General features: G+C 59.5%; 54 protein-coding genes (2 of these 54 cut by a window edge). 25 read left to right on the top strand and 29 right to left on the bottom strand.

What is annotated here, in order from left to right; all coding sequences use genetic code 11:
• The 4 genes from PFAS1_RS17805 to PFAS1_RS17820 all read right to left on the bottom strand — a co-directional run.
• Window positions 1–1,396 carry the 5' portion of an ATP-dependent DNA ligase gene (locus PFAS1_RS17805; RefSeq protein WP_076029965.1) on the bottom strand. It extends 293 nt beyond the left edge of the window, so the window shows 1,396 of its 1,689 coding nt (coding positions 1–1,396); its start codon is at window positions 1,394–1,396; its stop codon lies beyond the left edge, outside the window.
• Window positions 1,393–2,427: a ligase-associated DNA damage response exonuclease gene (locus tag PFAS1_RS17810; protein WP_076029966.1), complete on the bottom strand. Its 1,035-nt coding sequence runs from the start codon at window positions 2,425–2,427 to the stop codon at window positions 1,393–1,395. The genes PFAS1_RS17805 and PFAS1_RS17810 overlap by 4 nt, the downstream gene beginning before the upstream one ends.
• A 209-nt stretch (window positions 2,428–2,636) precedes the next feature.
• Window positions 2,637–5,087 (bottom strand): penicillin acylase family protein, encoded by a 2,451-nt coding sequence (locus PFAS1_RS17815; protein WP_076029967.1) that lies wholly within the window; start codon window positions 5,085–5,087, stop codon window positions 2,637–2,639.
• A 215-nt stretch (window positions 5,088–5,302) separates the two neighbouring features.
• A complete protein-coding gene (locus PFAS1_RS17820; protein ID WP_074874103.1) occupies window positions 5,303–5,947 on the bottom strand; it encodes a glutathione S-transferase N-terminal domain-containing protein in 645 nt (214 codons plus the stop codon).
• 146 nt (window positions 5,948–6,093) lie between these two features.
• Here PFAS1_RS17820 and PFAS1_RS17825 point away from each other — a divergent pair, with 146 nt between their 5' ends.
• Entirely contained in the window at window positions 6,094–6,651 is a 558-nt protein-coding gene (locus tag PFAS1_RS17825) for a cysteine hydrolase family protein (RefSeq protein WP_076029968.1), read from the top strand.
• A gap of 183 nt (window positions 6,652–6,834) precedes the next feature.
• Here the strand turns inward: PFAS1_RS17825 and PFAS1_RS17830 are convergent, their stop codons facing one another.
• From PFAS1_RS17830 to PFAS1_RS17845, 4 genes are read right to left on the bottom strand one after another with little or no spacing between them, the layout of a single operon-like run.
• Entirely contained in the window at window positions 6,835–7,044 is a 210-nt protein-coding gene (locus tag PFAS1_RS17830) for an SEC-C metal-binding domain-containing protein (RefSeq protein ID WP_007906737.1), read from the bottom strand.
• A complete protein-coding gene (locus tag PFAS1_RS17835) occupies window positions 7,041–7,535 on the bottom strand; it encodes an LEA/WHy family protein (protein WP_074874107.1) in 495 nt (164 codons plus the stop codon). Before PFAS1_RS17835 ends, PFAS1_RS17830 begins: the two co-directional genes overlap by 4 nt.
• Window positions 7,536–7,586: 51 nt before the next feature.
• Window positions 7,587–8,063, bottom strand: a complete 477-nt coding sequence (locus PFAS1_RS17840; protein ID WP_046056365.1) for a YchJ family protein — start codon at window positions 8,061–8,063, stop codon at window positions 7,587–7,589.
• 4 nt (window positions 8,064–8,067) lie between these two features.
• Window positions 8,068–8,565 (bottom strand): DUF6231 family protein, encoded by a 498-nt coding sequence (locus PFAS1_RS17845; protein ID WP_076029969.1) that lies wholly within the window; start codon window positions 8,563–8,565, stop codon window positions 8,068–8,070.
• A 191-nt stretch (window positions 8,566–8,756) separates the two neighbouring features.
• Between PFAS1_RS17845 and PFAS1_RS17850 the strand changes: the two genes are divergently transcribed.
• The 4 genes from PFAS1_RS17850 to PFAS1_RS17865 all read left to right on the top strand — a co-directional run bounded on the left by PFAS1_RS17850 (window position 8,757) and on the right by PFAS1_RS17865 (window position 11,436).
• Window positions 8,757–9,452, top strand: coding sequence for a PA1041 family peptidoglycan-binding anchor lipoprotein (locus tag PFAS1_RS17850; protein ID WP_076029970.1), 696 nt, complete (start codon window positions 8,757–8,759; stop codon window positions 9,450–9,452).
• Window positions 9,453–9,542: 90 nt separating this feature from the next.
• On the top strand, window positions 9,543–10,259 hold the full coding sequence (locus tag PFAS1_RS17855; protein WP_076029971.1) for a PA1041 family peptidoglycan-binding anchor lipoprotein: 717 nt from the start codon (window positions 9,543–9,545) through the stop codon (window positions 10,257–10,259).
• Between the two features lie 147 nt (window positions 10,260–10,406).
• The gene (locus PFAS1_RS17860; protein WP_076029972.1) at window positions 10,407–10,685 is read left to right on the top strand and encodes a DUF1145 domain-containing protein; all 279 of its coding nucleotides are present in this window, start codon (window positions 10,407–10,409) and stop codon (window positions 10,683–10,685) included.
• On the top strand, window positions 10,678–11,436 hold the full coding sequence (locus PFAS1_RS17865) for a collagen-like triple helix repeat-containing protein (RefSeq protein WP_076029973.1): 759 nt from the start codon (window positions 10,678–10,680) through the stop codon (window positions 11,434–11,436). The genes PFAS1_RS17860 and PFAS1_RS17865 overlap by 8 nt, the downstream gene beginning before the upstream one ends.
• Window positions 11,437–11,551: 115 nt before the next feature.
• On the opposite strand, the gene PFAS1_RS17870 is transcribed toward PFAS1_RS17865, so the two are convergent.
• The gene (locus PFAS1_RS17870) at window positions 11,552–12,010 is read right to left on the bottom strand and encodes a CopD family protein (protein ID WP_076029974.1); all 459 of its coding nucleotides are present in this window, start codon (window positions 12,008–12,010) and stop codon (window positions 11,552–11,554) included.
• Between the two features lie 99 nt (window positions 12,011–12,109).
• Here PFAS1_RS17870 and dinG point away from each other — a divergent pair, with 99 nt between their 5' ends.
• From dinG to pdxH, 5 genes are all read left to right on the top strand, one after another.
• On the top strand, window positions 12,110–14,254 hold the full coding sequence (gene dinG / locus PFAS1_RS17875) for an ATP-dependent DNA helicase DinG (RefSeq protein WP_076029975.1): 2,145 nt from the start codon (window positions 12,110–12,112) through the stop codon (window positions 14,252–14,254).
• A 95-nt stretch (window positions 14,255–14,349) separates the two neighbouring features.
• Window positions 14,350–16,872: a beta-galactosidase gene (locus tag PFAS1_RS17880; protein ID WP_076029976.1), complete on the top strand. Its 2,523-nt coding sequence runs from the start codon at window positions 14,350–14,352 to the stop codon at window positions 16,870–16,872.
• Between the two features lie 227 nt (window positions 16,873–17,099).
• Complete coding sequence (locus PFAS1_RS17885) at window positions 17,100–18,245, top strand: serine hydrolase domain-containing protein (protein ID WP_076029977.1); 1,146 nt, start codon at window positions 17,100–17,102, stop codon at window positions 18,243–18,245.
• Window positions 18,246–18,358: 113 nt separating this feature from the next.
• Window positions 18,359–19,477 (top strand): OmpA family protein, encoded by a 1,119-nt coding sequence (locus PFAS1_RS17890; protein WP_076029978.1) that lies wholly within the window; start codon window positions 18,359–18,361, stop codon window positions 19,475–19,477.
• A 24-nt stretch (window positions 19,478–19,501) separates the two neighbouring features.
• Complete coding sequence (gene pdxH, locus PFAS1_RS17895) at window positions 19,502–20,149, top strand: pyridoxamine 5'-phosphate oxidase (RefSeq protein ID WP_076029979.1); 648 nt, start codon at window positions 19,502–19,504, stop codon at window positions 20,147–20,149.
• A 5-nt stretch (window positions 20,150–20,154) separates the two neighbouring features.
• Here the strand turns inward: pdxH and PFAS1_RS17900 are convergent, their stop codons facing one another.
• Window positions 20,155–20,391, bottom strand: coding sequence for a hypothetical protein (locus PFAS1_RS17900; protein WP_033059010.1), 237 nt, complete (start codon window positions 20,389–20,391; stop codon window positions 20,155–20,157).
• 168 nt (window positions 20,392–20,559) lie between these two features.
• Between PFAS1_RS17900 and PFAS1_RS17905 the strand changes: the two genes are divergently transcribed.
• On the top strand, window positions 20,560–21,024 hold the full coding sequence (locus PFAS1_RS17905) for an outer membrane lipoprotein (protein ID WP_017336812.1): 465 nt from the start codon (window positions 20,560–20,562) through the stop codon (window positions 21,022–21,024).
• 65 nt (window positions 21,025–21,089) lie between these two features.
• On the opposite strand, the gene PFAS1_RS17910 is transcribed toward PFAS1_RS17905, so the two are convergent.
• From PFAS1_RS17910 to nhaA, 5 genes are all read right to left on the bottom strand, one after another.
• Window positions 21,090–21,341 carry a pyocin S6 family toxin immunity protein gene (locus PFAS1_RS17910; protein ID WP_076029980.1) on the bottom strand — a complete coding sequence of 84 codons (252 nt, stop codon included), beginning with the start codon at window positions 21,339–21,341 and terminating at the stop codon, window positions 21,090–21,092.
• A 125-nt stretch (window positions 21,342–21,466) separates the two neighbouring features.
• Window positions 21,467–21,721: a colicin E3-like toxin immunity protein gene (locus PFAS1_RS17915; RefSeq protein WP_076029981.1), complete on the bottom strand. Its 255-nt coding sequence runs from the start codon at window positions 21,719–21,721 to the stop codon at window positions 21,467–21,469.
• Between the two features lie 137 nt (window positions 21,722–21,858).
• Window positions 21,859–22,098 (bottom strand): pyocin S6 family toxin immunity protein, encoded by a 240-nt coding sequence (locus tag PFAS1_RS17920; RefSeq protein WP_076029982.1) that lies wholly within the window; start codon window positions 22,096–22,098, stop codon window positions 21,859–21,861.
• Between the two features lie 10 nt (window positions 22,099–22,108).
• Entirely contained in the window at window positions 22,109–23,299 is a 1,191-nt protein-coding gene (locus PFAS1_RS17925; RefSeq protein WP_076029983.1) for a colicin E3/pyocin S6 family cytotoxin, read from the bottom strand.
• Window positions 23,300–23,420: 121 nt separating this feature from the next.
• Window positions 23,421–24,608, bottom strand: a complete 1,188-nt coding sequence (gene nhaA / locus PFAS1_RS17930; protein WP_076029984.1) for a Na+/H+ antiporter NhaA — start codon at window positions 24,606–24,608, stop codon at window positions 23,421–23,423.
• Window positions 24,609–24,847: 239 nt separating this feature from the next.
• Here nhaA and PFAS1_RS17935 point away from each other — a divergent pair, with 239 nt between their 5' ends.
• A complete protein-coding gene (locus PFAS1_RS17935) occupies window positions 24,848–25,942 on the top strand; it encodes a PLP-dependent cysteine synthase family protein (RefSeq protein ID WP_076029985.1) in 1,095 nt (364 codons plus the stop codon).
• Between the two features lie 115 nt (window positions 25,943–26,057).
• On the opposite strand, the gene PFAS1_RS17940 is transcribed toward PFAS1_RS17935, so the two are convergent.
• The 3 genes from PFAS1_RS17940 to PFAS1_RS17950 form a co-directional block, all read right to left on the bottom strand.
• Window positions 26,058–27,671 (bottom strand): NAD(P)/FAD-dependent oxidoreductase, encoded by a 1,614-nt coding sequence (locus PFAS1_RS17940; RefSeq protein WP_076029986.1) that lies wholly within the window; start codon window positions 27,669–27,671, stop codon window positions 26,058–26,060.
• Between the two features lie 95 nt (window positions 27,672–27,766).
• Window positions 27,767–28,420 (bottom strand): COG3650 family protein, encoded by a 654-nt coding sequence (locus PFAS1_RS17945; protein ID WP_076029987.1) that lies wholly within the window; start codon window positions 28,418–28,420, stop codon window positions 27,767–27,769.
• Window positions 28,421–28,479: 59 nt separating this feature from the next.
• Window positions 28,480–29,079, bottom strand: a complete 600-nt coding sequence (locus tag PFAS1_RS17950; RefSeq protein WP_076029988.1) for a short chain dehydrogenase — start codon at window positions 29,077–29,079, stop codon at window positions 28,480–28,482.
• 105 nt (window positions 29,080–29,184) lie between these two features.
• Here PFAS1_RS17950 and PFAS1_RS17955 point away from each other — a divergent pair, with 105 nt between their 5' ends.
• Complete coding sequence (locus tag PFAS1_RS17955; protein ID WP_076029989.1) at window positions 29,185–30,099, top strand: LysR family transcriptional regulator; 915 nt, start codon at window positions 29,185–29,187, stop codon at window positions 30,097–30,099.
• A gap of 187 nt (window positions 30,100–30,286) precedes the next feature.
• On the opposite strand, the gene PFAS1_RS17960 is transcribed toward PFAS1_RS17955, so the two are convergent.
• From PFAS1_RS17960 to PFAS1_RS17980, 5 genes are all read right to left on the bottom strand, one after another.
• Complete coding sequence (locus PFAS1_RS17960) at window positions 30,287–30,988, bottom strand: ABC transporter ATP-binding protein (protein ID WP_074874148.1); 702 nt, start codon at window positions 30,986–30,988, stop codon at window positions 30,287–30,289.
• The gene (gene livG / locus PFAS1_RS17965; protein WP_046046222.1) at window positions 30,989–31,756 is read right to left on the bottom strand and encodes a high-affinity branched-chain amino acid ABC transporter ATP-binding protein LivG; all 768 of its coding nucleotides are present in this window, start codon (window positions 31,754–31,756) and stop codon (window positions 30,989–30,991) included.
• Entirely contained in the window at window positions 31,753–33,009 is a 1,257-nt protein-coding gene (locus tag PFAS1_RS17970; RefSeq protein ID WP_074874150.1) for a high-affinity branched-chain amino acid ABC transporter permease LivM, read from the bottom strand. The genes livG and PFAS1_RS17970 overlap by 4 nt, the downstream gene beginning before the upstream one ends.
• Window positions 33,006–33,929, bottom strand: coding sequence for a high-affinity branched-chain amino acid ABC transporter permease LivH (gene livH, locus PFAS1_RS17975; protein WP_074874152.1), 924 nt, complete (start codon window positions 33,927–33,929; stop codon window positions 33,006–33,008). The genes PFAS1_RS17970 and livH overlap by 4 nt, the downstream gene beginning before the upstream one ends.
• Window positions 33,930–34,161: 232 nt before the next feature.
• Window positions 34,162–35,289: a branched-chain amino acid ABC transporter substrate-binding protein gene (locus tag PFAS1_RS17980; RefSeq protein ID WP_074874154.1), complete on the bottom strand. Its 1,128-nt coding sequence runs from the start codon at window positions 35,287–35,289 to the stop codon at window positions 34,162–34,164.
• Window positions 35,290–35,627: 338 nt separating this feature from the next.
• On the opposite strand from PFAS1_RS17980, the gene PFAS1_RS17985 reads away from it, so the two are divergent.
• Entirely contained in the window at window positions 35,628–35,933 is a 306-nt protein-coding gene (locus tag PFAS1_RS17985; RefSeq protein ID WP_076029990.1) for a DUF2288 domain-containing protein, read from the top strand.
• 291 nt (window positions 35,934–36,224) lie between these two features.
• Here the strand turns inward: PFAS1_RS17985 and PFAS1_RS17990 are convergent, their stop codons facing one another.
• Entirely contained in the window at window positions 36,225–38,420 is a 2,196-nt protein-coding gene (locus PFAS1_RS17990; RefSeq protein WP_074874160.1) for a hypothetical protein, read from the bottom strand.
• Between the two features lie 195 nt (window positions 38,421–38,615).
• Between PFAS1_RS17990 and PFAS1_RS17995 the strand changes: the two genes are divergently transcribed.
• Window positions 38,616–39,512, top strand: coding sequence for an NAD(P)-dependent oxidoreductase (locus PFAS1_RS17995; RefSeq protein ID WP_076029991.1), 897 nt, complete (start codon window positions 38,616–38,618; stop codon window positions 39,510–39,512).
• Here the strand turns inward: PFAS1_RS17995 and PFAS1_RS18000 are convergent.
• The gene (locus tag PFAS1_RS18000; protein WP_076029992.1) at window positions 39,403–41,685 is read right to left on the bottom strand and encodes a putative bifunctional diguanylate cyclase/phosphodiesterase; all 2,283 of its coding nucleotides are present in this window, start codon (window positions 41,683–41,685) and stop codon (window positions 39,403–39,405) included. The two genes, PFAS1_RS17995 and PFAS1_RS18000, sit on opposite strands and share 110 nt — an antisense overlap.
• A gap of 290 nt (window positions 41,686–41,975) precedes the next feature.
• Between PFAS1_RS18000 and PFAS1_RS18005 the strand changes: the two genes are divergently transcribed.
• Window positions 41,976–43,325 carry a spinster family MFS transporter gene (locus tag PFAS1_RS18005; RefSeq protein ID WP_076029993.1) on the top strand — a complete coding sequence of 450 codons (1,350 nt, stop codon included), beginning with the start codon at window positions 41,976–41,978 and terminating at the stop codon, window positions 43,323–43,325.
• Window positions 43,326–43,506: 181 nt separating this feature from the next.
• On the opposite strand, the gene rapA is transcribed toward PFAS1_RS18005, so the two are convergent.
• Complete coding sequence (gene rapA, locus PFAS1_RS18015) at window positions 43,507–46,353, bottom strand: RNA polymerase-associated protein RapA (RefSeq protein ID WP_076029995.1); 2,847 nt, start codon at window positions 46,351–46,353, stop codon at window positions 43,507–43,509.
• Window positions 46,354–46,571: 218 nt separating this feature from the next.
• Between rapA and PFAS1_RS18020 the strand changes: the two genes are divergently transcribed.
• The 3 genes from PFAS1_RS18020 (at window position 46,572) to ccoM (ending at window position 47,433) form a co-directional block, all read left to right on the top strand.
• Window positions 46,572–46,913, top strand: coding sequence for an aspartate-semialdehyde dehydrogenase (locus tag PFAS1_RS18020; RefSeq protein WP_076029996.1), 342 nt, complete (start codon window positions 46,572–46,574; stop codon window positions 46,911–46,913).
• A 100-nt stretch (window positions 46,914–47,013) separates the two neighbouring features.
• Window positions 47,014–47,175 carry a hypothetical protein gene (locus PFAS1_RS29755; protein WP_095128014.1) on the top strand — a complete coding sequence of 54 codons (162 nt, stop codon included), beginning with the start codon at window positions 47,014–47,016 and terminating at the stop codon, window positions 47,173–47,175.
• 144 nt (window positions 47,176–47,319) lie between these two features.
• A complete protein-coding gene (gene ccoM, locus PFAS1_RS30230) occupies window positions 47,320–47,433 on the top strand; it encodes a cytochrome c oxidase subunit CcoM (RefSeq protein ID WP_010462558.1) in 114 nt (37 codons plus the stop codon).
• Between the two features lie 268 nt (window positions 47,434–47,701).
• Here the strand turns inward: ccoM and PFAS1_RS18025 are convergent, their stop codons facing one another.
• From PFAS1_RS18025 to PFAS1_RS29545, 3 genes are all read right to left on the bottom strand, one after another.
• Window positions 47,702–49,177, bottom strand: a complete 1,476-nt coding sequence (locus tag PFAS1_RS18025; RefSeq protein WP_076029997.1) for an inorganic phosphate transporter — start codon at window positions 49,175–49,177, stop codon at window positions 47,702–47,704.
• A gap of 376 nt (window positions 49,178–49,553) precedes the next feature.
• Window positions 49,554–49,754, bottom strand: coding sequence for a hypothetical protein (locus PFAS1_RS18030; RefSeq protein ID WP_007935837.1), 201 nt, complete (start codon window positions 49,752–49,754; stop codon window positions 49,554–49,556).
• A complete protein-coding gene (locus PFAS1_RS29545) occupies window positions 49,751–49,930 on the bottom strand; it encodes a hypothetical protein (protein ID WP_156886729.1) in 180 nt (59 codons plus the stop codon). The genes PFAS1_RS18030 and PFAS1_RS29545 overlap by 4 nt, the downstream gene beginning before the upstream one ends.
• A gap of 51 nt (window positions 49,931–49,981) precedes the next feature.
• On the opposite strand from PFAS1_RS29545, the gene PFAS1_RS29550 reads away from it, so the two are divergent.
• The 6 genes from PFAS1_RS29550 to pcaF all read left to right on the top strand — a co-directional run.
• Window positions 49,982–50,128, top strand: a complete 147-nt coding sequence (locus PFAS1_RS29550; protein WP_156886730.1) for a hypothetical protein — start codon at window positions 49,982–49,984, stop codon at window positions 50,126–50,128.
• Between the two features lie 296 nt (window positions 50,129–50,424).
• Window positions 50,425–51,267 (top strand): pca regulon transcriptional regulator PcaR, encoded by an 843-nt coding sequence (gene pcaR, locus PFAS1_RS18035; RefSeq protein WP_059407993.1) that lies wholly within the window; start codon window positions 50,425–50,427, stop codon window positions 51,265–51,267.
• 290 nt (window positions 51,268–51,557) lie between these two features.
• A complete protein-coding gene (pcaK, locus tag PFAS1_RS18040) occupies window positions 51,558–52,904 on the top strand; it encodes a 4-hydroxybenzoate transporter PcaK (protein ID WP_074874177.1) in 1,347 nt (448 codons plus the stop codon).
• 270 nt (window positions 52,905–53,174) lie between these two features.
• Window positions 53,175–54,032, top strand: a complete 858-nt coding sequence (locus tag PFAS1_RS18045) for a CoA transferase subunit A (RefSeq protein ID WP_007947285.1) — start codon at window positions 53,175–53,177, stop codon at window positions 54,030–54,032.
• Window positions 54,032–54,811 carry a CoA-transferase subunit beta gene (locus PFAS1_RS18050; RefSeq protein WP_074874182.1) on the top strand — a complete coding sequence of 260 codons (780 nt, stop codon included), beginning with the start codon at window positions 54,032–54,034 and terminating at the stop codon, window positions 54,809–54,811. The genes PFAS1_RS18045 and PFAS1_RS18050 overlap by 1 nt, the downstream gene beginning before the upstream one ends.
• Window positions 54,808–55,604: the 5' portion of a 3-oxoadipyl-CoA thiolase gene (pcaF, locus tag PFAS1_RS18055; RefSeq protein WP_198044984.1), read on the top strand. The gene runs 409 nt beyond the window's last position; 797 of the gene's 1,206 nt are visible here — the first part of the coding sequence; its start codon is at window positions 54,808–54,810; the stop codon falls past the right edge of the window. Before PFAS1_RS18050 ends, pcaF begins: the two co-directional genes overlap by 4 nt.

Genomic DNA, 55,604 nt, shown 5'->3' on the forward strand with positions numbered 1-55,604 from the left:
GCGGCCCGTCCCACACGGCGAAGGTGTAATCGCTGTAGAGACTGGCGCGGCGACCATGGCCGCGTTGCGCATAAATCAGCACCGCGTCGACGCTGAAGGGGTCGACTTTCCATTTCCACCAGACCCCCATGTCCTTGGTCCGCCCAACGCCATACAGCGCGTCCCGGGCCTTGAGCATCATGCCTTCGACACCGAGCTTGCGGGACGCTTGCCGTTGTTGGGCGAGGTCGAACCAGTCTTCTCCGGTGAGCAGGGGGGAAAGGAGTAACGCCGGGTTGTTGCCGCTGGCGACGACATGCTCCAGTTGTGTGCGACGCCGGGACTGAGGCTGGTTGCGCCAGTCTTCACCCTGCCACTCCAGCAAGTCGTAGGCGAGGATCACCACCGGCACTTCTTCGAGGATTTTTTTGTCCAGGGTTTTACGACCGATCCGCTGTTGCAGCAGCGCGAAAGGCTTTACCGCGGGGGCCGCTGGGGCATGAGGGTTGAAGGCGTCCTCGGTGGTGATTTGGTCGGTTTTCCAGGCGACGATTTCACCGTCGATCACCGTGCCGTCGGGCAAGCAGTGAACCAGGCTATCGAATTCGGGGAAGCGCTCGGTGACCAGCTCTTCACCCCGCGACCAGACCCACAGTCGACCGTCGCGTTTGACCACCTGGGCGCGAATGCCGTCCCATTTCCATTCCACTTGCCAATGGCTGGCCGGGCCGAGCAGGGCTTCGAATTGTTCAACGGGTTGTGATAGCGCGTGAGCGAGGAAAAACGGGTAGGGCTGACCGCCCCGTTGCGCATGTTCGGCAGACGATTCGGCGGCGATCAACTTCAAGTAACCGGACGCGGTCGGGCGGTTGAACAGGTCGGTGTAACCCACCAGACGTTGGGCGACGCGTTTGCTGTCGAGCCCGGCCATGGCCGCTAAGGCGCGGGTGACCAGTAACTTGGAGACGCCGACGCGGAAACTGCCGGTGATCAGTTTGATGCAGAGCATCAGGCTCTGACGGTCCAGTTGCGACCACAGGGCAGGCAGTCGCTCGGCGAGGACTTGCGGGGTTTCACCGCGTAGCGGCAGCAGTTTGTGTTCAATCCAGATCGCCAATCCATCGTTGGAGCGGTGAAGCGCTTCGGGCAGCACCAGCGAAATGGTTTCCGCCAGATCACCGACCGCTTGATAACTTTCTTCGAACAGCCACGGCGAAAGGCCGGAGATTTCCACCGCCAACTCTCGCAGGATGCGTACCGGCACCAGTTGCCGAGGACGCCCGCCGGACAAAAAGTAAACAGCCCATGCGGCATCTTCCGGCGCGGCTTCGGCGAAGTAGCGTTGCATCGCCGCCAGTTTGGCGTTGCTCGAGGTGGTGGCATCGAGTTCGGCATACAAATCGGCAAAGGCCTTCATGGCAGCACCTCGGCGCTCTCGGGTTCGACGGCTGAGTTTTCCTCCTCATCGTCGCCGTACTCGGTGCTGAAACCCATGGCATCAAGACCTTGTTCGCGCAGATAGCGCACCAGTACCCCAACCGAACCGTGGGTCACTCTCACGCGCTCGGCACCGGTTTGTTCGATGGCCCAGAGCAGGCCCGGCCAGTCGGCGTGGTCAGACAATACGAAGCCACGATCCACACCACGTCGCCGCCGAGTGCCGCGCAAACGCATCCAGCCGCTGGCGAAACCATCGCTGTAGTCACCGAAGCGCCGCATCCAGCTGCTGCCGCCAGCCGAAGGCGGGGCCAGGACCAGCGCCTTGCGCATCATGGGGTCGCTCTTTTGTACTTCGCCGGCATAGATCGTGGGCGGTAAATAAATACCACCTTCGCGATAAACCTGATTGAGCGGTTCCACGGCGCCATGCACCAGAATGGGACCGAGACTGGCATCGATGCCGTGGAGAATTCGCTGCGCCTTGCCGAACGCATAGCAGAACAGCACGCTGGTTTTGTCGTCGGCGGCGTTGGCTTGCCACCACTGATTGATCTCGGCAAAAACCTGCGCCTGGGGTTGCCAGCGATAAATCGGCAGACCGAAGGTCGATTCAGTGATGAAGGTATTGCAGCGCACGGGCTCGAACGGCGCGCAAGTGCCGTCGGGTTCGACCTTGTAGTCGCCCGAGGCGACCCAGACTTCGCCGCGATATTCCAGGCGCACCTGTGCCGAGCCGAGGACATGCCCGGCGGGGTGAAAACTCAAAGTGACGCCATGGTGGGTCAGGGGTTGACCGTAAGGCAGGGTTTGCAGGTTGATGCCCTGGCCCAGTCGCGCCCGCAAAATCCCTTCGCCGGGAGCGGCCGCCAGATAATGCCGGTTGCCGATGCGGGCATGGTCGCCGTGAGCGTGGGTGATGACCGAACGTTCGACCGGACGCCACGGGTCGATGTAGAAATCCCCGACCGGGCAGTACAAACCTTCAGGACGCGCGATAACAAGATCCATGTTGTTACCAGAATGGATAGGCCTGTTAGCTAGGAGGTTTGCGCGAGACGAGAAGTTCTATTTATTTTTCGGGAATTCAAAATCGTTCCCACGCTCTGCGTGGTAACGCCTCAAGGGACGCTCCGCGTCCGCTCTTGGGACGCGGAGCGTCCCTGGCTGCATTCCCACGCGGAGCGTGGGAACGATCAAGCGGTCAGGTGGCGGCGGGGTTACTTGCCAGGGGTAAGGGTCAACCGCTTGTTGCCGTACACCTTGTCAAAGTTCTGCGGCTGCATCGGCAAGCTCATGTATTGCCCTTTCAGCCACGGATCAATGCTGTCGAGGTAGTTGTGGCTCGCCGGATTACCGGATTGCCCGGTTCCGTTCTGCCCCATCAGCGGTTCCGCCTGGCCGAAGTCGACGATAAAGCGCATGGCCGGCGCCAGGGTGGTGGTGAAATCCTGGCCCCAGGCGAATGCTGCGGTATTCAGTGTGGTGTGGTCGCCACCGGCCGCCAGTGGCCCGCGGACAGTCTGGCCGCTGGTGTTTTTCCACTCGTAGCGGTGCAGTTTGCCCCATTGCCAGGCTTTGTGGTCGCCGCCCAACTGACTGTCGCCCGCGCTGATCGCGGCCGTCAGGCTGCGGGCGAGGATCGCCGGTTTGTCTTCTTTTTGCGGTGTGCGAGCGTCATCCCAGAACGGACTGTCCTCACGCCCCAACAGGTGATCGGCCTGGGCCGCGTAGGACAACTTGCCGTTGGCAATAAAGGCTTTCCACGCCGGGCTGCTTTCCGGGCCCAGTTCGTCGAGGAAGATTTGCCGGGTGCTTTGCTGCAGGAACAGCTCGTAAATCGCTGCATCGGCGGAGGTCGGGCTGAGTTTGCCGTCGAAGGCCATCAGGCGGGTGTACGCCTCGCGAGCCTTGCCACGGTCCGCCTCAGGCAACGCTTCAATGGCCTGCTTGAGTGGTTTGGCCATGCCCGGTGCTTCGAACATTTTCTTCAGCTTGGCCGCGAAAGTGGTGGTCTGGTCGTATTGCATGGCGATCAGGCTGCGCGTGTCGTGTTTGCCCACGCCCGCCAGTTCGGCCAGGCGTTCGCCACGCTCCGGCGCCGACCAGGAGTTGGACAGTTGCATGCCGTAGCCATGCGGAATCACTCGCTGGTTGGCGGTGCCGAGCCAGCCTTGGGCCGGATCCTGGTCATAGGGATGGAGCATCGGGTCGGCGTAACCATCCCAATCGTAACGACCTTCCCAGCCCGGCGACGGCAGCAGGCCTTCGCCTTCGCGACGGTTCGGGAAGCGCCCGGTGACTTGCCAACCGATGTTGCTGGCGTCGGCAAATACCAGGTTCAGCGCGATGGCGCGGATTTCGCGGCTGGCGTCCGAGGCTTTCTCGACGGTCTGGGCGCGGGACAGGTCGAAAAACGCGTCCAGGGTCTTGTCATCGGTGAAGTTCGGCGTCTGCAAGGCCAGGCCGAAACCGTTGGCCAGCGTCGTGCTTTGGGCGCTATTGAGCAGCGGGCCATGGCGGGTTTCGTACACCACTTCGCGAATCGGCCGCTGGCCTTTGACGAAGTAGGTTTCGTTGCGCACGATCGCCGGTTGCCATTTGCCACCCACCTCGTAGGAAAGTCCGTTGCCCTGGCGTTTGATTTTTTCCAGGAACAGGTCCTGGTTGTCGCCCATGACAGTGGTCATGCTCCACGCCACTTTGCCGTTGAAACCGCCGAGGACCATCGGCAAACCGGCAACGGTTACGCCAGATGCCTGATACTTGGGCGCGCGGATCTGCACGTAATTGAACAACGACGGCACGCCCAAGGGGCCATGGCTATCGCTGGCCAGCAGGCTTTTGCCGCTGCGGCTGCGTTGCGGGCCGATCGCCCAGTTGTTCGATGAGGTGGCGCCCAACAGATTCAGATCGGACAGTTGGCTCGTGGCTTTGCTGATCTCGGCCAGCCCCGGGATTTGCCCGTTGAGCTTGATGCCCTGAAGTTTTTCAGCTTCGGCCAGCGGCAGTTTTTCATCGGGGGCGGACGGGGTCAGCCACGGGAGTTTGTCGTTGCTGACGGTCTGGGCCAGCATCAGCGAGGAGATTTCTTCCGGCAGGTTGGCCGATTGACTGAAATTCAGCAGGCAGAAAATCAGCGCCGAGTCTTCCGGCTTCCAGTATTCAGGCTTGTAGCCGGTGGCCGCGAGGTCCGCCGGCAGCTTGTCGCGATAACGGAACAGGTAGGCGTTGACGCCGCGTGCATAGACTTCGAAGAAGCGTTTGAGGCGCGGCGAAGACGCCTTGTACAGCTCGCCGGCGCTTTTCTTCAGATTGACGGCACGCATGTAGCGGTCAGCGTCGAGCAGGTCCGAACCGGACATCTCCGACAAACGACCCTGAGCCAACAGGCGCAACGTGACCATTTGCGTGATGCGGTCGGTGGCGTGGACGTAACCGAGGGCGAACAGCGCGTCGTGGAAGGTGTTGCTTTCGATCAGCGGCATGCCCATGGCATTGCGGCGTACCGAAACGTTCTGCGCCAGGCCCTTGAGCGGTTGCACGCCGATGGTCGGCGGGAGGGTGTTCTGGGTGTTCCAGGTCTGACAACCGGTCAGGCTCAAAACACCGGCCACTGCTGCGGCAACGCCGAACCGGGGAAGAAAATGTGTAAGGGCTGGCGAGGCCATGGCAAAGCTCCTGCGGGGGGTAGCGTCAGTAAAGGCGCTACGTTAGTGAGCAGGAGGTGCCCGCGCAAGCGGCGGCGGGGTTATTTCTTCGGTGATCGTTCCCACGCTCTGCGTGGGAATGCCTCAACGGACGCTCCGCGTTCGGCTCTTGATGGGACGCGGAGCGTCCCGGGCTGCATTCCCACGCAGAGCGTGGGAACGATCTTCAATGAAGGTCAGGATTTAGGCGGGTTGATTTTGGCCACCAGGGCATACGCCTTCACCGTCGCCGGACGGCTCTGGATGTGGTTGAACCAGCGCAGCACGTTGGGGAAGTCTTCCAGGTTCTGGCTCTGCCACTTGTGGGAAACGATCCACGGGTAGATCGCCATGTCGGCAATGCTGTATTCGCTGCCGGCGACGAAGTCTTTATCGGCCAGTTGCTTGTCGAGTACCCCGTAGAGGCGGGCGGTTTCGTCGATGTAGCGCTTGATGGCGTAGGGGATTTTCTCCGGCGCGAATTGGCTGAAGTGATGATTCTGCCCGGCCATCGGCCCCAGGCCGCCCATTTGCCAGAACAACCATTGCAGCGCTTGCTGGCGCCCGCGCAAGTCTTTGGGCAGGAACTTGCCGGTTTTCTCTGCCAGGTACAGCAGAATCGCCCCGGACTCGAACAATGCCAGCGGTTCACCGCCATCGGCCGGTTCGGGATCGACGATGGCTGGAATCTTGTTGTTCGGGGAAATTTTCAGGAATTGGGGTTTGAACTGGTCGTTCTGGCTGATGTTGATCGGGTGCACGTTGTAGGGCAGGCCGGCTTCTTCCAGGAATATCGAGATTTTGTGACCGTTGGGGGTGGTCCAGTAATACAGGTCGATCATGGAGTACTCCAAATCAAAAGATGTCGTTACTTGCGCACAGCAAACGCCGGCATCAGGTCGTCCCGTTTGCGTTCGATAGCTTGCCTGTAGCAACAGGTGATGCTGAAGTGCGGGAAATTCAATGACCCCGCATGAGAAAAACCGGCATGGAGCTCAAAACCAACGCGGCGCTGATCATCATCGATCAACAAAAAGGCATCCTGCATCCCAGGCTCGGTCGCCGAAACAATCTTCAGGCGGAGCAGCGAATCCTCGATTTGCTAGGGCATTGGCGTCGAACCGGGCGACCGGTGATTCATGTGCAGCACGTGTCCCGGTCGCCGGAATCAGTGTTCTGGCCGCAGCAATCGGGGGTGGAATTTCAGGAACGGTTCCAGCCACAGACCGGTGAGCAGCTTATTCAAAAGCAGGTGCCGGATGCGTTTTGTGCGACGGGGCTCGAGACGAGTTTGCGAACGGCGGGGATCGATCAGTTGGTCATTGTCGGCGTGGCGACCAACAACTCGGTGGAGTCCACGGCGCGAACGGCCGGGAACCTGGGGTTTGATACGTGGGTGGCGGGGGATGCGTGTTTTACCTTCGACAAGGCTGACTACTTCGGTAATGCCCATTCAGCCGAGGAAGTGCATGCGATGTCGTTGGGCAATTTGCACGGGGAGTATGCGACGGTCGTGAGTACCGCACATATTTTGCAGCCTGGCTGAAATCCCTGTGGGAGCGAGCCTGCTCGCGAAAGCGGTGTAACTGACACATTGATGGTGGATGTGCCGCAGTCATCGCGAGCAGGCTCGCTCCCACATGGGTTCTATGAACGACGTAGATCCTTGGGGGAGCGGGCTTGCTCGCGAAGGCGATTCAACAGGCGAAGAAGATCTTCGCCCGAAGCATCAAGCGCCGTGGCACTTCTTGAATTTCTTGCCGTTGCCGCAAGGGCAAGGGTCGTTGCGGCCGACGTCTTTCAGGGCATTGCGCACCGGTTCCTGGTGAGCGTGGCCGCAGTTCGGGCCGTGGACATGGCCATGGTCGTGATCATGGTGGTCGTGATGGTCATGATCGTGGTTGCAGTCAGGGCCATGGACATGGGGTTGCTGGGTCATCGGTTTTGCTCCGGAATTAAATCGGCGGGGATTATCACGCCATTGCGCGCCAGGTGCACGTAGTGCGCGATGAATAAACCGGTTTCCAGTTCTCCTTCCAGACGATAGGGAATGGGCTGGTCGGGTTTTTTCAGCAGTTTCACCAGATCCCGCACCTTGGGCCACAGGTTGGTGCGGATCGGTACTTTAAAGTAGGCACTGCGTTTGGGGCCGACCGTAAACCAGTGTTCGTGCTCGCCTTCGGTCAGCAGCATGTCGCCCAAGTGAATGCGGTACTCGATGCCTCGCACCGTCAGATCGCTGTCGTTGGGGTTGTCGACACGAAAGTGCAGCAAGAATTTTTGCTGCATCAATTTCGCCTGGATCACTTCGACCTTGGCCAGATGCACCTGCGGTTCGGGTTCATCGTTGCCGAACCAGGACGCACAACCGCCGAGCCCCAGAAACAGGAGAAGGGTGAGCATCTGTAGGACGCGCCGCTGGGTGGTCATGGTAATTCTTCTCCCTTGAACCCCAGTCTAGCTTTTGATCGTTACCTCAACTCAACTGCTGAAATAACCCGCACAACACTTCTTGAATTTCTGTCCGCTGGCGCAAGGGCACGCATCATTGCGTCCGGCCTTGAGTTGCACGGTGGGATCGATGAAATACCAGCGGCCGGCGTTCTGTACGAACGACGAGCGTTCGCGGTGGCTGTGCTCACCGCTGCCGTCGTGCCAGCGCGCGGTAAAGGTCACGAAGGCATGTTCCGGCTGACCGCCCAAGACCTCGGAGCTTTCCACTTCAAGACCCAGCCAGGTGCTTTGGGCGCTCCAGTCGCTGATGGATTGTCGATCCAGGCCCGCCTGTTGAGCGGGCAGGGTAGTCGCCACCAGATAATCGATCAGCCCCAGTACGTAGGCGCTGTAGCGCGAACGCATCAAGGCTTCGGCACACGGCGCCGGATGACCGGCATGGTAATGACCGCAGCAGGCATCAAGCGGGGTGCCGCTACCGCAGGGGCAAATGGATGTACTCATTGCGTTACCACCAATATTTCCCGAAGTTTTCCGGATTGGCCCAGAACCGTGAGTTAAGCCAGTCGGGGACTTGTTTATAGTCAAGCAGATCATAGGTAAACAGGGTCAGCACTTGATCGTCGCGCTGGAAGCGTTCGCTGGCTTGCAGCGCCAGGGAGAAAAAATCGGTCTCCTGCCAACCGCTGGCCGGCAAGTCCGCCAGCACCGCGATGCGACTGGCGTTGAGGTTGCGGATCCCGCCAAGCAGGTTCAGGCCATCGCGTTTGGGCAAGTGTTCGAGGCAATCGACCACCAGCGCCAGGTCAAACCGGCGCGCCGCCAGTTCAGCAGGCAACGGGCCAGGTGCCGCATGGGCCACACAAGTGTCCGGGTGCGCCAGCTTGAAGGCCTCCAGCGCGGGGAACTCACTGGCGCCAATCAGCAACAGGCGCGCGGGGGCGTAACGATCAAGCAAAGCGGCCAACGCCTGCTGGGGCGTGCGCGAAGAAATACCTGCAATCATCGAAGATCCTCAATCAGAGCTGCCAAGACTAGCCTGCTCAAAGAGCCGGGCCTAGAGCTGGTTTGTCGCAAAAGCGTCGATCTACCGTGAACACGGGGCAAAACGGCAATGGCCTATTGCTGGCGGAGATTAAAACTCGGGTCTTTACTACCTGAATCGGTTCTAAGCCGATCCCCTCAGGAGAAAACTAGATGAGCATAGTTCGCACAGCATTACCCTTGGTTCTGCTAACCAGTGTGCTGACTGGTTGCGCAGGTTTGCAGAAAACCGACTGGCCGACCTGTGCGGCGGTCGGTGGTGTCGTGGGTGCAGGTCTCGGCGCGACCGAGAGCTCGGCATGGGCGGGGTATGGCGCGCTGCTCGTCGGCGGCACGGCTGCGGCCTATTGCTGGGTTCACGGTGATGGCGACGAAGACGGCGACGGCGTGCCGGATAGCCGCGACAAGTGCCCGGGAACACCTAAAGGCGTGCGGGTCGATGCCGACGGTTGCCCTCCACCGGTGCCTGCGCCAGTGGTCGAAGAAACGGCCGTGGTTAAAGAAGAGGTCATCGTCATTCGCGATGTTCACTTCCAGTTTGACAAGGCCACACTGACCCCTGCCGACAAAGTGGTACTCGATAAAATCGCCACTCGCTTGAAAGCGGAAGCGCCTGACGCTCGACTGACTGTAACCGGTCACACCGACAGCGTCGGCAGCGATACCTATAACCAGAGACTGTCGGATCGTCGTGCGCACTCGGTCGTTGAATACCTGATTTCCCAAGGTGTACCACGCAGCAGCTTTGTCTCTGTCACCGGTGCCGGCGAAAGCCAGCCGGTTGCCGATAACAAAACCGCTGACGGCCGCTCGATGAACCGTCGCACGGAAATCCAAATCAACCGCTAAACCCCTCATGCTCCGCGGCTTGTGCAGTCGCGGATGCGGGTCTTTACTCCTGTGTGACCGGCATTGGCCGGTAACACAGGAGCTTTCACCATGAGTGTTCTTACACGGACCGTCTTGCCGGTTGTGCTGCTGGGCAGCCTGTTGACCGGTTGCGCTACTCACAGCGATGGCACCGCCCCCCTCAATCAACGAACCTGGCCAATCTGCAGCGTTATCGGCGGTCTGGCCGGTGGCGGTCTGGGCGCTCTGCAAAGTAGCGCTTGGGCGGCCGGTGGGGCGGCGCTCGGTATCTTGACCGGTGGCTTGATCTGTTACGCCCAGGACGGCGACGAAGACGACGATGGGGTTTTCGATCGACGTGATCGCTGTCCTGATACGCCGGCCAATACCCCCGTGGAACATCATGGTTGCCCATTGCCGCAGTACCCGGTCAGCGTGACACCTGAACCAGTGCAATCGGAGGTCATCACCCTGAGCGACGCGGACGACGTACTGTTTGCCTTCAACCAATCCGAACTGACGCCTGCCGCGCAGAGCAAGCTGGATTCGTTGATGCCCAAACTGCAAAGCGCCGAAGTGGTGAGCATCAAGGTGATCGGACATACCGACAGCGTCGGCTCGGACACCTATAACCAGGCGCTCTCGGAACGTCGCGCCAGTAGCGTGGCGGCCTACCTGTTGAGCCAGGGCCTGGCGCCGAACAAGCTCACCAGCGAGGGCAAGGGCCAAAGTCAGCCGGTGGCCGATAACGAAACGGAAGAAGGGCGAGCGAAAAACCGCCGGGTGGAATTGCACGTCAATCGCTGAGCCCCGTGATAGAGCCGTCGGGCGACAAATAAGGGCGCTCCGGCGGCCATACGGCAGCCGTTATGAAGAATTTTCCGTTGCCCTCTGGCTTATCCCGCGTGGAAGCCGGTACTGTGCGCCAAAGAATAATTCTCAACGGGGGAGCGTATGAACGTGTTTTGGGGGCTGGGGAAGTTGTTGACCCTGCTGTTCTGGCTGGTGGTGTTGACCAATCAGCTCATGCCGTTTGTCAATCCTCTGCATCTGCTGGTCGATCTGGCTGGCGGCCTGCTGGCCTGCCTTCATCTTCTTGAGGCGGTGTTCTGTTTCCGTAGCCTCAGAGGTCGTGCTCATCCTTGGCGAGATCGCCTGAAGATCCTGTTTTTCGGCGTTTTCCACCTGCAAACCATCCCGGCTCCGACCGCGTCTAAGGCTTCCCATGCGTAAACTCTGTTTGCTCGCTGCACTCATCAGCCCGTTGGCCTGCGCCCAGGTGGTGAGCGTCGAAACCAACTCGCTGATGCGTTTGCCCAACACCGCCAGCACCTTGCAACTGGAACGCCTGGAAGTGGCCGACTACGGCACGTTGTTGATTCCTTCGAATGTGACCGAGGTATCCGTCGGTGAATTGCGTCTGGGGCGTGAAGCGCGGATCGCCATCGTCCCCGGCGAACAGCCGCTTGAGCTGAAGGTCAGTCGAGCGCAGTTGTCGGAAGGCAGCCAGATCACGGCTCGCGGCGCGCCGGGGACTTATCTCAAGGCCGCCCGTTCCGGGCGTAACCTGAACTTGCAGATCAAGTCACTGAGTGCGCCGCAACTGTTGGTAGACGCTCGCGGCGGCGCGGGCGCGCCGGGTTTCGTCGGTCTCGATGGGGCCAACGGTCAGGCGCCGGGTTGTACCTGGGGCCAGGCCGGTCGTGGTGCCGATGGCAGTGATGGTAGCGACGGTCAGCCAGGCGCGCCGGGTGCACTGGTTCGCCTGGAAGTGCCGCGCGATTACCCGGCGGAACTGATCAAGGTTCAGGTGGCCGGCGGCGACGGTGGCGTGGCCGGGCCTGGCGGTAAGCCGGGTGCGGGTGGCAAGGCCAAGGGCTGCTTTGTTTACAAGGCTGATGGCGGAAAAAATGGTCGTCCTGGCGCTGATGGTCAGCCGGGGCCTGCCGGAGCGGAGGGGGCGGTGACCGTGCAGCGGTTGTAAAAGCGACCGAGTTTTGATTGTTCCCACGCTCTGCGTGGGAATACAGCCCGTGACGCTCCGCGTCACTGGACGCGGAGCGTCCCTTGAGGCATTCCCACGCAGAGCGTGGGAACGATCACGGCCGTGCCGCAGCAATCGCCACCAGCACCAACCCGACAAGCAGATTAATCCCCACCAACTTGCGAATTTTCCCAAGCGTCGCCGCGCCGGTCGGCCAGTCCTGCGCCGCCACTGCCGTGCGCAACTCTGGCAATAACAAGGCCTGAATCCGGATAAACAGCGCCGTCATCACCACGTACAACCCCATCATCACCTGCACATACCGCGGCGCCGCTTCAAAACCGCTGTACTGCAAATGAATCATGCCCACACCGCTGATCGGCAAAAGCACCACCGCAACCCAGACCCAGCGGAAAAAGCCTTGAAACACTTCTACCCACAGCTTCAGTCGGGCAGGGCCTTCAAGTGCCTTCATCGCCGCGGGCCGCAAGACCATCCACGCGAAAAACATGCCGCCGACCCAGACCAGGGCTGACAGGACATGCAGGGTGTAAACGATGCCAAAAGGTGTCATTGAGGTACTCCGTTCTGCGCGGGATTAATTAGCGCGGTATGATAGCCGCCGAACCGAACCACTGAAAATTTATCCAGCGTTTTTTGCGCCCGACAATCCATGATCAGCACTGAACTCAAAACCACGATCCAGGGCGCCTACTCGCGTTTTCTCGAAGCCAAGAGCCTCAAGCCGCGCTACGGCCAACGCCTGATGATCGCCGAAATTGCCAAGGTCCTCGGTGACATCGACACCGATGACGAAGGCCGGCGCAGTGGCGACCCTGCGATTGTCGCGGTGGAAGCCGGCACCGGCACCGGCAAAACCGTGGCCTACAGCCTGGCCGCCATCCCCACGGCCAAGGCTGCGGGCAAACGCCTGGTGATCGCCACGGCCACCGTGGCCCTGCAAGAGCAGATCGTCTACAAGGATTTGCCCGACCTGATGCGCAACAGCGGGCTGAATTTCAGCTTCGCCCTGGCCAAGGGACGCGGGCGCTACATGTGCCTGTCCAAGCTCGACATGTTGCTCCAGGAAGGTCACGCACAAACCGCCACGGCGCAGCTGTTTGAAGAAGAAGGCTTCAAGATCGAGGTCGACGAAGCCAGTCAGAAGCTGTTCACCAGCATGATCGAGAAACTCGCCGGCAATAAGTGGGACGGCGACCGCGACAGTTGGTCCACCGCCCTGGAAGACGCCGACTGGGCGCGCCTGACCACCGATCACAGCCAATGCACCAATCGCCATTGCCCGAACTTCGGCCAGTGCGCCTTCTACAAGGCCCGCGAAGGCATGGGCAAGGTCGATGTGATCGTCACCAATCACGACATGGTCCTGGCCGACCTGGCGCTGGGCGGCGGCGCCGTGTTGCCGGACCCGCGCGACACCATCTACGTGTTCGACGAAGGCCACCACCTGCCGGACAAGGCCATCGGCCATTTCGCCCATTACACGCGCCTGCGTTCCACCGCCGACTGGCTGGAAACCACCGCCAAGAACCTCACCAAATTGCTGGCCCAGCATCCGCTGCCGGGCGACCTGGGCAAGTTGATCGAACAAGTGCCGGAACTCGCGCGGGAGATCAAGACCCAGCAGCAATTCATGTTCAGCGCCTGCGAGCAGGTCGCCGATTTCAAACCGGGCGAAGACGTCGAAGGCCGTGAGCGGCCGCGTCATCGCTTCGTCGCCGGGGTGATTCCCGAGCACATGCGCGAAATGGGCGTCGAGCTGAAGAAGGGTTTCGCCCGTCTGACCGATCTGTTTACCCGTCTCACCGAACTGCTCAAGGAAGGCATGGATGGCGAGGTCAACATCGGCATCGCCAGCAATCAGGCCGAGGAGTGGTACCCGCTGTTCGGCAGCCTGTTGTCCCGTTCTTCGGGCAACTGGGAGTTGTGGGTCGCGTTCACCGCTGAAGACCCGGAAGACAACCCGCCGATGGCTCGCTGGCTGACCCTGGCCGAAAGCGGCTCGCTGTTCGACATCGAGGTCAACGCCAGCCCGATCCTCGCGGCGGAAATGCTCCGTCGCAATTTGTGGAATGTGGCTTACGGCGCTCTGGTGACCTCCGCGACTTTGACCGCGCTCGGCACCTTCGATCGCTTCCGCATGCGCGCCGGCCTGCCGAAAAAAGCCGTGACCGCAGTGGTTCCAAGCCCGTTTCATCACGCCGACGCTGGCGTGCTGCGGGTGCCGGACCTGAAGGCCGATCCGCGTGATGCGCCGGCCCACACCGCAGCGATCATCCGCGACTTGCCGGCCTTGGTGGAAGGTTCGCGTGGCACCCTGGTGCTGTTCTCCTCGCGCAAACAGATGCAGGACGTGTTCGACGGCCTCGACCGCGACTGGCGCAAGCAAGTGTTCATTCAAGGCAACCTGTCGAAACAGGAAACCCTGAACAAGCACAAGGCGCGGGTCGATGGCGGTGATTCCAGCGTGTTGTTCGGCCTGGCGAGTTTCGCCGAAGGGGTCGATTTGCCGGGTGCGTACTGCGAGCACGTGGTGATCGCGAAGATTCCCTTTTCGGTGCCCGATGATCCGGTCGAAGCGGCCCTGGCTGAGTGGATCGAGGCTCGGGGTGGCAATCCGTTCATGGAAATCTCCGTGCCCGATGCTTCGCTGAAGCTGGTCCAGGCCTGCGGTCGCTTGCTGCGCACCGAAGAAGACCGCGGCACCATCACCTTGCTCGATCGACGCCTGGTCACCCAGCGTTATGGCAAGGCAATCCTCAATGCGTTGCCTCCCTTCCGGCGTGAAATTTCCTGATACACCGGTGGGCAAATTTGCCCACCGCGTTGTCTATCTCTCTGCCATCGCTTTTCCACTGGCCCATTTGGGTCGTTAGGGAGAATTTCGTTCTCATGATTCGCCGTTCGCTGCGCCGTTCGTTACCTGCCGTTTTCGCTCTGATGTTCGCGGCCCCATTGCTGGCGGCTCCTGCCGGCCAACAGACGCTGTTCAACTTTGTGCGCCCCGCCGATGTGGTCCAGGTGGCGACTCAGGACGCCAGCCTGCCGCAATCCAACGCCGAGCAAACGGCCGAAGGCGAAGTGCTGCGTCGGGTGACGTTCAACCCTGCGGCACAACCGACCTTGCGTCTGACCCCGCAGGTGGGCGCCTGGGACTGGTCGCAGTCGGGCTTCATGAGTTTGCGGATTCAGAGCGCAATGAACTGGGCTGTGACCCTGTATGTGAAAATCCAGAGCAACGACGGCAAGACGCTGATCAGCCGCGTCGATTTGCCGGCCGGCCCTGCGCAAACCCTATTGGTGCCGCTAACGCCCTTTACGCCATTGAGCCTGGGCCTGAAAGCCGGCCCGCCGATGCCGATGATGTTCAATGGCCAACGTGTATTGCTGGCCAGCAGCGCCGGTGAGCTGGAGCGCAGCCAGGTGGTGTCGATGACCTTGTCGATGGATCAGCCGAAAGTCGCCCAGAGCATCCTGCTGGAACGCTTTGGCGTGCAGGACGGCGATGCGGTTACCCAAGCGGCTTTTGGCGGCCTGGTAGACGCTTACGGCCAGTCGACCCGGGCCAAATGGCCAGAGAAAGTCAGCAGCGACGAGCAACTGAAAAGCGCCGCCGCCAAGGAACAGCAGCAACTGAAAACCTGGCTGGCCGAGCGCGAGAAGTCGTCCCTGGACAAGTTTGGCGGCTGGACCAAAGGCCCGGCATTCAAGGCCAGCGGCTTTTTTCGCACCGAAAAACGCGACGGTCGCTGGTATCTGGTAACCCCGGAAGGCCATCCGTTCTATTCGCTCGGGGTCAACACCGTCACCCCGGATGTCAATCAGACCTACGTCGCCGGCCGCGAGTGGATGTTCGAATCGCTGCCCAAACCCGACGAGCTGTTGGCCAGCCATTATGGCGAAGGCGATAATCGCGGTGGCAACGGCGTCGATAAGGGCCGTGGCTACAATGCCGGTCGCTGGTACGACTTCTATGGCGCCAACTTGCAGCGTTTGTATGGCTCGCCGTGTGTGGTGACCAGCGACACCAAGGCCGGTGTCGCCGAAGCAGCCAAGGCTGACGCGGTTGCGGCAGCAGTGGAGAAGGCTGCCGAGCAACCGGTCGTTCCTGCGACGGCCGAAGCCGGTGTTGCCGAAGCCGCCAGAACCGGTGCCGCTGACGCGACTGCGGCGAAAGCCGCTGAGCAAACACCTGCCGAACCCTGCAAAGCAGTGGTTGATGAACAGCGCTGGGCCCGCCACACCCTGGATCGCCTGCAAGCCTGGGGCTTCAACACTATCGGCAACTGGAGCGCCCCGGTGCTGGCCAACGCTGATCGCCTGCCCTACACCTTGCCGCTGTCGATCGTCGGCGATTACGCCAGCATTAGCACCGGCACTGACTGGTGGGGCGGCATGCCCGACCCGTTTGACCCGCGTTTCGCCATGGCTACCGAACGTGCCGTGGCCATCGCCGCGCGGGACCATCGCGACGATCCTTGGCTGATCGGCTACTTCGCCGATAACGAACTGGCCTGGGCCGGTCCCGGCGATGACCCGAAAGCCCGTTACGCCTTGGTCTACGGCACCTTGAAGATGACCACCGACGTGCCGGCCAAACGCGCGTTCCTCAAGCAATTGCGGGATAAGTACCGCAATCAGGCGGGCCTTTCCAAAGCCTGGGGCATTGATTTGCCGGCCTGGGAATTGATGGAAGACCCGGGCTTCGTGCCGCCGCTGCCAAGCGCCGAATTTCCGGAAATCGAGGCAGACTTCAAATACTTCCAGAAGGTCTTCGCCGACACGTACTTCAAGACCCTCTCCGATTCGCTCAAGTGGCACGCGCCGAACCAGCTGTTGCTGGGCGGCCGCTTCGCCAACAGCACCCCGGAAGCGGTTGAGTCCTGTGCGAAGTATTGCGACGTATTGAGCTTCAACATGTACACCCTGCAACCGCAGGACAGTTACGACTTCGCCATACTGCGCAGCCTGGACAAACCGGTGCTGGTCACCGAGTTCAACTTCGGCTCCGCGGATCGCGGCCCGTTCTGGGGCGGCGTGACGCAATTGGCCAAGGAAGAAGACCGTGGGCCCGCTTACGCCAACTTCCTCAAACAGGCGATGAGCGAGCCGTCGATCGTCGGCGTGCACTGGTTCCAATACCTTGATCAACCGGTTACCGGTCGTCTGCTGGATGGCGAGAACGGTCACTTCGGGCTGGTGGGCATTACCGATCTGCCGTTCCAGGGTTTCGTCGATAGCGTGCGCAAGAGCAATTTGCAGACCATCGATCAGCTCGGCAAAGAAGCAGAGAAGGCCAAGGCTGAGGCGGATAAAGCCGATCAAGAAGCTGAGGGCGGCAGAAAAGCCGATGCTGGCAAAGGTGCAGGGCAGGGCGCTGGCCATGCGGGTGGGCATTCCGGCAATGGCCACTGAGTCCTGTTAGACCGCGTTATCGTTCTTCGCGAGCAGGCTCGCTCCCACAATGGTCCAGCGTGAACCCTGTGGGAGTGAGCCTGCTCGCGATGGCGCCCGCCAAGGCACCATAAAATTCTGATCCCATCCATGGGCAACCGACCGCCCAGCCCGCAACAGTTCCCAAAACCCTCTGGGGCTGGAACAATGCGGGCACTTTGTAGAGCTTTATATCCGGGGAGTTGCGGGTGCAGATTCAGGGTTTTTACGAGCTGAAGTTCGAAGCGGTGCGTGAGGCTTTCGCGGCGCTGTTCGACGATTCTCAGGAACGCGGTGCAGCGTTGTGCATCAAGATCGGCGGTGAAACCGTGGTCGACCTTTGGGCCGGTAGCGCTGACAAGGATGGCACCGAAGCCTGGCACAGCGACACCATCGCCAATCTGTTCTCCTGCACCAAGACCTTTACCGCGGTCACCGCCCTGCAACTGGTGGCCGAAGGCAAGCTGCAACTGGATGCACCGGTTGCCCGCTACTGGCCCGAGTTCGCCGCCGCCGGCAAAGAGTCCGTGACCCTGCGTCAATTACTCTGCCATCAGGCCGGTCTGCCGGCGTTGCGTGAGCTGTTGGCCCCGGAAGCCCTTTACGACTGGCAAACCATGGTTGACGCCTTGGCCGCTGAAGAACCGTGGTGGACGCCGGGGGTTGGTCACGGTTACGCCGCGATCACCTACGGCTGGCTGGTCGGTGAGTTGCTGCGTCGTGCCGACGGTCGTGGGCCGGGTGAGGCCATCGTGGCGCGGGTTGCAAAGCCTTTGGGCCTGGATTTCCACGTCGGCCTGGCGGACCAGGAGTTCCATCGCGTGGCGCACATCGCCCGTGGCAAAGGCAATGTCGGCGATGCCGCCGCCCAACGCTTGTTGCAAGTGACCATGCGCGAGCCGACGGCCATGACCACGAGGGCGTTCACTAACCCGCCATCGATCATGACCAGCACCAACAAACCCGAGTGGCGACGCATGCAGCAACCGGCCGCCAATGGCCACGGCAATGCCCGCAGCCTGGCCGGGTTTTATGCCGGTCTGCTCGATGGCAGCTTGCTGGAAAGCGAAATGCTCGAGGAACTGACGCGCGAGCACAGCCGCGGCGAGGACAAGACTTTACTGACCCGGACCCGTTTCGGCCTGGGTTGCATGCTCGATCAACCGGACGTCCCCAACGCCACCTACGGCCTCGGCCCTCGTGCGTTCGGTCATCCGGGGGCGGGCGGTTCCACCGGTTTTGCCGACCCGGAACACGATGTGGCCTTTGGCTTTGTGACAAATACCCTGGGACCGTACGTCTTGATGGATCCGCGCGCGCAAACGCTCGTGCGGGCCCTGGCCACTTGTCTGTAAAACGCGCTCAGGGGTTCCAGGGCCGGAACCCCAAGGCCTTTATGGTTTCCAAGCGTCTGTTTATCCGGGTCAACCCGGCCTGATTTTTCATTACTTCATTTTGTGGATATCCAATGTCATCCAATAAAACTCTCGCTTTGGCCTTGTGCTTCGCTATTACCGGTTGCGCACAAACTCCACAAAATGACTCGGATGGCAGCAGCTGGTGGCCGTTCGGTTCTTCCGACAAAGTCGCGGCTAAAGGCCCGGCTCCGACCCCAGCCCCGGCACCTTTGAAGCCTGCAGCGACCGCTCCGGTTGCCAAGGCTGAAAGCTCCAGCCCTTGGTACTGGCCGTTCGGTTCCGATGAGGTTCTCGACAAGAAGCCAGAGGTGAAAGCTGAAGCCAAACCTGAAGTTAAACCAGTCGAGGTGGCCAAGGCCAAGGCTGAGGCCGAAGCCGGTGGCAACTGGTGGTGGCCGTTCGGTGGTAAAGAGCAAAGCACTACTGCCAAAGTCGTGCCGATGCCTGATCCTAAAGTCACCCAGGCCTGGCTCGACGACTATGAACCGCGCCTGCGCGAAGCGATCAAGGGCAGCCACCTGCAACTTGAGCGCCGTGAAAACGTGCTGGTAGTCTCCGCGCCGGTAGACGGCTCGTTCAACCCTGACCGTCCGGCCATGCTGCTGCCGGTGACCCTCGGCCCGTTCACTCGCGTCGCGAAAATCCTCGAAGTCGATCCAAAGACTGCCGTGCTGGTACTCGGCCACAGTGATACGTCGGGCGCCGCACCGGCCAACGTGAAACTGAGCCAGGAGCGTGCCCAGTCCGTGGCAGCGATTTTCCGCCTCAGCGGTCTGCAGCGTGATCGCCTGATGCTGCGCGGCATGGGTGGCGAAGCCCCGCGTGCTGCTAACGACAGCAATGAAGGTCGTGCCTTGAACCGTCGCGTCGAACTGCTGGTGACCCCGCAAAACACCATGGTCGCGTTGCTGAGCAAGTACAACATGCCGGCCCCGGCGCCAGTGAAGCTAGTCGCTGCCCAGGACGTCAAGCCAGTGGTCAAACCGGTCACCCCGGCGCCAGCCGCGAAGAAAGCCGCTGTGCCTGCTGCAAAAAAAGCCCCGGCCAAGAAAGCCGCCGCCAAGAAGGCACCGGCTAAAACTGCAACGCCGTCGAAGAAGACTGCCCCGGCCAAAGCCGCTGCCGACACGAAAAAAGTCGCCGACGCCACCGATACTGTTAAAAAGTGATTCGTTAACCAAAAGGAATGCGCCATGACCCAGGGCCTGGCTGATATGCGTCGCGATTACACCCGTGATGGCCTGACCGAGGCGCAAGCCCCGGCCGAGCCATTCGCGCTGTTCCATCAGTGGTTTGCCGACGCGGTGAAAACCGAACAGGCGCCGGTGGAAGCCAACGCCATGACCTTGGCCACCGTCGATCAGGACGGTCGGCCGCATTGCCGCATTCTGCTGCTCAAGGGGCTGGACGAGCAGGGTTTCACCTTCTTCACCAACTACGACAGCGCCAAGGGCCAGCACCTGGCCGCGAACCCATTCGCGGCCATGACCTTTTTCTGGCCGGCCCTGGAGCGTCAGGTGCGCATCGAAGGGCGGGTGGTGAAGGTTACGCCTGAAGAGTCCGACGCCTACTTTCAGGTTCGGCCGCTGGGCAGTCGTCTCGGCGCCTGGGCTTCGCCCCAGAGCCGGGTGATCGCCGATCGTGCCGAGCTGGAAGCGCTGCTCAAGAACACCGAGCAACGTTTCAGCGACACACAACCTCATTGCCCTGAGCACTGGGGTGGTTACCGTTTGTTACCGGAGCGCATCGAGTTCTGGCAAGGCCGTCCGAGCCGCCTGCACGATCGCCTCAACTACCGCTTTCAGTGCGCCGACTGGATTCTTGAACGTCTGGCACCTTAAGCCGTCTACCGATCGGGATACCCTGCCGCAGCGGCTTCAAGCCACTGCGGCAGGTCTCGGCGCTTGATCTTCTGCGCTTGAGCGTTCGCCAGTTGCTGGAGCATGAACGCCTTTTTCTGCTCGTCCTTACCCGCCAGTGCCAACGCCAGATCGCGGTCCATCCAGCGTTTGATCCGCACGTATAGCCACCAGTGGAAATACAAACCGGCAACGGTAGTGACGACAATGATGAAGTAATCCATGACAATCCTTGGGGCGGCGGCGCAGATACCGGAATTTGCCGCTACTGTGTGGTGAGTTCGTGGAAGTGCCTGTACCGGGCCTGAATCAAACCAAAATTATCCGGGCGAGGCCGTGACAGGCGTCAAGCTGCGGAGTTTAATGAATACCTGTCCTTTGGAGTTGATGCTATGCGTAAGTCTGTTCTGCTGGTTGCTTCCTTTTCCACGATGGCGATGTTGCTCACTGGCTGCCAATCGAGCCTGACCGGTGACTCCTATTCCCGTGACGAAGCGCGTCGCGTGCAGACCGTTCGCATGGGCACCATCGAATCCCTGCGACCGGTCAAAATCGAAGGCACCAAAACCCCTATCGGCGGCCTTGCCGGTGCGGCGGTTGGCGGTGTTGGCGGCAGCGCTATCGGTGGCGGTCGCGGCAGCATCGTTGCTGCAGTTATCGGCGCCGTCGCTGGCGGCCTGATCGGCTCGGCCACAGAAGAAGGCCTGACTCGGGCCCAAGGCGTGGAAATCACCGTTCGCGAAGACGACGGCAGCATGCGCGCCTACGTGCAACAGGTTCAGGAAAATGAAGTGTTCCGTGTTGGCGAGCGGGTGCGGATTGCGACTGTAGATGGGACTAGCCGCGTTTCGCACTAAGCGGGAATACGGGTAAAAGAAAACCCCGATCAGGTGACTGATTGGGGTTTTTTTGTTAAGGATTGTCACGGCGCGGCGCGGGGGCCTATAAAATATTCCAGCCCCTCGGGGAAGTCGATTTCTAATAGTTCTGCAACCTGTAGGATTTGAGTGCTTGTCAGTTCCAGCTCTCCAGGCTCTATTTCTTCCAGTTTTTTTGACTCGGTCAATTGAGCTAATGCCTGATTCATCTCATAGTCTTTGATGGTTAGTTGGAACTGCAATGAATCATCTTGTTTTTCATCAAGGTAATAACCAGTGATGGATAGATAGCGCACGTTTTTTATCTTCAGTCATCTTGAGGTCCTTCTACCTGGCTTCGCAGCCGCCGAGAAGATGCTGCGTGACGTTAACGAAATTGGCTGACCATCCAGTTAGCAGTAAGTCAAGTGTCTCGGCTGGATCACCAGCTCTCGCGGTAATCGAAAGATAGTTGGTAATCGTGGGTTGTCGGGTCAATACAGTGGCGAAAGTGGGGTTGAATAATATCGATCCAATGGCTATCGACATCAAAACCTCCGTTATTTATGTTGTTTTCGACCGGAATGCCAAGAGTATTGAGTATCGACTCGTCGTCGCCCATATCCTTGGAAAACTCTGCGCCGATACCTATCTCGCTTTCCTTGTCATACCACTCGATTCTGATTTTTAGACCCATGTGTTTTTCGTTCCGTTTATTCATACTATTTGTACATCAGTGCTGATGCAGACCCATGTGGTACATCAACTGGTCTCTAAAAGAATGTCGGCCACAAACGGGATCTGTACTTGTCCGATTTTGATCATCTATAAGGGCTAAGCTTCGACGCCAATATACAAAGCCAAATGGTGGGGCAATGGCTCTTTAAGCACCTGCTCAATCTGTTGTATTTGCATGGGGTTTAACGCAAATTCGCCTTCAGCGCCCTCTGCGAAATTCTTCCATCCCATTACCTTCATTACTCCCTGTTCCTGATGTTCTGGGACATCGAGCTCGAATTTCAGCGAGTCATCGTCACTGTCTTCTATCAAGAAACCGCTGATGCATAGATGCATTTTTGCGTCCTCACTTGTTGGTTCTTCTTTTGGACAGGGCTTTCTCTAGTTGAACACCTGTTTCCGGATCAAATTCACCTAGGTGTTTTCCTTGCCTATCGTATATTTCGACTGTGCCATGCATGGAATCCCATTCGTAGATTCGACCTTTCCGGTCCTTCCATCGTTTACGTTCTGCTCCTCCGCCTTTGACGTTGGTTTTGGACTTCACTTTTACAGCATCAGGAAATGCCGCAAGTCCCTTAGGGGCTGGGTGATGAGCGAAGTCTCCAGCTCGGGTACTAACAACAATGTAAACCGGCTTTATCCCCGAATCCGCCGGAAACACAAGAATGAAATCCTTGTATTCCGGCGGGTAAACCGGATTCACGATGATGCTGTCAGCCGCTTTCGTCGGCGGATAAACCCAAATATGCGGCGCTTGCGGCGCAGCCTCCAGCGCTGGAGTACCGAGGATGTCGGAACCATCCACAGCCGGTGTCCAGATCAGCTCGATACCATCTCCCAGATCCGCCACCTGCTGACTGCCGCGCAAGTTGAACTGCACGACATCAACCATTTCCCAATCACGGTTCTTGCCGGTGTAGAAACCGTATCCCTTGAGACTGCCGTCAGCTTGTTGCTCGACCCTTAGCCGAACACGAGTTCGAGCCTGTTTCAGGGCGCGTAACTGATCTTCGGTATACAGCGCGCTGTCGCCCAGGCTCGGCGTCGAGAAGAACGCGACCAGGCCGGCCAATAGGGTGGTTCCAGCAGCACCGAGTGCTGCGGTGGGAACAGCGATAGCCGGGGCGCGAAGAGCCATTCGGCCGATACCGAGCGAGACGGTACTGCCGCTAATGGTTTGAAGATTGAGCAGCCCGGCATCGTCTGCCTCGCGAGCCCCGAGCCAGGCGACTTCTCCGTAGTCCTTGAGGCTGTCGGTGGGCACCATCCCGGAAGGATTCGAGTAATCGATGATGGCGTCCGGCAGATTGCAGGACTTGGCGAAGACACACCCCGCACGAACGGATTCGTGCTTTTTCGCGACGACCTCACGACTCCGTTCGAAAGCGTCTTGTCTTGCGAGCATGGCGTCGTAAGCGTTTTGTCGGGCCTCCCGCGCGGCCAGTTCGGTAGCCGTCATAAAGCGGTGAGTGATGTGATGACCGTCGCCTGACGGAGGGTTCTGAACCCGGGGAATGTCCTTATTGCCAGCCACTGATCTTCCTTGCGTTCGTACGTCGACAACCCCCAACAAAGGGGCTGTGCGACGTTAACGAACGAGGCTGATCGTGGCTGTAGGACGAGTCTTGAATGACTCTAGGAGTTGTCTCTGTTTATCAGGATTGCAGCGCGGCGCTCTTGCGACTTGCCGCCGCCGTCACCGCATAACCAATCAATGCCGCCAGTATCGAACCGGTCAAAATCCCCATCCGGTCCATCCCAGCGTATTCACTGGCACCCGGCACAAACGCCAGGGAGCCGACAAACAGGCTCATGGTGAAGCCGATACCGCAGAGGATTGCCACACCCATTACCTGGCCCCAGTTGGCGCCTTGGGGCAGGGCGGCAATGCCGATTTTCACGGCCAGCCAGGTCAGTCCGAAGACACCGAGGGTTTTGCCCAGCAGCAGGCCGACCGCGATGCCCATCGGCACGTGGTGGGTGAAACTTTCGACCGTCACGCCACTCAGGGACAGGCCGGCGTTGGCGAAGGCGAACAGCGGCAGGATGCCGTAGGCCACCCATGGATGGAGGGCGTGTTCGAGGGTCAGCAGCGGCGAAGGTTCGGCGTTTTTCGTGCGCAGGGGGATGCAGAAAGCCAGGGTCACACCGGCCAGTGTCGCGTGGACACCGCTCTTGAGCACGCAAACCCAAAGGATCAGGCCGATGATCATGTACGGCCCGAGCTTGACCACTCCGAGCCGGTTCATCGCGATCAGTGCCACGATGCATGTCGCGGCCAGAGACAGCGAAAGGGTCGAGAGCGTGCCCGAGTAGAAGATCGCAATGACGATGATTGCGCCGAGGTCGTCAATGATCGCCAACGTCATCAGGAAAAGCTTAAGCGACACCGGTACCCGCTTACCCAGCAGGGCCAGTACACCGAGGGCGAAGGCAATATCGGTGGCCATCGGGATGGCCCAGCCACCAAGGGCTGTCGGGTCATCTCGGTTCAGAAACCAGTAGAGCAGCGCCGGCACTACCATGCCGCCAATCGCCGCTGCGCCGGGCAGGACGATTTGCGACGGTTTCGACAGTTGACCGTCAAGGACTTCGCGCTTCACTTCCAGGCCGATCAGCAGGAAGAATAGGGCCATCAGGCCGTCGTTGATCCACAACAGCGCCGGTTTGGCGATTTGCAACGCGCCTATTTGCGCCACGACCGGAGTGTCGAGAAAACTGCTGTAAAGCCACGACAGCGGGGAATTGTTGATGATCAAGGCCAGGGCCGCAGCGGCGATCAATAACAGTCCGCTGGCAGCTTCCAACTGGAAGAAACGCGTGAAAGTGCTACGCAGAGGCAAGGTCGCTCTCCATCGATGAATTCAAAAGGTGGCACACCCTAACCCGTACCGTTAGTTGTTAAAACAAAAGTTATATTCTTTTTTGTTATATGCCGTTACAACGTGAACGATCAGCAGGGACCTGAGCCTAGCAGTTGCCGGGCGTATTGAACGTCAGCTGTACCTGTGCGCGCTGTAGGTTTTTTCCTAAGCTTGTTAGCTGAGCCTTGCAACAAGGCCGACTCAACGAGAAAACCACCATGAGCGACAATCGACAGTGGGCCCGCGAAGCCATCCGGATCATCGAGGCCGACTTCCAGCGCAGCGCCGACACCCACCTGATTCCCTTGCCGCTGCCGGGTTTTCCGGGCATCGAGTTGTATTTCAAGGATGAGTCCAGTCATCCCACCGGCAGCCTGAAGCACCGGTTGGCGCGCTCGCTGTTTCTGTATGCGCTGTGTAATGGCTGGCTCAAACCCGGAGCACCGGTGATTGAAGCGTCCAGCGGTTCGACGGCTATTTCCGAGGCGTACTTCGCCAGTTTGCTGGGCTTGCCATTTATTGCGGTGATGCCGGCGAGCACCTCCAAAGAGAAGATCGCGCAGATCGCTTTCTACGGTGGCAAGAGTCATTTGGTCGACGATCCGACGCAGATCTATGCCGAATCCGAACGCCTGGCCCGCGAACATGATGGACATTTCATCGACCAGTTCACCTATGCCGAGCGCGCTACTGACTGGCGGGCGAACAACAACATCGCCGAGTCGATCTTCCAGCAAATGCGCTTCGAACTGCACCCCGAGCCGAGCTGGCTGATCTCCAGCCCCGGCACCGGCGGCACCACCGCGACGCTGGGCCGGTACGTGCGTTACCGCCAGCATTGCACCCGCGTGCTCTGCGCCGATGCCGAACGTTCGGTGTTCTTCGATTACTACCAGACCGGCGACGCCAGTCTGCGCCTGGATTGCGGTTCGCGGATTGAAGGCATTGGCCGGCCTCGGGTAGAAGCGTCGTTCCTGCCCAAGGTAATTGATGCGATGGTCAAGGTGCCGGACGCGTTGTCCCTGGCGGCCATGCATTACCTGGCGCAGCGTTTGGGACGTCGAGTCGGCGGGTCGAGCGGGACCAATTTGATCGGCGCGTTGATGGCAGCCCAGCAGATGGCGGCGGCGGGGGAGTCGGGGTCGATCGTGGCGATTCTGTGTGATGGCGGCGAGCGCTATGCCACCACTTATTACGATCAGGCCTGGCTCAAGGCCCAGGGGTATGAGTTGAGCGGTTTGATGGATGCCGTGGCGGCAAGCGTTGAGCGCGGTGAGCCGCTGCCAGCCAGCGTGCTGCGCGCCAATATCTGACAGGCTGAAACCAATGTGGGAGCGAGCCTGCTCGCGATAGCGGTAGATCAGTCAACATCTCAATTGAATGTTATGCCGCCATCGCGAGCAGGCTCGCTCCCACAGAGGATTTGTGTCAGGCCTCGAGGCCGAGGATGTCGCGGGCCACGGCTTCTGCAATCCGAATCCCGTCGACGCCCGCCGACAGAATCCCGCCCGCATAACCCGCGCCTTCACCCGCCGGGAACAAGCCTTTCACGTTCAGGCTCTGCATCGACTCGTCACGGGTAATCCGCAGTGGCGACGACGTACGGGTCTCGATCCCGGTCAACACCGCGTCGTGCAGCGAGTAACCGCGAATCTGCTTCTCGAACGCCGGCAATGCTTCGCGAATGGCTTCGATGGCGAACGCCGGCAAGGCCAACGCCAGATCACCCAAGGCAACGCCTGGTTTGTAGGACGGTTCAACGCTGCCCAGTTCGGTGGACGGCTTGCCGGCAATGAAGTCGCCGACCAGTTGCGCCGGCGCTTCGTAGTTGCTGCCGCCCAGCACATAGGCGTGGGATTCAAGGCGCTCCTGCAACTCGATACCCGCCAGCGGGCCGCCCGGGTAATCGACTTCCGGGGTGATCCCGACGACGATCCCGGAGTTGGCGTTGCGCTCGTTACGCGAGTATTGGCTCATGCCGTTGGTGACCACGCGGCCCGGCTCGGACGTCGCCGCCACCACGGTGCCGCCTGGGCACATGCAGAAGCTGTAGACCGAACGGCCGTTGCTGGCGTGGTGCACCAGTTTGTAGTCCGCAGCGCCGAGTTTCGGGTGCCCGGCGTATTTGCCCAAGCGGGCGCGGTCGATCAGCGATTGCGGGTGCTCGATGCGGAAACCCACCGAGAACGGCTTGGCTTCCATGAACACACCACGGCCATGCAGCATGCGGAAGGTATCGCGGGCACTGTGGCCGAGGGCCAGGATCACGTGTTTCGAGTGGATCTGCTCGCCGCCATTGAGCTCGACGCCGACCAGTTGGCCGTCCTCGATCAAGACGTCGGTTACGCGCTGCTGGAAGCGCACTTCGCCACCCAACGCGCGAATTTGCTCACGCATGTTTTCCACAACACCGGTCAGACGGAACGTACCGATGTGCGGTTTGCTGACGTAGAGGATTTCTTCCGGCGCACCCGCCTTGACGAACTCGTGCAGGACTTTGCGACCGATGAATTTCGGGTCCTTGATCTGGCTGTAAAGCTTGCCGTCAGAGAACGTCCCCGCGCCGCCTTCGCCAAATTGCACGTTGGATTCCGGGTTAAGCACGCTTTTACGCCACAGACCCCAAGTGTCCTTGGTGCGCTGACGCACTTCGGTGCCGCGCTCGAGGATGATCGGCTTGAAGCCCATTTGCGCCAGCAGCAGCCCGGCGAAAATCCCGCACGGACCGAAGCCCACGACGACGGGACGTTGCTCAAGATCAGCCGGCGCCTGGCCGACCACTTTGTAGCTGACATCCGGCGCCACGTTGACGTTACGGTCATCGGCGAACGTGTGCAGCACCGTTGCCTCATCGCGAACGTTGAGGTCGATGGTGTAGATGAAGCACAGTTCGGAGGACTTTTTGCGCGCATCGTAGCTGCGCTTGAACAAGGTGAAATCGAGCAGGTCATCACTGGTGATGCCCAGGCGCTGCACGATGGCAGGGCGCAGGTCTTCTTCGGGATGGTCGATCGGCAGCTTGAGTTCGGTGATTCGTAACATGACAGGATCCGGTTCGCGGGGCGCACAACTGCGCCAAGGCGTTTGAAGCCCGCGATTATAAGCCTCAAAGAATGATTCCCGTGAGGCTAAAACGATCAGTCGTTACGCGATCCGCCGAAATACCCGCAGCCACGCTGAACCTGGCCGTCGACGCGCAGTTCGGCGCTCATGTGCTGGACGCTGCCGGTGCTGCTGTCGACGCAACGTTGCGGCGCGACCCACAATTCGATGTGCTGGTTATTGGCTTCGGTACTGAGATTGAAGCGGCCATCGCCCAATTGTTCTTCAACGTAGGGCACGGCCAATGGCGGCTGACCGGCGCGTTCGATGACCATGCCTTTGCCGCTGACTTTCACGTTCCACTCAGGCCCGTGGCCGGCGGCGCGCAGGATAAGCAATTTGAAATTCGGATCGTTGCACGCGGTGCCCGAGCGCTCGACGCGGTACAGCTGCGCAAGATCCAGGCGACTATCGACGACCTGTCCGCGTACGTCAGCAAACAGCTTGCCCTGGTCATCGGCCAGGGTCGCGGCCTCTTGCAGGACACTGGTGCCGCCGGTGTCGTTGACCACATAACTGCGCTGTTCATTGCACGGCTGGAACAACAGTTTGCCGTCGGCCGCCAGCAATTGGCCCTGCATGCGGGTCTGGCCCACGTGGGAGGCACTTTCACGCGGGCCGTCGAGCAACTGGCAAGCGGCGAACAACGGAAGCAGGGCAACAAGGACTAAGGAACGGGCAACACGCATCTTTGAGTCTCCAGACAAGTGCCGCCACGTTACTCAGCCTAACCGTTCATCACAAGGGTTTAGCCCACGTGAAAGGTCTGGCCTGTTTGCAGGCCTTCCACACTTTTGGCGTAGGCCAATGCCACATCGGCCGCCAGAACCGGTTTGTAACCCCGGAAATACGGCGCGTATTTACCCATGGCTTCGACCAGTACGTTCGGGCTCACCGAATTGACGCGCAGGCCGCGAGGCAGTTCGATCGCTGCGGCGCGGACGAAGCTGTCCAGGGCGCCATTGACCAGCGCTGCCGAGGCGCCGCTGCGAATCGGGTCGTGGCTGAGCACGCCGGTGGTGAAGGTGAACGAGGCGCCGTCGTTGGCGTACTCGCGGCCGATCAGCAGCAGATTGACCTGGCCCATCAACTTGTCTTTCAGGCCCAGCGCGAAGCTTTCTTCGGTCATTTCACCGAGGGGGGCGAAGGTCACGTTGCCGGCGGCGCAGACCAGAGCATCGAATTTGCCGGTTTGCTCGAGCAGTTTGCGAATCGAAGCGCTGTCGCTGATATCCACATGGAAGTCACCGCTGTTGCGGCCGATACGGATGATCTCGTGACGCTCGGACAGCTCCTTGTCGACCGCCGAACCGATGGTGCCGCCTGCGCCTATCAAAAGAATTTTCATGCTGCTGTTCCTTGAGTGGATTGAAAGAGGCTTCAGTCTAGAGTGGTTTTTTCCATCGATAAGCGCGCTAATAGGCAACCTTTGGTTTTCAAATGGAAACAATCCATGAGCGAAATGGATGATCTGGCGGCGTTCGCGATATTGATTGAAGCAGGGAGTTTCACCTTGGCGGCGCAGCAGTTGGGGTGCAGCAAAGGTCAGTTGTCCAAGCGCATCAGCCAACTGGAATCGCGGTTTTCGGTGGTGCTGCTGCAACGCACCACCCGCCGTTTGAGCCTGACCGCTGCCGGGGCGGCGTTGTTGCCGCAAGCCCAGGCGCTCGTCGTCCAGGTCGAGAGGGCGCGTCAGGCATTGGCGCGGCTGAAGGACGACATGGCCGGGCCGGTACGCATGACGGTTCCGGTATCGCTGGGGGAAACCTTCTTCGATGGCTTGTTGCTGGAGTTTTCTGGCAAGTACCCCGAAGTGCAGATCGAGCTGGACCTGAGCAACGACTACCGTGACTTGACACGCGACGGGTTTGATCTGGCGGTTCGTTCCGAGGTAGGTAATGACGAGCGCCTGGTGGCCCGACCGCTGTTGGCCTGGCACGAAATGACCTGCGCCAGCCCGGCTTACCTTGAGCAATACGGCGAACCGTTGACACCGCAGGCCCTCGCTGACCATCGCTGTCTGCTCAACAGTCACTACAGCGGTCGCGAAGAGTGGCTCTATCACCAGCAACATGAATTGTTGCGGGTGCGCGTGTCGGGACCGTTCGCCAGCAACCATTACAGCCTGCTGAAAAAAGCCGCACTGGCCAGCGCCGGCATTGCGCGGTTGCCGTCCTACCTGCTGCAAGCGGAGTTGGCTGACGGTCGTTTGCGCTGGCTCCTGCGTGACTATCAGACCCGCCGCATGCCGATGTACCTGGTGCATCCGTATCAGGGCGGTTTGCCAAAGCGTACGCAGGTGTTGGCGGACTATTTGATTGGCTGGTTCAAGCGCAGCGGCGAAGCGCTGGATCGGCTCCCACGATAACGTCGACCCCACACAGACCCTGTGGGAGCGGGCTTGCTCGCGAAGGCAGTGGGTCAGTCACATCAATGTTGCCTGACCTGCCGCCTTCGCGAGCAAGCCCGCTCCCACATTGGATCTCCATTGTCATGGGGGTTGTGTCAGGCATAAAAAAACGGCCCGAAGGCCGTTTTTTGTTTACCGCAAAGACTCAACCACCCAGGTACGCTTCACGTACTTTCGGGTCGGTCAGCAGCGCTTCCCCAGTCCCTGTCATCACCACCCGGCCGTTCTCCAGAACGTACGCACGGTCGGCGATTTTCAGCGCCTGGTTGGCGTTCTGCTCCACCAGAAACACCGTCACGCCATCCTTGCGCAGCTGTTCGATGATGTCGAAGATCTGCTGGATGATGATCGGGGCCAGGCCCAGTGAAGGTTCGTCGAGCAGCAACAGCTTGGGTTTGCTCATCAGCGCACGGCCGATGGCGAGCATTTGCTGTTCGCCGCCGGACATGGTGCCGCCGCGTTGGGCGAAGCGTTCTTTCAGGCGTGGGAAAAGTTCGAGGACTTTGTCCATCTGTTCCTGATAATCGCCTTTGTCGGTGAAGAACCCGCCCATGGCGAGGTTTTCTTCCACGGTCAGACGGGCAAACACCCGGCGACCTTCCGGCACGACAGCGATGCTCTTGCGCATGATCTGCGAGGAACTCTGACCGACCAATTCCTCACCCATGTAGCGGATGCTGCCGCTGTGGGCTTGCGGCGAACCGCAGAGCGTCATCAGCAGGGTCGATTTGCCGGCACCGTTGGCGCCGATCAGGGTCACGATCTCGCCCTGGCGGACTTCGACGTTGACGCTGTGCAGGGCCTGGATCTTGCCGTAGAAGGTGGAAACGTTTTCGAATTGCAGCATTTACGCTTCCCCCAGGTAGGCTTTGATCACTTCGGGATTGTCGCGGATCTGTTCCGGCGTGCCGTCGGCCAGAGGCGTGCCCTGGTTGATCACGACGATGTGGTCGGAAATGCTCATGACCAGTTTCATGTCGTGTTCGATCAGCAGCACGGTGACGTTGTGCTCTTCACGCAACATGCTGATCAGTGCCTTCAGGTCTTCGGTTTCCTTCGGGTTCAGGCCAGCGGCCGGTTCGTCGAGCATGAGGATCCGCGGGCGGGTCATCATGCAGCGAGCGATTTCCAGACGCCGTTGCTGACCGTAGGCCAGGGTGCCGGCCGGACGGTTGGCGAATGCCTTGAGGTTGACCTTGTCCAGCCAGAACTCGGCGAACTCCATGGCCTCGCGTTCGCTCTTGCGGAACGCCGGGGTCTTGAACAGACCGGCCAGGAAGTTGGTGTTCAGGTGACGGTGCTGGGCGATCAAGAGGTTCTCGACCGCGGTCATGTCCTTGAACAACCGCACGTTCTGGAAAGTCCGCACCACGCCTTTGAGGGCGATCTTGTGGCCGGGCAGGCCCTGGATCGGCTCGCCGTCCAGCAAGATGCTGCCGCCACTTGGCTGGTAGAAACCGGTCAGGCAGTTGAACACGGTGGTCTTGCCGGCGCCGTTAGGGCCGATCAGTGCCACCACCTGTTTTTCCTTCACGCTCAAGGCTACGCCGTTGACCGCCAGCAAGCCGCCGAAGCGCATGCTCAGATTTTCGACTTTAAGGATCTCGCGGCTCATTTGCGCAGCTCCATGTGAGGACGTTGCATGGGCAGCAGGCCTTGAGGACGCCAGATCATCATCAGCACCATCAAGGCGCCGAACATCAACATGCGGTACTCACTGAACTCACGCATCATTTCAGGCAACAGGATCATCACCACGGCAGCCAGGATCACGCCCAGTTGCGAGCCCATGCCACCCAGTACCACGATGGCGAGAATGATCGCCGACTCGATGAAGGTGAAAGACTCCGGCGTCACCAGGCCCTGACGGGCGGCGAAGAAGCTGCCGGCAAAACCGGCGAAGCTGGCACCCAGGGTGAAGGCCGACAGCTTGATGACAGTAGGATTGAGACCCAATGCACGGCAGGCGATTTCGTCTTCACGCAGCGCTTCCCACGCGCGGCCCAGCGGCATGCGCAGCAAACGGTTGATGACGAACAGCGCAGCCAGTGCCAGGAACAATGCAACCAGGTAAAGGAAAATCACCTTGTTGATCGAGTTGTAGGCCAGGCCGAAGTATTCGTGGAAGGTCTGCATGCCTTCTGCCGCTTTACGTTCGAAGGTCAGGCCGAAGAACGTCGGTTTCTCGATGTTGCTGATGCCGTTCGGGCCACCGGTGAGGCCCGTCAGGTTACGCAGGAACAGTCGGATGATTTCACCGAAGCCCAGGGTCACGATCGCCAGGTAGTCACCACGCAAACGCAGGACCGGGAAACCCAGCAGGAAGCCGAAGGTGGCCGCCATCAGGCCGGCGATCGGCAGGCAGATCCAGAAGCTCAAGCCGTAGTAATGCGACAGCAACGCATAACTGTAGGCACCGACGGCATAGAAGCCGACATACCCGAGGTCAAGCAGACCGGCCAGGCCGACCACGATGTTCAGGCCCAGGCCGAGCATCACGTAGATCAGCACCAGGGTGGCGATATCCACCGCCCCGCGAGAGCCGAAGAACGGCCACACCAGTGCGCCGGCGATCAACGCAATGATGATCCAGCGCTGGGTGGTCGGCAGGGTCAGGAAGTTGCTGGCCTTGGCCGGAATCAGCGGCATGCTTGGCGAAGACCGCCAGGCCGAGCTGATCTGTTGGTCGAACAGCACCCGCAGGAACATCAGCACCGAGCACACGGCGATGGTGATCAGGATTGCATCACTGGTGCCATGGACTTCGAGGTTGATACCGACGATGGTCAGTTTCAGACCGAGTACCGGGTAGGCAACGGCCCACACCAACAAGGCGCTGAACAACGCCTGTTTAAGATTCCTAGTCATACTTTCTCAACCTCCGGACGGCCCAACAGGCCGGTTGGCCGGAACAACAACACCAGAACCAATAGACCGAACGCCACGACGTCCTTGTACTGGTCGCCGAAGATATCGGCACCAAAGGCTTCCGCCACCCCAAGCACGATCCCGCCGAGCATGGCGCCGGGGATGCTGCCGATACCGCCCAGTACCGCTGCGGTGAAGGCCTTGAGGCCAACGAGGAAACCGGCGTTCGGGTTGATCACGCCATATTGCATGCTCAGCAACACCGCCGCGATGGCGGCCAGTGCGGCACCGATGACGAAGGTCAGGGCGATGATGTTGTTGGTGTTGATACCCAAGAGGTTGGCCATCTTGATGTCTTCGGCACAGGCGCGGCAGGCGCGACCCAGGCGAGAGCGGGAGATGAACAGCGTCAGGCCGAGCATGGCGACCAGGGTCACCACGAACACCACGATTTGCATGTAGGAAATCAGCACTTCATGTGCGCCACCTGGCCCGATGGAGAAGTTGCCGGGGATCAGGTTGGGGATGGATTTGTCCTTGGAGTCTTGCGCCAGCAGAACCGTGTTCTGCAGGAAGATCGACATGCCGATGGCGGAAATCAGCGGGATCAGACGGTTGCTGCCGCGCAAAGGGCGGTAGGCGATCCGTTCGATGCTGTAACCGTAGGCACTGGTCACGACAATGGTCGCGAGGAAAGCGGCGGTCATCAACAGTGGAACACTGTCGAGTCCCAGCATGGCCAGCCCGGCGATGGCGATAAACGCCACGTAGGAGCCGATCATGTACACCTCGCCGTGGGCGAAGTTGATCATTCCAATGATGCCGTAAACCATCGTATAGCCGATGGCGATCAGGGCATACGTGCTGCCAATGGTCAGACCATTAACCAGCTGTTGGAAAAAGTGATAGATGTCAGGCATTACAGCGCTCCTAAAAACCTGATACGCATTTCACTGGTGGAGTCATTTTCCCGCTCGAGCCCCGTGGATCTGCATCCACTTCGAACGCGAGGTTTGCCAGCGAACCGCTGATGACGGTTTTGAGATTTTCAGGTGGGGAGACTGGCGGATCACGCCAGCGCGGCCCAATACGTTCGTAAAACAAAGCCCACGGCACGCCGTGGGCTTTGTTGGCAGTCAGTCAGGCAACGCCTTACTGAGGCTTGGCTTCAGTTTTAGGTTTGCCGAAGTGCCACTCGTAAACCACAAATTTGAAGTCTTTCAGGTCGCCCTTGTCGTCGAAGCTCAGGTCGCCAGTCGGCGTCTTGAAGGTGCCTGCGTGGATAGCTTCAGCCACTTTGGCAGTGTCTTCGCTCTTGGCTGCCTTGATACCGTCGGCAATCACGGTCACCGCCGAGTAGGACGGGAACACGAACGGACCGCTCGGGTCTTCTTTCTTGGCTTTGAACGCGTCAGCCAGGGCAATGTTGGCCGGATCCTGGTCAAAGGATTTCGGCAGGGTCACCAGCAGACCTTCGGAAGCGTCTTTGGCGATCTGCGAAATGGAGTCGTTACCCACGCCTTCCGGACCCATGAACTTGGCTTTCAGGCCTTTTTCCTGGGCTTGACGCAGGATCAGGCCCAGCTCCGGGTGGTAGCCGCCGTAGTAGACGAAGTCGACGTTGGCTTGCTTGAGCTTGGAGATCATCGAGGAGAAGTCTTTGTCGCCGGCGTTGATGCCTTCGAATACGGCAACCTTGACGTTTTTGCCTTCCAGGGTTTTCTTCACGGCGGTGGCGATGCCTTCACCGTATTGCTGTTTGTCGTGCAGGACAGCAACGATTTTCGGTTTTACGAAGTCGGCAATGTAGTTACCGGCGGCAGGGCCCTGGGCGCTGTCCAGACCGATGGTGCGGAACACCATTTTGTAACCACGGGAAGTGATGTCCGGGCTGGTGGCAGCCGGGGTGATCATGATCACGCCTTCGTCTTCGTAAATGTCCGAAGCCGGTTGAGTGGAGCTGGAGCACAGGTGACCGACCACGAACTTGACGCCGTCGTTGACGACTTTGTTCGCGACCGCTACCGCTTGTTTTGGATCACAGGCGTCATCGTATTCCACGGCTTCGAGTTTCTTGCCGTCTACGCCGCCTTTGGCGTTGATCTGTTCGATGGCCATTTTGGCGCCACTGAACTGCATGTCGCCGTATTGGGCTACAGGGCCGGTTTTAGGGCCGGCGATGCCGATCTTGATGGTGTCAGCTGCGAACGAATGGCTGGCAACCCCGGCCAGAACCATAGCGGCAAACAGTTTGGAAATCTGCTTAGTAGCCTTAGTCATAGTGCTCCACTCTTACTGTTGTAGTTTTTATAGTCCTGGCGCCGTAGCAGCAGAACCGGGTCAGATATCTTCGATATCCTCCGGAAAATGCCCCCGGCAACTGTACCGGTACAGTGTAGAGCGCCAATTGTTAGCCTGGGAAGCTGGCGCCAGGGGGCAAAACCAGAGGGTGTCGCTTTATTGAAAGAAAAAGACAGAATGGCGGCGGGGGTTATAGCTGAAATATCAGCAATCCTTGGCTTTCCTGCTGTTTTCAATCGGTAACTCAATTGCAGCCGGGTTTTTCTGCCAGAGCACCAACGTTATGATTACGTCGATTTCTTTTCCGGACAGGACCCATGACTCAAGAACCTAGCACCCTCTATGCCAAGCTGCTTGGTGAAACCGCATCTATTACCTGGAAGGAGCTGGAGCCGTTCTTCGCCAGGGGTGCCCTATTGTGGGTCGACCCCGGTCTGGATTTGATTGCTGCAGCGGAGGCAGTCGCGACCGACGAAGGCCAGAAAGTGGCTGCCTGGCTGGCCGCCGACAAGGTCGCCAAGCTGTCTGAAACGCGGGCGCTGGATCTTTTTGAACGTGATCCGCAGCTGTGGGCAGTGGTCGTTTCGCCGTGGATCCTGATCCAGGAAAGGGCGACGAGCTGAGAATTCGCACTCCATTGGTGCGCGACTTTGTCGGGCAAAAGTGTGTAGCCGAGTAGCGTGATGGCATGTTGCCGTAGAGAAAGGCCACAGGCGGGCCAGCATCACGGTGACGTAAACGTAACGGGAACAGTTTATCGAGCAGCCGATTGGCTGCTTAATTGTTTCTGGATGTGATCGTTCCCACGCTCTGCGTGGGAATGCAGCCCGGGACGCTCTGCGTTCCAAAGCGGACGCAGAGCGTCCATTGAGGCATTCCCACGCAGAGCGTGGGAACGATCGACAGTAGGTGAGTTAAGCCGTCTTGCCAGTATGGTTATTCAGCGAAATAACCTTGGTCTTGCCAATCCGGTGACGATAAATCTCGCGCAAGTACTTGATCGACTTCTTCACGCAGTCCCGGGACAGGCGAATGTCATTGATCGAGACGAACTTGTCTTTGTCGTTGATCAGCTCGCGGTACTTCTTCTCGTACATCGGTTTGATCGCGTACCAGTTGGTGTCGAGGATCTTCGCCGGGTTCTCGAACTCATTGAGCAGCTCGTCAATCCGGTCTTCGTCGAACTCTTCATTAATGATGAAGTCGAGGATCGAGTTATCCAGCGTCTCGTCAAAGCGGTACGGGTTTTTCGCGAAGCAACGTTTGATGAAGGCCACGATCAGCGTCAGGAAGTCGTCCGACAGGCACGGGCTCTTGGCGATCAACGTGGTCAGCGACAGGTTGGCCGAGGCGCCGATGACCAATGCATAGCGCTTGAGCGTGGTGTTCGGGAACAGGCTGTTGAGGTGGGTCTTCAACCGGTTCAGGTCCATGTAGGACAGCTTGTAGTCTTTGGGCAACGAAACAATCGAGACCACCGAAGAGCAGTTCTTGAAGAAGTGCAGGTCGTGCAACGCGGCCGCGTCATAGCCCGAATTCTTGTACTGCTCCAGCGAGGCGCGATAGCGCTTGGATTCGATCGGCAACAAGCTGATGCCTTCGATCGCCTGGGTCACTTTGTTGAAGTGCGGCAAGTCGATGGAGCGGAAGAACAGGTCGTCGATGTTCAGGCGCTGCGGTTCTTTCTCGAACACCTTGAACTTGTCGTTGCTCGGCGGCGGAGTTTCCGGCACCACGGACTCGGCGTAGGCAATGGCTACAGGGCCGGCCAGGCTCATGAACAGGTCGTTGGCGTCGAGGCGAATGGTTTCGCCAATGTCGATGCCGGCCCGACGGAAATAGTTCTGGTCGTAGTCGGTAGTAACCGCCTGCGCCGTCAGAATGTTGAAGATCTGCTGTGAGATGTATTGGTTTGCGTGTTTTTCCATCGCGTTGACGTCGATGTTCTGAATGTTGCCGTCATCGCTTTCTTCGGCATAACGCATGATGTCGTTGGAAATCAGCATCATCGCGTTCCATGGGCGGATACGGCCCATGACACTGGCTTCGCTGCTGTCTTCGTTGGCGAAGTTGTAGGAGAAGTCCCATTCTTCCGACAGGTATTTGCACAGCAGGCGACCGGCGTTGATGTGCAGCGCCTCGGACATTTCGCTGCGGTGATCGGAAATGTTCGGCAACACGCAAATGCCGCTGGTGAAGATCGGCTCGAAGACGAAGGAGTGGCCGCTCTTGCTGTCGTGCTCGTCCATCGGCTTGGTGTCGAACGTCTTGTTCATGTACGAGTGCTGCTGGGCCAGGCCGAACTCCGAGGCCATGCCCGAACCGGTACCGCCGCCGGCACTGAAGATCGAGAAGTACAGGCGCGACTGGTTGGCCTTGATCCCGCAGCTGTCGATCAGGTAGGAGTGGATCATCTTCCAGTCAGGGCTGGAGAAACGCTGGGTGTCCTTGTTAAGGATGATCTTGGCCAGGTATTGACCGAGGATCGGCGCGTTACCGGCGCCACCGGCGTGGACTTCCGACAAGTCCATGATTTTCATTTTGCTGTAGTCGCGCAGGAAACCGCTTTTTTCGCCCTTGCGCGAGAAACGGATGCGGCCGGCGATGTCCTTGTCCAAATCGCCGAGCATCACCAACGGTTCGACCAGGAACACCGGTTTGCTGGCCTTGTTCGACCCCAGGCGCAGGTTGTTACGAATCCATTGCGCCGGGCTGTAGCCTTTTTCGGCGAAGCGTTTGTCCGGCGACAGGCGATCTTCGTTGTTGAATTCGTTGAGGTAGAACTTGCGGGCGTTGTACACCAGTTCCGCCACGTCCAGCGCGATGTTCGAACCACAGCGACCGAGGCCGATCAGGCACACCGACGGGAATTCCTGATCGCTGTGATGTTCGCTGTCGCCTTCCAGATGCGGCGGGCGCGGGAACACCATGTCGCGCAGACCATCGAGATTATCGAGGATGCGGTCGGTATTGGTTTCGGTGAAGTACAGGTATTGCTGAGTCGCCAACGGGCGCGATGGCGTCAATGGCTTTGACGGTGCGGGGCTGTTTGCCGCCGGGCTCAGCGTCAGATCGGATATCGCAGCGGCCGGATTGTTTTTAGAAGTCATTGTGCGCCATGTGCCTGGACTGGTTGGTTGGGCGACAAGCTGTCGTCGAACCATCACGGATGGGGTCTCGCGTTTTTTCAGCGCGTATTTGGCCCAAGCATCAGGGCCTTGGCCTGAGCATCGCTCGGGGGAATCCTTTCCTAAGTCATGATGAATCGGCCAATATTCGATGATCTTTAATCAAAAGGAGGCCAAATGATGGCAACGTTACCTTCGCTCGGATTTGCCGGAATCGGCTTGATGGGGTTGCCAATGTGTCGGCGCCTTCTGGCAGCGGGGTATCCGCTGACGGTGTGGAACCGCAATCCAGCCAAGTGCGTGCCGCTGGTCGAGGCCGGTGCACGACAGGTCGCCTCGCCGGCAGAGCTGTGTCAACACGCCGACGTGGTGATGTTGTGCCTGGCGGACACGTCGGTGGTTCGTGAGGTGGTGTTTGGCGCGGCAGGGATTGCGCAAGGTGCGAAAAGCGGTCATTTGCTGGTGGATTTTTCCAGCCTGGAACCTGCCGCGACGCGGGAAATGGCGACAGCGCTGGTCGGCCAAACCGGCATGAGCTGGCTGGATGCACCCGTGTCCGGTGGAGTGGTCGGTGCCGAGGCCGGCAGCCTGGCGATCATGGTGGGCGGTGAAACGGCGGACCTTGAGCGCGTCAGGCCTGTGCTGTCGAGCCTTGGCCAGCGCGTGACCCACATGGGCGCCGTCGGAGCGGGGCAGGTGACCAAGGCGTGCAATCAGATGATCGTCGCCTGCAACGCGCTGGTAATCGCTGAAGTCGTGGCGTTGGCCGAACGTTCCGGGGTTCGGGCCGGTCTGATCGCCGAAGCCCTGGCAGGCGGGTTTGCCGATTCAAAGCCCTTGCAGATCCTCGGCCCGCAAATGGCCGAAAGCCGTTTCGAACCGGTGAAATGGCATGTGCGCACGCTGCTCAAGGACCTCGATACCGCGGTGAAGTTTTCCCGGGAGCAAGGCTCGGCCACGCCGATCAGTGGATTGGCCGCACAATTGATGCGACTGCATGGGGGCCAGGGATTCCTGGAAAAAGATCCGTCGACGCTTGTGCAGTTGTACCGCGAGCCAGACTCAAAGGGCTGACCGTGTGCGAGTGCTTGCGCTGGTTGATTTCGCTCAGTACGGGACGCAACTGCGCCAGCGGTACCGGACGACTGAGCAGGTAGCCCTGCACGAAGTCGCAGCCGTTACGTACCAGAAACTCGTATTGCTCAATGGTTTCGACGCCTTCGGTCACCACCTGCAAATGCAGCGTGTGGGCCATGACGATGATCGCTTGCACGATTTCCATGTCCTGGGTGGCCTTGGGTATGTCCTGGATGAACGAACGGTCGATCTTCAGCGTGTTGAGTGGCAGCCGTTTGAGATAGGCCAGTGATGAATAACCGGTGCCGAAGTCATCAATCGACAGCGACACGCCGAGGGCACGAATCTGACGCAGCAACACCAGCGTATCGGCGATGTTGCCCATCAGCGCATTTTCCGTCACTTCCAGTTCCAGCCGCTGCGGCGCCACTCCGGAGACCCGCAGCGCGTGTTCGATTTCATTGGCCAATTCTTCGCGCGCCAGGTTCAGGGGCGAGCAATTCACGGCGATATGGAGTTCTTCGCAACCCTGAAGCGACAACTCGCCCAGATCCTCACAGGCCTTGCGCAGGACCCAGTTGTCCAGTTCGGCGATCAGGCCGTTGGCCTCGGCGATGGCAATGAACCGGTCCGGCGTCAGCAGTCCGTGAACCGGATGTTGCCAGCGGATCAGCGCTTCAAGCTTGCTGACCTGAGCATTTTTCAGGTCGTAGATCGGTTGGTAATAGAGCATCAGGCCGGTGTTTTCGCGCAGGGCGTGGCGCAGCTCTTCTTCCAGTTGCAGTTCCAGCGTCGCGCGGGTTTTCAGGTTTTCGCTGAAGAAATTCAGGCCATTGCGCCCGCTGTCCTTGGACTGATACAGCGCCAGGTCCGCGTTTTTCAGCAACTCTTCGCAAGTCTTGCCATCTTCCGGAAACACGCTGATGCCAATACTGGTGGTCATGACCATGCGCCGCCCGGACAGCTCGATGGGTTCCTTCATTTTCGCCATGATGCGCTGGGCCATGTGCCGTGCTTCTTCACGATCATGCAGGCCGATGAGGATGCAAAACTCGTCGCCTCCAAAGCGCGCGACTACATCATCGTGGCTGCGCACTGAAACCTTTATGTGGTTGGCCAGGACTTTGAGCAATTCGTCCCCGGCGTCATGGCCCAGGCTGTCGTTGATTCGCTTGAAGTGGTCGATGTCCAGAAACATGACCGCCAGCATGCCGCCTTCATTGGTTTTTTCCATCAGCTTCTCAGCGAAGATCTGATTGAAACCACGGCGGTTGATCAGGTTGGTCAGAGCGTCATAGTGCGCCACCTGTTGTAACGACATCCGCGCCTGGTCCAGTTGACTGAGCAGGGCGTTGACCCGTTGCAGATCGCGCTCCTTGTTTTGCAGCTTCTTGTCCGCCAGCGCCGCGCTGATGCTGCTGCCGATGATCAGCAGCGTCATGACCGCCACCGTCAGACCCAGTTGCAGATGATTGTTTGCGCCGGGCAGCGGCTGGAGGCTGTCGGCGGGCAGCACCAGATTGAAGGCGGCCATGGCGGTGAAGTGCATGCTGATGATGCCTGCGCCGAGCACCAGGCTGGCGCTGTATTTGAGCAGTTGATGGAACAGTCCGGTGCTGTCGCGCAGATGACTTGATATCAGCAGGGCTGCAAGGCTGGCTCCGATGGCGAACACAATGGAGAGGGCGAACAGCGTGGGTTGGTAATAGGCCATCGCACTCGAATGCATGGCGGTCATGCCCACGTAATGCATGGTGGCGATGCCCAGGCCAATGCAGATCGAAGCCTGGAGATATTGCCAAAAACTCAGGCGTGGGTGACTGAGGGCATGGATGGCCAGCCCCGAGGTGAGCAGGGCGATCAACAGGGAAAGGAACGTGGAGGGTAATTCATATTGAATGTCGATTGGCGCCTGAAACGCCAGCATGCCGATAAAGTGCATGGCCCAGGTCCCGCCCGCCAGGCAACCGGCACCGACCCAGCGCCAGAGCCGCAGCGAGGCGGGTTTTTCCGCGTGACCGACCCGTTCGGCCATGTCTAATGTGGCAAAGCTGCCGACACAGGCGACCAGATAGGCCAGCAGTACCAGAATAGGGTCAAGTGTGCCGTTGAGTATTACCTGGCCGCTCTCCGTCAGCTCGGTAATGAAATGCAAACCAAGCCACTCCATAGCATGCCCCGTCAATGTCATCCTAGCTTACGCCATGAACGCTGGCGAATGCTTTGGAGTATAGAAGGCATGTTTAGAGTGCAAACGATAGTGGCAAATTGGCCCTAACCATTTTGGAATGAGCTTTAGAACGTTTGGACATAAATGGTGGATCAGCTGCGACATCTTCCATGGGCGGATATCAGCTTTACAAATAATGACAGACAGCTCTCGCGGGCCTGACTAGATTGCAGGTTCCGGGCTCGGATGCGCTGACAGAGAAGCCCCAATAACAATAAAGAGACGGACCCATGCAGAACTCGACCCAAGCGGCGAATGCCTGGCGCATTCTGTTCCTGCTGTTCCTGGCCAACCTGTTCAACTTCTTCGATCGCACCATTCCGGCCATCATCATCGAACCGATCCGCATGGAATGGCACCTCAGCGACTTTCAGCTGGGGATCATCGGCACCGCATTCACTCTCGTATACGCGATTGCCGGCTTGCCTCTGGGACGGATGGCCGATACCGGTTCACGCAGCAAATTGATGGGCTGGGGCCTGGCGGCGTGGAGCGGGCTGACGGCGGTCAACGGACTGGTGGGGAGTTTCTGGGCTTTCCTGATCGTGCGCATGGGCGTCGGCATCGGTGAAGCCAGTTATGCACCGGCCGCCAATTCCTTGATCGGCGACCTGTTCCCGGCCCACCGTCGGGCGCGGGCGATGGGCATTTTCATGCTCGGCTTGCCGCTGGGGTTGCTGCTGGCGTTCTTCACCATCGGCGCGATGGTCAAGGCCTTCGACAGCTGGCGCGCGCCGTTCTTTATCGCGGCAGTGCCGGGGCTGATCCTGGCGATCTTCATGTTCTACATCAAAGAACCGAAGCGCGGCGCCGCGGAGAGCGTAAAAGTCTCGCAGGAGCGCGTAGACCGGCCGATCCGTCGGGTGCTGGCGGTGCCGACTTTCCTGTGGCTGGTAATGGCGGGGCTGTGCTTCAACTTCGCCACGTATGCCTGCAACTCGTTTCTGGTGCCGATGCTGCAGCGCTATTTCCTGATGCCGTTACAGGAAGCGGCCGTGGCGACCGGGGTGATCGTCGGCGTGACCGGGTTGTTCGGCCTGACACTGGGCGGTTGGGTGGCGGACAAGATTCACCAGCGGGTGGCCAATGGGCGACTGCTGTTTGCCGCGTTCAGCTTGATCATCTCGACGGTGTGCACGGCTTGGGCGCTGCATTCCGGGCGAATCGAGATCGGCGTGTTTGTGGCGGTGTTCAGTGTGGGCTGGTTGTTTGCCTACAACTTCTACACCTGCGTTTACACCGCCATTCAGGACGTCGTCGAGCCGCGCTTGCGGGCTACGGCCATGGCGCTGTTTTTTGCCGGGTTGTATTTGCTGGGTGGTGGTTTGGGGCCGGTGGTGGTGGGCGCGTTGTCCGACCACTTTGCGCAGACGGCGATGCTCTCGGCCGGTGCTGATCAGATGACCGAGGCGTTCAAGGCTGTCGGCTTGCATGACGCGATGTATTTGATCCCGGTGGCACTGTTTTTCACCATGGTGTTCCTGTTCCTGGCTTCGCGGTGTTTTGTGCGCGATGCCAAGCGGATGAAGGAAGGATTGGTGGCGGTGGTTGAGCCTGCGGGGTCTGCGGTCACGGCGTAATGATCGTTCCCACGCTCCGCGTGGGAATGCCTCAAGGGACGCTCCGCGTTCCAGCTCTCGAAAGGGACGCAGAGCGTCCCGGGCTGCATTCCCACGCAGAGCGTGGGAACGATCAGAAGAACCAAAAAAAGGCCCGCATTGCTGCGGGCCTTCTTTGTTTTAACGGGGCAGAGCAGGGGACTTAGCCCGCCACCAACACCCGAATCGCTTCCAGTCGCAGCGCCGCTTTGTCGAGCATGGCCAGGCCTTGCTCGCGTTGCTTGCGCAAGGCGACCAGTTCGCTGTCGCGCACCGTCGGGTTGACCGCTTGCAACGCGGTCAGGCGCGCCAGTTCTTCGTCGGTGTCGGCGGCCAGGCGACGCTGTGCCTCAGCCACGCGCTCGGCGTGACGCGGGAAGATCTTCTCTTCGCCGGCGTTGATCCGTGGCGTCAGCTGATCGCGCTGGGCCTGGATGAACTTGTTGGCGCTGGCACGCGGCACGCTTTCCAGCTGATCGTTTAGGGTTTCGAACGACACCCGGGCCGACAGGTCGTTGCCATTGGCATCGAGCAGGCAACGCAGGGCGGCCGGCGGCAGGTAACGGCCCAGTTGCAGCGAGCGCGGCGCAACCACTTCGCTGACGTAGAGCAGTTCGAGCAATACGGTGCCAGGCTTCAGCGCCTTGTTCTTGATCAGTGCCACGGCGGTATTGCCCATGGAACCGGACAAGACCAGGTCCATGCCGCCCTGAACCATCGGGTGTTCCCAGGTAATGAACTGCATGTCTTCGCGAGACAGCGCCTGATTGCGGTCGTACGTGATGGTCACGCCTTCGTCGTCGCCCAGCGGGAAGCTGGCGTCGAGCATTTTTTCGCTCGGCTTGAGGATCAGCGCGTTTTCCGAATGGTCTTCGCTGTCGATTCCGAAGGCGTCGAACAGGGTTTCCATGTAGATCGGCAGGGCGAACTGGTCGTCTTGCTCAAGGATGTCCTCGACCAGTGCATCACCTTCGCCAGCACCGCCGGAATTGAGTTCCAGCAAGCGGTCACGGCCGGTGTGCAGCTCGGCTTCCATGCGCTCGCGCTCGGCGCGGGCTTCGTCGATCAGCGCTTGCCACTCGCCGTCGTCGGCATTTTCCAGCAGCGGCAGCAGGCGCGGGCCGAACTGATGCTGCAGGGCGTTGCCGGTCGGGCAGGTATTGAGGAACGCGTTCAGCGCTTCGTGGTACCACTGGAACAGGCGCTGTTGCGGGCTGGTTTCCAGATACGGCACGTGCAGTTCGATGATGTGCTTCTGGCCGATCCGGTCCAGACGACCGATACGCTGCTCCAGCAGGTCCGGGTGCGAAGGCAGATCGAACAGCACCAAGTGGTGCGAAAACTGGAAGTTACGACCTTCACTGCCGATTTCCGAGCAGATCAGCACTTGCGCGCCAAATTCTTCGTCGGCGAAGTAGGCGGCGGCGCGGTCACGCTCGAGGATGTTCATGCCTTCGTGGAAGACCGTGGCCGGGATGCCGGAGCGCACGCGCAGGGCGTCTTCCAGGTCCATGGCGGTTTCGGCGTGGGCGCAGATCACCAGCACTTTGGTGCGCTTGAGCATCTTCAGTGTGTCGATCAGCCATTCGACGCGCGGGTCGAATTTCCACCAGCGTTCTTCTTCATTGGCGTCCGGCTGGGCCTGGAAACTGACTTCCGGGTACAGCTCGGCGTGATCGCCCAGCGGCAGTTCGAGGTATTCGTCAGGGCAAGGCAGCGGATACGGATGCAGCTTGCGCTCCGGGAATCCCTGCACGGCGGCGCGGGTGTTGCGGAACAGCACACGGCCGGTGCCGTGGCGGTCGAGCAGTTCGCGGACCAGACGGGCGCTGGCTTCGATGTCGCCATCGTTGACGGCGGTCAGCAGCGCTTCGCCTTCGTTGCCGAGGAAACCGTGAATGGTCTTGTGCGCTTCAGGCGACAGGCGGCCCTTGTCCAGCAGCTCCTGAACGGCTTCGGCCACTGGGCGATAGTTTTCGCTCTCGGCGCGGAAGGCGTGCAAGTCATGGAAACGGTTCGGATCGAGCAGGCGCAGACGCGCAAAGTGGCTGTCCTGACCCAGTTGTTCCGGGGTCGCAGTCAACAGCAGGACGCCGGGAATGACTTCGGCCAGTTGTTCAACCAGCGAGTATTCAGGGCTGGCCTTGTCTTCATGCCAGACCAGGTGGTGCGCTTCGTCGACGACCATCAGGTCCCAACCGGCGGCGAACAGCGCGTCCTGGGCCTTCTCGTCTTCCACCAGCCATTCGAGTGCAACCAGCGCGAGTTGGGTGTCTTCGAATGGGTTGGCGGCATCGCTTTCGATGAAGCGTTCTTCGTCGAACAGCGCAACTTGCAGGTTGAAGCGGCGGCGCATCTCGACCAGCCACTGGTGCTGCAGGTTCTCCGGAACCAGGATCAGCACGCGGTTGGCGCGGCCCGAGAGCAGTTGGCGATGGATCACCAGACCGGCTTCGATGGTTTTACCCAGGCCCACTTCGTCTGCCAGCAAAACCCGCGGTGCAATGCGGTCGGCGACTTCACGGGCGATGTGCAGCTGGTGCGCGATGGGTTGCGCACGCACGCCACCGAGGCCCCAAAGCGCGGACTGCAATTGGCGGCTGGTGTGTTCCAGGGTGTTGTATCGCAGGGAGAACCAGGCCAGCGGGTCGATCTGCCCGGCGAACAAACGATCGCTGGCCAGACGGAACTGGATGAAGTTCGACAGTTGGGTTTCCGGCAGGGTAACCACTTCGTTGTGCCCGTTGAGGCCGTGGTAAACCAGCAGGCCGTCGACGTCGTCGACTTCTTGTACGGTCAGTTTCCAGCCTTCGAAGTGAGTGATCGAGTCACCCGGCGAAAACCGCACGCGGGTGAGGGGCGCATTCCGTAGCGCGTACTGGCGAGTCTCGCCAGTGGCCGGGTAGAGCACGGTCAACAAGCGGCCGTCCTGTGCCAGAACGGTGCCTAAACCCAGCTCGGCTTCGCTGTCACTGATCCAGCGTTGCCCCGGTTGATACTGCTGCGCCATGCTGCCTGACTCCCACCTTGAAAAAGCGGGCTATCTTAACGGAATGAGGGCTTCAGGGCCAAAGGACTCTCATAAAAACTCGCAGTCTTACGTTAGTCCAACGATGCAACGCTTGCAGGTCGGGGCACCTATTCGTGCCAAACGGGTCACAGTTTGCGACCGATGGCTCAAGTCGCCATCCCCGCAGCCGACAGCCTGCTGACAGGAGACTAATAATTATGCTGCCACCGATACTCCCCTTGAGTGCCGTGCCAATCACCTCACAGCAGGATCCGATTCGCCAACGGCCGGATATTCCACCCGTGGTGCCGGTGCAAGAAAGCTCCAACGAAAGCACCATCGACCTGCAACAGCGCGATCCGCAGGAGGCGGCGTTTCAGCTGCGCGAGGAACAGCGCCGCAAGCAGGAACAACAAAAGCGTCGCCGTGAAGCCGATGAAGATCCTGAAGAGCACCTGGCGATTCCCGGTGATGAGCTCAACGCCGACAATACCGTGCCGGTGGCGCCATTGATGGAAGATCAGCCACGGCAGGGGTTGTGGGTCGATATCCAGATTTGAGCTCACGGCTGGTCAGCGCTGCCATCAGACCGCATTATTGGCACATCCCTGCCTGCACATACGGCAACTGAATTTCATTCCAAGCGATGCACTGAACACCATGAGCCAAGACGACAAGCTGATCGACCTCAACGCCGAACGCGCCAAGCGGGTTCATGACCTTAATGAAAAGCGCCTGAACGAAGTGCGCCAGGCATTCGAGCACGCCATGCCGTTGGGTAAAGCGAAGAAAAAGCCGAAGAACAAACCGAAAAAGCGTTGAAACACCCTGCATTGATTGATGCAGGTCAGTTATTTCCCCTCCTTTACGCCCAGTCTCGGGCGACATTGATCCCGGTCAATTTCTTCTCCTGCCTGATTGGTTAACTTAGCCCCATCGCAACAAGGCAATTGCAGGAGGCCAGTCATGTTTTTCGACAACGTGGTGATCGCCGGAGTGCTGACAGTCGGCCTCATGGTTCTGTTTTTTGCAGGGTTTGGATTTTTTATCTGGAAGGATTCGCATAAGCGCAAGCCGTAGATCTTTCTGGAAGCAATGAGCACGCAAGGCATTTTGGGCAACTTCGGTTGCCCTTTTTTTTGTCTGCGATTTATTGATCGTTCCCATGCTCTGCGTGGGAATGCAGCCCGGGACGCTCCGCGTCCCTTTCGAGAGCTGGAACGCGGAGCGTCCCTTGAGGCATTCCCACGCAGAGCGTGGGAACGATCTATGTGGTGTTTTGAGTTTCCGGCGGGCAATAAAAAGGCGCGAACCTCACGGAACGCGCCTTTTTCGTTGCAGCGATGTATCAGCTGCCCAGTGCCTTCGACGCCAGCCAGAACAGGCCGGCCGACAGGGTCACTGTGGCTGGCAGGGTCAGGACCCAGGCCAGCAGGATGGTTTTGACGGTGCCACCTTGCAGGCCGCTTTTATTGGCGACCATGGTGCCGGCCACGCCCGAGGACAGCACGTGGGTGGTGGAAACCGGCAGGCTGAAGATGTTCGCCATGCCGATCAGGCTCGCGGTCGTGATCTGTGCCGACATGCCTTGGGAGTAAGTCATGCCCTGCTTGCCGATCTTCTCGCCGATGGTCAGCACCACGCGCTTCCAGCCCACCATGGTACCCAGGCCGAGGGCCAGGGCGACTGCCAGGATCACCCAGAACGGAGCGTATTCGGTGGTAGTGGTCAGGTCTTTGCGCAGCTTGTCCAGGTCAGCCTTTTCACGGGCAGCGAGACCAGGCAGCTTGCTGACTTTCTTCGCCGTGTCGTCCAGGCAGAGCAGGTAGCGACGCACTTCGATGCGGCTTTCCGACGGCAGCGAGTGGTAGTCCGCTACACCTTTAAGGGTGCCGAGCAGGGCGGTAATGGTCGGTTCGGTCTGTTGCGGGTTGCAACGGAATTTCTCCGGCAGATCGCCTTCCACGCTTTTGCCCAGGGCCAGGAACTCACCCAGCGTATCGGCATTGCGCTTGTAGAACTGGCTCAGGTGCAGGGTCGCGTCGCGAGTCCGTTCGATCTGGTAAGTCGTGCTGCCCAGGTCGAGTACGAACTGTGCCGGCACGATACCGATCAGCACCAGCATGATCAGGCCGATACCTTTCTGGCCATCGTTGGAACCGTGCACGAAGCTCACGGCCATGGCCGAGATAACCAGTACCAGGCGGTTCCAGAACGGCGGGTGTTTCTTGTCATCGATCTTGCGGCGCTGCTCCGGTGTCTTGTGCATCTTCGACAGCGGACGCCACCATTTAAGGCCGATCAATATCAGAGCTGCGACCAGGAAGCCCGCCATTGGCGAGAATACCAGGGACGCTCCGATATCAATTGCCTTCTGCCAGTTCACGCCATCAGCCAACGGAATCTCGTTGATCAAGGCGTTGGCAAGGCCGACACCGAGGATCGACCCGATCAGCGTATGGGAGCTGGAAGCCGGGATACCGAAGTACCAGGTGCCCAGGTTCCAGGTGATAGCGGCGGCGAGCAGCGAGAACACCATGGCCAGCCCGTGACCGGTGTTCACATTGATCAGCAGTTCTACCGGTAGCAGGTGGACGATGGCATACGCCACGCCGACACCGCCCAGCAGCACGCCGAGAAAGTTGAACACACCGGAAAAGAACACCGCCAGATGGGGCGGCATGGCTTTGGTGTAGATAACAGTGGCCACCGCGTTAGCGGTGTCATGAAAGCCGTTGATGAACTCGAAGGCGAGGACAAAGGCCAGGGCGAGCAAGAGGCTCACAAGCACCCAAGCATCTAGTCCGCTGAATAAATCGATCATGAAGGTTTTCTGACCCGGTCGTAAGGGGGCGCGATTATGCCAGAAAAGACTGCTAATCGATGCACTAGGTGCTCATCGGTAACATTCTTCAACGAATTAATTTGCGGCAACAGCCCAAGCCCCAGGTTTTTACTGGGTTTTGCAAGTCATTGAATTTCTTTGAAAAGACCGCAGCCACACGGCGTTCTCTCGTAAGAGCACGAGGTTTTAACGCTTGTGTGAAATTTCTGAAAAGAGGGCCAGACATGCGCCATTTACCTCATCCGGTGGGTGAGGTGGCCGCTGCCCGCTGGTAGCGGGCGCGAAAGGCGTCATCGATACATCCCGCTTTTAACGGGTGCAGATGCAGACCCTTGTAAGGATTCAGGCCGAGGGCTCATGGCTCCTCGGCTTTGAGTTCCTTTTCCATTTTCTGCAATTCTTGAGTGAAAGCCTGATCCTGAACGGTGGCGCGTTTACGCCAGGGTTTGCGTTCCGGTTCGGGCTGAGCGGCGTAGGTGGTGACTTCCCCGCCGTAAACTTCCTTGTAACGTTGTTCCTGGCGCTCAAGTTCCGCGCGCAGTTCGTCTTTCGTCACAGTGCTACCTGATTGAGTTGAGATAAATTCTGGTGAAACGACTGCATCAAATGTATTTGATCACGCTCGTCGAATGGAACAAGGCCCGTGAAGGCATCATTTTTTACGGCGTTGCGATCAATTACTTCCATGTTGCAGGCGGCCACGGCACCAGAGATAAACAGCTGACGTAGCATCAGTTTCCTGTTTCAGCGAACACCTGGCGACGCATTTGAAATGAGTATCAGGTGGTTGCTGAGGGCAACGGCGATGGAACATCGCGCTACCGGGTGGCGGAATCGGCAAGTAAAAACCGGTTACCACTGAATTTCATTATAGCGGTCGATCTGAAGAACACTATCGCCAAGGAGTTAAAAGTAGGTCTTGATGTGTGATTGTTTTGTTACTCACAACTTTATGCGGCTAACTAGGTGGCTCTGCCGCCCGGCGTTACAGTGATGTCTTTTCTGGCGCCATGAAGTCGAACAAGTTAGGACAATTACATCGACCCTTTTAGTCAGCGTCACAGCCAGTGTAAAAACAGGTGCAAGCCCGTTCACTATTCGGGCTGATCCGATTGCGATTATCGGTCGACGGTTCGATAATCGAACAGTCTTGCCTGTCCGGGGTTGTGTGAGGGACCGGCTGCCGCTTGTAATAGCCGCTGAACCGTGTGGGAAAAGGACCTTATATGAACGATCAAATGCGCAATTCCTTCGCTTCAGTGGCGCCGCCGATCGTTGCCTCGCCCGCCAAGCGGATCCAGGCACTGACCGGCGACCCGGATTTCATGACATCCCTGGCTCGAGGCCTGGCCGTGGTGCAAGCGTTCCAGGAGCGTAAACGTCACCTCACCATCGCCCAGATCAGCCACCGTACGGAAATTCCCCGCGCCGCTGTGCGACGTTGCCTACACACGCTGATCAAACTCGGCTACGCCACCACCGACGGTCGAACCTATTCGCTGCTGCCTAAAGTGCTGACCCTTGGCCATGCCTACGTGTCCTCGACGCCCTTGGCGGTTTCCGCACAGCCCTATCTGGACCGCATGAGCGAACAACTTCATGAAGCCTGCAACATGGCCACTCTGGAAGGCGATGACATCTTGTACATCGCTCGTTCGGCCACCACCCAGCGACTGATTTCCGTCGATCTGTCGGTCGGTGGACGACTGCCTGCCTATTGCACTTCGATGGGTCGGATTCTTCTCGCGGCGCTGGACGATACATCACTGGGCGAGTACCTCGACCATGCCGAGCTGCAAGCCAAGACCAGCCGAACCTTGCACACCCCCGAGGCGTTGCTCGAATGCCTGCAAGAGGTGCGGCAGCAAGGCTGGTGCATCGTCGATCAGGAACTGGAACAAGGTTTGCGCTCGATTGCCGTTCCGGTGTACGACGCTTCCGGCCAAGTGGTCGCGGCGCTCAATGTCAGTACCCACGCCGGCCGAGTCAGCCGCAATGAGCTGGAACAACGTTTCCTGCCCGGCCTTCTAAGCGCGAGCCGCGACCTCAGCGCGCAACTCTTTGCCTAAGCTGTTCGATAAACGCACAGAGTCGCGTTTATCGAATTGACGCTCTTTCCCTTGGCTCATTAATGTCGCGGCAGCGTCATCCGGCGCTGCTGTTCTCGCTCCATTGCCGAGCGAGGCCCCCAATAATAATGAGAAGAGGCACCTCCCATGCGTACGTTTCCCGACTGTCGCTGTTCCCATCGGTTTCTCTGCCGGAACAGCATCGTCTGATCGCGATACCCCTTTTCTTGTGACAGCGCCAGCCTCGGCTGCCACCTGTCCGACTGCGTTCTTTGCGTGGAATAAAAATAATGAACCAGCCCCAGTCTGCTGTAGGAAACTGCCTCGACGTGCAGTCCTTCATCAATGCTCAACCCATTTCGCGCTACCAATGGCGAGTGGTGATCCTGTGTTTCCTGATTGTTTTCCTCGATGGCCTCGACACGGCGGCCATGGGGTTCATCGCGCCCGCCCTGTCTCAGGATTGGGGCATCGATCGCGCCAGTCTCGGCCCGGTGATGAGCGCGGCGCTGATCGGCATGGTTTTCGGCGCACTGGGTTCTGGCCCATTGGCTGACCGCTTCGGGCGAAAAATCGTACTAGTAGGGGCGGTACTGTTGTTTGGCGCGTTCAGCCTGGCGTCGGCTTACAGCACCAACGTCGATCAGTTGCTGGTGCTGCGATTCCTCACCGGCCTGGGCCTTGGTGCCGGCATGCCGAACGCCACGACGCTGCTGTCCGAATACACCCCGGAGCGCAAGAAATCCCTGCTGGTGACCAGCATGTTCTGCGGCTTCAACCTCGGCATGGCGGGCGGCGGTTTCATTTCCGCGAAACTGATTCCGGCCTTTGGTTGGCACAGTCTGCTGTTGATCGGCGGGATTTTGCCGCTGATCCTCGCCGTCGTATTGCTGTTCTGGCTGCCGGAATCGGCACGCTACCTCGTCGTCCGCAATCGCGGCACTGACAAAGTGCGCAAAACCCTGGCGCCCATCGATCCAATCGTCGTCGCCCAGGCTTCCAGCTTCAGCGTGCCGGAGCAGAAGACTGTGAAGGCCCGCAACGTGTTCGCGGTGATCTTCTCCGGCACCTACAGCACGGGCACCTTGTTGCTGTGGCTGACCTACTTCATGGGGCTGGTGATCGTTTATCTGCTGACCAGTTGGCTGCCGACGCTGATGCGTGACAGTGGCGCGAGCATGGAGCAGTCGGCATTCATCGGTGCGTTGTTCCAGTTTGGCGGGGTATTGAGCGCGGTGGGCGTGGGCTGGGCGATGGACCGGTTCAATCCGCACAAGGTTATCGGCATTTTCTATCTGTTTGCCGGGGTGTTTGCCTACGCGGTAGGGCAGAGCCTGGGCAACATCACGCTGTTGGCGACGTTGGTGCTCGTGGCCGGGATGTGCGTCAACGGCGCGCAATCGGCGATGCCTTCACTGGCGGCGCGGTTTTATCCGACGCAGGGGCGGGCGACCGGGGTGTCGTGGATGCTCGGGATTGGCCGCTTCGGCGCGATTCTCGGTGCGTGGATGGGCGCAACGCTGCTGGGCCTGGGCTGGAATTTCGAACAGGTACTGACAGCGCTGGTGATTCCAGCGGCATTGGCGACCACGGCGGTGGTGATCAAGGGCATGGTCAGCCATGCGGATGCGACGTGAGGGCAGGCTTCTGATTTTTCGTTGAGCTTGCGGCCCTCATCGCGAGCAGGCTCGCTCCTACAGGGGAACGCGGTCAACTGTGGGAGTGAGCCTGCTAGCGATGCTTTTAAGGATCGGTAGGTAGACAACAATGTGTTCGATAAACGAACACTCAGTCGATTATCGGATTGTTTGGCGTTTTTCAGGGGCTTACTCTTCAGTCATTCCGGCGCTGCGCATCGCGCCTTTTTTCTTCCACTGTCGGTTCATAACAAAACGGGAGCCTGCCCCATGGCTGAAATCCTTTCGCTGCACGACGCGGTGAAGCAATTCGTCAACGACGGCGATACCGTCGCGCTCGAAGGCTTCACTCACCTGATCCCTACGGCGGCGGGTCACGAAATCATTCGCCAGGGCAAGAAAGACCTGACCCTGGTGCGGATGACACCTGACCTGATCTACGACCAGTTGATCGGCGCCGGTTGTGCTCGCAAGTTGATTTTCTCCTGGGGTGGCAACCCGGGCGTCGGTTCGCTGCATCGCCTGCGTGACGCCGTCGAGAAACAGTGGCCGCACGCGCTGGAAATCGAAGAACACAGCCACGCCGACCTGGCCAATGCCTACGTCGCTGGCGCTTCCGGCCTACCGTTCGCGGTGCTGCGTGCCTACGCCGGCTCCGACCTGCCGAAGGTCAACCCGCTGATCAAAACCGTCACCTGCCCATTCACCGGTGAAGTATTGGCGGCCGTGCCTTCGGTGCGCCCGGACATCACCGTGATTCACGCACAGAAGGCTGACCGCAAAGGCAACGTGTTGCTGTGGGGCATTCTCGGCGTGCAGAAAGAAGCCGCACTGGCCGCCAAGCGCTGCATCGTTACCGTCGAAGAAATCGTCGACGACCTCAATGCACCGATGAACTCTTGCGTTCTGCCGACCTGGGCCTTGAGTGCGGTCTGCCACGTCCCTGGCGGTGCGCATCCGTCCTACGCTCACGGCTACAACGAGCGCGATAACCGTTTCTACCAGGCTTGGGACCCGATTGCCCGCGACCGTGAAACCTTCACTGCGTGGATCAACGAGTACATCCACGGCTGCGCTGACTTCAGCGAGTTCCAGGCCAAACTGGCCGCTGCTTCGGAGGCCAAGTAATGACTTACACCACCAATGAAATGATGACCGTCGCTGCTGCCCGTCGTTTGAAAAACGGTTCGGTGTGTTTCGTCGGCATCGGCCTGCCGTCGAAAGCCGCCAACCTGGCGCGTCTGACTTCCTCGCCGGATGTAGTCCTTATCTATGAATCGGGTCCGATTGGTGCCAAGCCAAGCGTACTGCCGCTGTCGATCGGTGACGGCGAGTTGGCGGAAACCGCTGACACTGTCGTCCCGACCGGTGAGATTTTTCGCTATTGGTTGCAGGGCGGGCGCATCGACGTCGGTTTCCTCGGCGCCGCGCAAGTCGACCGCTTCGGCAACATCAACACCACCGTGGTCGGCGATTACCATCAGCCGAAAGTCCGCCTGCCGGGTGCCGGCGGTGCGCCAGAGATCGCTGGTTCGGCGAAAAGCGTGTTGATCATCCTCAAGCAGTCGGCGCGTTCCTTTGTCGACAAACTCGATTTCATTACTTCGGTCGGCCATGGCGAGGGCGGTGATTCGCGCAAGCGTCTCGGCCTGCCGGGCGCTGGCCCGGTCGGCATCATTACCGACCTGTGCATCATGGAACCGGAAGCCGGCACCCATGAATTCGTGGTCACTGCGCTGCACCCGGGCGTGACCCGTGAGCAAGTGACCGCGGCTACCGGTTGGGCGATTCGCTTCGCCGACCATGTTGAAAACACCGCCGAGCCGACCGAAGTCGAACTGAAGGCGCTGCGTGATCTGGAAGCCCGCACCGCCGCCGCCCACGGCCAAGCACCCGGAGAAGCCTGATGCGTGACGTTTATATCTGCGACGCGATTCGCACCCCCATCGGCCGTTTCGGCGGTGGCCTGTCGGCGGTTCGCGCTGATGACCTGGCCGCCGTGCCGATCAAGGCGCTGATGGAACGCAACCCGTCGGTGGACTGGAATGCAGTGGACGAGGTGTTCCTCGGTTGCGCCAACCAGGCCGGCGAAGACAACCGCAACGTGGCGCGCATGGCGTTGTTGCTGGCGGGCCTGCCGGAAACCATTCCGGGCGTGACCCTCAATCGCCTCTGCGCCTCGGGCATGGATGCCATCGGCACCGCGTTCCGCGCCATCGCCAGTGGCGAGATGGAGCTGGCAATTGCTGGCGGCGTCGAGTCGATGTCCCGCGCGCCGTTCGTGATGGGCAAGGCTGATGCGGCGTTCTCGCGCAACATGAAGCTGGAAGACACCACCATCGGTTGGCGTTTCATCAACCCGTTGATGAAAGCCCAATACGGCGTGGATGCGATGCCGCAGACCGCCGACAACGTGGCTGACGATTACGAAATTTCCCGCGAGGATCAGGACGCTTTCGCACTGCGCAGTCAGCAACGGACAGCCGCCGCGCAAGCCGCAGGATTTTTCGCCGAAGAAATCGTTGAAGTGCGCATTGCCCACAAGAAAGGGGAAAGTGTCGTCAGCCAAGATGAGCATCCTCGCGCCGACACGACGCTGGAAACCCTGGCCAAACTGAAACCGGTCAATGGTCCCGACAAAACCGTGACTGCCGGCAATGCTTCCGGAGTGAACGACGGTGCGGCCGCATTGATTCTGGC

Source organism: Pseudomonas frederiksbergensis (assembly GCF_001952935.1).
In the GTDB taxonomy this organism is placed as follows: Bacteria; Pseudomonadota; Gammaproteobacteria; order Pseudomonadales; family Pseudomonadaceae; genus Aquipseudomonas; species Aquipseudomonas frederiksbergensis.

Coding starts and splice junctions, on each gene's coding strand:
- PFAS1_RS17860 (WP_076029972.1), top strand. CDS start 10,407: ATGAACGTGTTTTGGGGGCTGGGGAAGTTGTTGACCCTGCTGTTCTGG.
- PFAS1_RS17915 (WP_076029981.1), bottom strand. CDS start 21,721: ATGGGTCTAAAAATCAGAATCGAGTGGTATGACAAGGAAAGCGAGATA.
- rapA (WP_076029995.1), bottom strand. CDS start 46,353: ATGGCGCAGCAGTATCAACCGGGGCAACGCTGGATCAGTGACAGCGAA.
- PFAS1_RS17815 (WP_076029967.1), bottom strand. CDS start 5,087: ATGGCCTCGCCAGCCCTTACACATTTTCTTCCCCGGTTCGGCGTTGCC.
- PFAS1_RS17980 (WP_074874154.1), bottom strand. CDS start 35,289: ATGACTAAGGCTACTAAGCAGATTTCCAAACTGTTTGCCGCTATGGTT.
- pdxH (WP_076029979.1), top strand. CDS start 19,502: ATGACCCAGGGCCTGGCTGATATGCGTCGCGATTACACCCGTGATGGC.
- PFAS1_RS17985 (WP_076029990.1), top strand. CDS start 35,628: ATGACTCAAGAACCTAGCACCCTCTATGCCAAGCTGCTTGGTGAAACC.
- PFAS1_RS17865 (WP_076029973.1), top strand. CDS start 10,678: ATGCGTAAACTCTGTTTGCTCGCTGCACTCATCAGCCCGTTGGCCTGC.
- PFAS1_RS18000 (WP_076029992.1), bottom strand. CDS start 41,685: ATGGAGTGGCTTGGTTTGCATTTCATTACCGAGCTGACGGAGAGCGGC.
- PFAS1_RS17850 (WP_076029970.1), top strand. CDS start 8,757: ATGAGCATAGTTCGCACAGCATTACCCTTGGTTCTGCTAACCAGTGTG.
- PFAS1_RS17890 (WP_076029978.1), top strand. CDS start 18,359: ATGTCATCCAATAAAACTCTCGCTTTGGCCTTGTGCTTCGCTATTACC.
- livH (WP_074874152.1), bottom strand. CDS start 33,929: ATGCCTGACATCTATCACTTTTTCCAACAGCTGGTTAATGGTCTGACC.
- PFAS1_RS17835 (WP_074874107.1), bottom strand. CDS start 7,535: ATGACCACCCAGCGGCGCGTCCTACAGATGCTCACCCTTCTCCTGTTT.
- PFAS1_RS17905 (WP_017336812.1), top strand. CDS start 20,560: ATGCGTAAGTCTGTTCTGCTGGTTGCTTCCTTTTCCACGATGGCGATG.
- PFAS1_RS17880 (WP_076029976.1), top strand. CDS start 14,350: ATGATTCGCCGTTCGCTGCGCCGTTCGTTACCTGCCGTTTTCGCTCTG.
- PFAS1_RS17870 (WP_076029974.1), bottom strand. CDS start 12,010: ATGACACCTTTTGGCATCGTTTACACCCTGCATGTCCTGTCAGCCCTG.
- PFAS1_RS17955 (WP_076029989.1), top strand. CDS start 29,185: ATGAGCGAAATGGATGATCTGGCGGCGTTCGCGATATTGATTGAAGCA.
- PFAS1_RS29755 (WP_095128014.1), top strand. CDS start 47,014: ATGAGCCAAGACGACAAGCTGATCGACCTCAACGCCGAACGCGCCAAG.
- PFAS1_RS17945 (WP_076029987.1), bottom strand. CDS start 28,420: ATGCGTGTTGCCCGTTCCTTAGTCCTTGTTGCCCTGCTTCCGTTGTTC.
- PFAS1_RS17950 (WP_076029988.1), bottom strand. CDS start 29,079: ATGAAAATTCTTTTGATAGGCGCAGGCGGCACCATCGGTTCGGCGGTC.
- PFAS1_RS17970 (WP_074874150.1), bottom strand. CDS start 33,009: ATGACTAGGAATCTTAAACAGGCGTTGTTCAGCGCCTTGTTGGTGTGG.
- pcaR (WP_059407993.1), top strand. CDS start 50,425: ATGAACGATCAAATGCGCAATTCCTTCGCTTCAGTGGCGCCGCCGATC.
- PFAS1_RS17820 (WP_074874103.1), bottom strand. CDS start 5,947: ATGATCGACCTGTATTACTGGACCACCCCCAACGGTCACAAAATCTCG.
- pcaK (WP_074874177.1), top strand. CDS start 51,558: ATGAACCAGCCCCAGTCTGCTGTAGGAAACTGCCTCGACGTGCAGTCC.
- PFAS1_RS18005 (WP_076029993.1), top strand. CDS start 41,976: ATGCAGAACTCGACCCAAGCGGCGAATGCCTGGCGCATTCTGTTCCTG.
- PFAS1_RS17825 (WP_076029968.1), top strand. CDS start 6,094: ATGGAGCTCAAAACCAACGCGGCGCTGATCATCATCGATCAACAAAAA.
- PFAS1_RS17920 (WP_076029982.1), bottom strand. CDS start 22,098: ATGCATCTATGCATCAGCGGTTTCTTGATAGAAGACAGTGACGATGAC.
- PFAS1_RS18020 (WP_076029996.1), top strand. CDS start 46,572: ATGCTGCCACCGATACTCCCCTTGAGTGCCGTGCCAATCACCTCACAG.
- livG (WP_046046222.1), bottom strand. CDS start 31,756: ATGAGCCGCGAGATCCTTAAAGTCGAAAATCTGAGCATGCGCTTCGGC.
- PFAS1_RS17990 (WP_074874160.1), bottom strand. CDS start 38,420: ATGACTTCTAAAAACAATCCGGCCGCTGCGATATCCGATCTGACGCTG.
- PFAS1_RS17855 (WP_076029971.1), top strand. CDS start 9,543: ATGAGTGTTCTTACACGGACCGTCTTGCCGGTTGTGCTGCTGGGCAGC.
- PFAS1_RS18050 (WP_074874182.1), top strand. CDS start 54,032: ATGACTTACACCACCAATGAAATGATGACCGTCGCTGCTGCCCGTCGT.
- PFAS1_RS17810 (WP_076029966.1), bottom strand. CDS start 2,427: ATGGATCTTGTTATCGCGCGTCCTGAAGGTTTGTACTGCCCGGTCGGG.
- PFAS1_RS18045 (WP_007947285.1), top strand. CDS start 53,175: ATGGCTGAAATCCTTTCGCTGCACGACGCGGTGAAGCAATTCGTCAAC.
- dinG (WP_076029975.1), top strand. CDS start 12,110: ATGATCAGCACTGAACTCAAAACCACGATCCAGGGCGCCTACTCGCGT.
- PFAS1_RS17840 (WP_046056365.1), bottom strand. CDS start 8,063: ATGAGTACATCCATTTGCCCCTGCGGTAGCGGCACCCCGCTTGATGCC.
- PFAS1_RS17935 (WP_076029985.1), top strand. CDS start 24,848: ATGAGCGACAATCGACAGTGGGCCCGCGAAGCCATCCGGATCATCGAG.
- PFAS1_RS17940 (WP_076029986.1), bottom strand. CDS start 27,671: ATGTTACGAATCACCGAACTCAAGCTGCCGATCGACCATCCCGAAGAA.
- PFAS1_RS17845 (WP_076029969.1), bottom strand. CDS start 8,565: ATGATTGCAGGTATTTCTTCGCGCACGCCCCAGCAGGCGTTGGCCGCT.
- PFAS1_RS17995 (WP_076029991.1), top strand. CDS start 38,616: ATGATGGCAACGTTACCTTCGCTCGGATTTGCCGGAATCGGCTTGATG.
- PFAS1_RS17900 (WP_033059010.1), bottom strand. CDS start 20,391: ATGGATTACTTCATCATTGTCGTCACTACCGTTGCCGGTTTGTATTTC.
- PFAS1_RS17830 (WP_007906737.1), bottom strand. CDS start 7,044: ATGACCCAGCAACCCCATGTCCATGGCCCTGACTGCAACCACGATCAT.
- ccoM (WP_010462558.1), top strand. CDS start 47,320: ATGTTTTTCGACAACGTGGTGATCGCCGGAGTGCTGACAGTCGGCCTC.
- PFAS1_RS17960 (WP_074874148.1), bottom strand. CDS start 30,988: ATGCTGCAATTCGAAAACGTTTCCACCTTCTACGGCAAGATCCAGGCC.
- PFAS1_RS18025 (WP_076029997.1), bottom strand. CDS start 49,177: ATGATCGATTTATTCAGCGGACTAGATGCTTGGGTGCTTGTGAGCCTC.
- PFAS1_RS29545 (WP_156886729.1), bottom strand. CDS start 49,930: ATGCTACGTCAGCTGTTTATCTCTGGTGCCGTGGCCGCCTGCAACATG.